Annotated in this window: 52 protein-coding genes (2 of these 52 only partly in view); 23 read left to right on the forward strand and 29 right to left on the reverse strand. The window is 63.8% G+C overall.

The window, feature by feature from the left end:
- The 6 genes from J5M58_RS01840 to exbB form a co-directional block, all read right to left on the reverse strand.
- Positions 1-11, reverse strand: partial view of an aminoacyl-tRNA deacylase and HDOD domain-containing protein gene (locus J5M58_RS01840; protein WP_112249428.1) — the 5' portion only. The gene continues 1,393 nt to the left of window position 1, outside the view; the window shows 11 of its 1,404 coding nt (coding positions 1-11); it begins with the start codon at positions 9-11; its stop codon lies off the left edge, out of view.
- Positions 12-89: 78 nt separating this feature from the next.
- On the reverse strand, positions 90-2,168 hold the full coding sequence (gene recG, locus J5M58_RS01845; RefSeq protein WP_112249427.1) for an ATP-dependent DNA helicase RecG: 2,079 nt from the start codon (positions 2,166-2,168) through the stop codon (positions 90-92).
- Between the two features lie 3 nt (positions 2,169-2,171).
- Positions 2,172-3,098 carry a hydrogen peroxide-inducible genes activator gene (locus J5M58_RS01850; protein WP_013974805.1) on the reverse strand — a complete coding sequence of 309 codons (927 nt, stop codon included), beginning with the start codon at positions 3,096-3,098 and terminating at the stop codon, positions 2,172-2,174.
- 94 nt (positions 3,099-3,192) lie between these two features.
- A complete protein-coding gene (locus J5M58_RS01855; protein WP_112249426.1) occupies positions 3,193-3,924 on the reverse strand; it encodes an energy transducer TonB in 732 nt (243 codons plus the stop codon).
- Complete coding sequence (gene exbD / locus J5M58_RS01860) at positions 3,921-4,349, reverse strand: TonB system transport protein ExbD (RefSeq protein WP_112249425.1); 429 nt, start codon at positions 4,347-4,349, stop codon at positions 3,921-3,923. The genes J5M58_RS01855 and exbD overlap by 4 nt, the downstream gene beginning before the upstream one ends.
- A 3-nt stretch (positions 4,350-4,352) precedes the next feature.
- Complete coding sequence (gene exbB, locus J5M58_RS01865; protein WP_207877005.1) at positions 4,353-5,327, reverse strand: tonB-system energizer ExbB; 975 nt, start codon at positions 5,325-5,327, stop codon at positions 4,353-4,355.
- 190 nt (positions 5,328-5,517) lie between these two features.
- Here exbB and J5M58_RS01870 point away from each other — a divergent pair, with 190 nt between their 5' ends.
- Positions 5,518-6,375 carry an SDR family oxidoreductase gene (locus tag J5M58_RS01870; protein ID WP_207877007.1) on the forward strand — a complete coding sequence of 286 codons (858 nt, stop codon included), beginning with the start codon at positions 5,518-5,520 and terminating at the stop codon, positions 6,373-6,375.
- A gap of 129 nt (positions 6,376-6,504) precedes the next feature.
- On the opposite strand, the gene J5M58_RS01875 is transcribed toward J5M58_RS01870, so the two are convergent.
- From J5M58_RS01875 to J5M58_RS01895, 5 genes are all read right to left on the reverse strand, one after another.
- Positions 6,505-7,236, reverse strand: a complete 732-nt coding sequence (locus J5M58_RS01875; RefSeq protein ID WP_207877009.1) for a hypothetical protein — start codon at positions 7,234-7,236, stop codon at positions 6,505-6,507.
- A gap of 58 nt (positions 7,237-7,294) precedes the next feature.
- Complete coding sequence (locus J5M58_RS01880; protein WP_085621514.1) at positions 7,295-7,675, reverse strand: RidA family protein; 381 nt, start codon at positions 7,673-7,675, stop codon at positions 7,295-7,297.
- A gap of 23 nt (positions 7,676-7,698) precedes the next feature.
- Positions 7,699-9,807: a bifunctional GTP diphosphokinase/guanosine-3',5'-bis pyrophosphate 3'-pyrophosphohydrolase gene (gene spoT, locus J5M58_RS01885; RefSeq protein WP_207877011.1), complete on the reverse strand. Its 2,109-nt coding sequence runs from the start codon at positions 9,805-9,807 to the stop codon at positions 7,699-7,701.
- Positions 9,808-9,866: 59 nt separating this feature from the next.
- The gene (gene rpoZ / locus J5M58_RS01890) at positions 9,867-10,130 is read right to left on the reverse strand and encodes a DNA-directed RNA polymerase subunit omega (RefSeq protein WP_003253383.1); all 264 of its coding nucleotides are present in this window, start codon (positions 10,128-10,130) and stop codon (positions 9,867-9,869) included.
- A 262-nt stretch (positions 10,131-10,392) separates the two neighbouring features.
- Entirely contained in the window at positions 10,393-11,265 is an 873-nt protein-coding gene (locus J5M58_RS01895; protein ID WP_013974798.1) for a LysR family transcriptional regulator, read from the reverse strand.
- A gap of 207 nt (positions 11,266-11,472) precedes the next feature.
- Here J5M58_RS01895 and J5M58_RS01900 point away from each other — a divergent pair, with 207 nt between their 5' ends.
- The 3 genes from J5M58_RS01900 to J5M58_RS01910 all read left to right on the forward strand — a co-directional run bounded on the left by J5M58_RS01900 (position 11,473) and on the right by J5M58_RS01910 (position 15,288).
- The gene (locus tag J5M58_RS01900) at positions 11,473-12,855 is read left to right on the forward strand and encodes a glutamine synthetase family protein (protein WP_015272334.1); all 1,383 of its coding nucleotides are present in this window, start codon (positions 11,473-11,475) and stop codon (positions 12,853-12,855) included.
- A 4-nt stretch (positions 12,856-12,859) separates the two neighbouring features.
- Complete coding sequence (locus J5M58_RS01905; protein ID WP_112249421.1) at positions 12,860-13,633, forward strand: gamma-glutamyl-gamma-aminobutyrate hydrolase family protein; 774 nt, start codon at positions 12,860-12,862, stop codon at positions 13,631-13,633.
- Between the two features lie 113 nt (positions 13,634-13,746).
- A complete protein-coding gene (locus J5M58_RS01910) occupies positions 13,747-15,288 on the forward strand; it encodes an APC family permease (RefSeq protein ID WP_112249420.1) in 1,542 nt (513 codons plus the stop codon).
- Between the two features lie 124 nt (positions 15,289-15,412).
- Here J5M58_RS01910 and gmk read toward each other — a convergent pair whose 3' ends face one another.
- The gene (gmk, locus tag J5M58_RS01915; RefSeq protein WP_112249419.1) at positions 15,413-16,033 is read right to left on the reverse strand and encodes a guanylate kinase; all 621 of its coding nucleotides are present in this window, start codon (positions 16,031-16,033) and stop codon (positions 15,413-15,415) included.
- Positions 16,034-16,046: 13 nt separating this feature from the next.
- Positions 16,047-16,910, reverse strand: a complete 864-nt coding sequence (locus J5M58_RS01920; protein ID WP_207877013.1) for a YicC/YloC family endoribonuclease — start codon at positions 16,908-16,910, stop codon at positions 16,047-16,049.
- A 228-nt stretch (positions 16,911-17,138) separates the two neighbouring features.
- Here J5M58_RS01920 and rph point away from each other — a divergent pair, with 228 nt between their 5' ends.
- Together rph and J5M58_RS01930 are read left to right on the forward strand one after the other, a co-directional pair.
- On the forward strand, positions 17,139-17,861 hold the full coding sequence (gene rph, locus J5M58_RS01925) for a ribonuclease PH (RefSeq protein WP_051096411.1): 723 nt from the start codon (positions 17,139-17,141) through the stop codon (positions 17,859-17,861).
- Between the two features lie 23 nt (positions 17,862-17,884).
- Positions 17,885-18,253 carry a DUF4870 domain-containing protein gene (locus tag J5M58_RS01930; RefSeq protein WP_112249417.1) on the forward strand — a complete coding sequence of 123 codons (369 nt, stop codon included), beginning with the start codon at positions 17,885-17,887 and terminating at the stop codon, positions 18,251-18,253.
- Between the two features lie 115 nt (positions 18,254-18,368).
- Here the strand turns inward: J5M58_RS01930 and J5M58_RS01935 are convergent, their stop codons facing one another.
- Entirely contained in the window at positions 18,369-19,148 is a 780-nt protein-coding gene (locus tag J5M58_RS01935; RefSeq protein ID WP_003253401.1) for an exodeoxyribonuclease III, read from the reverse strand.
- Positions 19,149-19,228: 80 nt separating this feature from the next.
- Between J5M58_RS01935 and pyrE the strand changes: the two genes are divergently transcribed.
- Complete coding sequence (pyrE, locus tag J5M58_RS01940) at positions 19,229-19,870, forward strand: orotate phosphoribosyltransferase (RefSeq protein WP_207877015.1); 642 nt, start codon at positions 19,229-19,231, stop codon at positions 19,868-19,870.
- Between the two features lie 161 nt (positions 19,871-20,031).
- Here the strand turns inward: pyrE and argB are convergent, their stop codons facing one another.
- The 4 genes from argB to coaBC all read right to left on the reverse strand — a co-directional run bounded on the left by argB (position 20,032) and on the right by coaBC (position 24,152).
- Entirely contained in the window at positions 20,032-20,937 is a 906-nt protein-coding gene (gene argB, locus J5M58_RS01945; RefSeq protein ID WP_085621522.1) for an acetylglutamate kinase, read from the reverse strand.
- Between the two features lie 30 nt (positions 20,938-20,967).
- Positions 20,968-22,368, reverse strand: a complete 1,401-nt coding sequence (locus J5M58_RS01950) for a phosphomannomutase/phosphoglucomutase (protein WP_207877017.1) — start codon at positions 22,366-22,368, stop codon at positions 20,968-20,970.
- Positions 22,369-22,479: 111 nt separating this feature from the next.
- A complete protein-coding gene (gene dut / locus J5M58_RS01955) occupies positions 22,480-22,935 on the reverse strand; it encodes a dUTP diphosphatase (RefSeq protein ID WP_133969737.1) in 456 nt (151 codons plus the stop codon).
- A 5-nt stretch (positions 22,936-22,940) separates the two neighbouring features.
- Entirely contained in the window at positions 22,941-24,152 is a 1,212-nt protein-coding gene (coaBC, locus tag J5M58_RS01960; protein WP_207877019.1) for a bifunctional phosphopantothenoylcysteine decarboxylase/phosphopantothenate--cysteine ligase CoaBC, read from the reverse strand.
- Positions 24,153-24,280: 128 nt separating this feature from the next.
- On the opposite strand from coaBC, the gene radC reads away from it, so the two are divergent.
- Complete coding sequence (gene radC, locus J5M58_RS01965; RefSeq protein WP_207877021.1) at positions 24,281-24,961, forward strand: DNA repair protein RadC; 681 nt, start codon at positions 24,281-24,283, stop codon at positions 24,959-24,961.
- A 132-nt stretch (positions 24,962-25,093) separates the two neighbouring features.
- Here radC and J5M58_RS01970 read toward each other — a convergent pair whose 3' ends face one another.
- Positions 25,094-26,701 carry an ABC transporter substrate-binding protein gene (locus J5M58_RS01970; protein WP_112249411.1) on the reverse strand — a complete coding sequence of 536 codons (1,608 nt, stop codon included), beginning with the start codon at positions 26,699-26,701 and terminating at the stop codon, positions 25,094-25,096.
- A gap of 361 nt (positions 26,702-27,062) precedes the next feature.
- Between J5M58_RS01970 and rpmB the strand changes: the two genes are divergently transcribed.
- Both rpmB and rpmG read left to right on the forward strand, forming a co-directional pair.
- On the forward strand, positions 27,063-27,299 hold the full coding sequence (rpmB, locus tag J5M58_RS01975; RefSeq protein WP_003253504.1) for a 50S ribosomal protein L28: 237 nt from the start codon (positions 27,063-27,065) through the stop codon (positions 27,297-27,299).
- Between the two features lie 11 nt (positions 27,300-27,310).
- The gene (rpmG, locus tag J5M58_RS01980) at positions 27,311-27,466 is read left to right on the forward strand and encodes a 50S ribosomal protein L33 (protein ID WP_003253507.1); all 156 of its coding nucleotides are present in this window, start codon (positions 27,311-27,313) and stop codon (positions 27,464-27,466) included.
- A gap of 169 nt (positions 27,467-27,635) precedes the next feature.
- On the opposite strand, the gene J5M58_RS01985 is transcribed toward rpmG, so the two are convergent.
- On the reverse strand, positions 27,636-27,995 hold the full coding sequence (locus tag J5M58_RS01985; protein ID WP_112249410.1) for a cupin domain-containing protein: 360 nt from the start codon (positions 27,993-27,995) through the stop codon (positions 27,636-27,638).
- A gap of 196 nt (positions 27,996-28,191) precedes the next feature.
- Here J5M58_RS01985 and J5M58_RS01990 point away from each other — a divergent pair, with 196 nt between their 5' ends.
- Both J5M58_RS01990 and J5M58_RS01995 read left to right on the forward strand, forming a co-directional pair.
- Positions 28,192-29,685, forward strand: coding sequence for an aldehyde dehydrogenase (locus J5M58_RS01990; RefSeq protein WP_112249409.1), 1,494 nt, complete (start codon positions 28,192-28,194; stop codon positions 29,683-29,685).
- Between the two features lie 141 nt (positions 29,686-29,826).
- The gene (locus J5M58_RS01995; RefSeq protein ID WP_112249408.1) at positions 29,827-30,966 is read left to right on the forward strand and encodes an MFS transporter; all 1,140 of its coding nucleotides are present in this window, start codon (positions 29,827-29,829) and stop codon (positions 30,964-30,966) included.
- Positions 30,967-30,985: 19 nt separating this feature from the next.
- On the opposite strand, the gene J5M58_RS02000 is transcribed toward J5M58_RS01995, so the two are convergent.
- Positions 30,986-32,539 carry a phospholipase D family protein gene (locus J5M58_RS02000; RefSeq protein ID WP_112249407.1) on the reverse strand — a complete coding sequence of 518 codons (1,554 nt, stop codon included), beginning with the start codon at positions 32,537-32,539 and terminating at the stop codon, positions 30,986-30,988.
- 60 nt (positions 32,540-32,599) lie between these two features.
- The gene (locus J5M58_RS02005) at positions 32,600-34,030 is read right to left on the reverse strand and encodes a PLP-dependent aminotransferase family protein (protein ID WP_181457286.1); all 1,431 of its coding nucleotides are present in this window, start codon (positions 34,028-34,030) and stop codon (positions 32,600-32,602) included.
- A 177-nt stretch (positions 34,031-34,207) separates the two neighbouring features.
- Here J5M58_RS02005 and J5M58_RS02010 point away from each other — a divergent pair, with 177 nt between their 5' ends.
- Positions 34,208-34,438, forward strand: coding sequence for a DUF1127 domain-containing protein (locus J5M58_RS02010; protein WP_112249405.1), 231 nt, complete (start codon positions 34,208-34,210; stop codon positions 34,436-34,438).
- Between the two features lie 154 nt (positions 34,439-34,592).
- On the opposite strand, the gene J5M58_RS02015 is transcribed toward J5M58_RS02010, so the two are convergent.
- Complete coding sequence (locus J5M58_RS02015) at positions 34,593-35,885, reverse strand: FAD-binding oxidoreductase (RefSeq protein WP_112249922.1); 1,293 nt, start codon at positions 35,883-35,885, stop codon at positions 34,593-34,595.
- A 211-nt stretch (positions 35,886-36,096) separates the two neighbouring features.
- Here J5M58_RS02015 and J5M58_RS02020 point away from each other — a divergent pair, with 211 nt between their 5' ends.
- Positions 36,097-36,450: a YkgJ family cysteine cluster protein gene (locus J5M58_RS02020; RefSeq protein ID WP_207877023.1), complete on the forward strand. Its 354-nt coding sequence runs from the start codon at positions 36,097-36,099 to the stop codon at positions 36,448-36,450.
- Between the two features lie 2 nt (positions 36,451-36,452).
- Here the strand turns inward: J5M58_RS02020 and dadR are convergent, their stop codons facing one another.
- A complete protein-coding gene (gene dadR / locus J5M58_RS02025) occupies positions 36,453-36,941 on the reverse strand; it encodes a transcriptional regulator DadR (protein ID WP_003258963.1) in 489 nt (162 codons plus the stop codon).
- Between the two features lie 156 nt (positions 36,942-37,097).
- On the opposite strand from dadR, the gene dadA reads away from it, so the two are divergent.
- The 5 genes from dadA (at position 37,098) to J5M58_RS02050 (ending at position 42,901) form a co-directional block, all read left to right on the forward strand.
- On the forward strand, positions 37,098-38,402 hold the full coding sequence (gene dadA, locus J5M58_RS02030) for a D-amino acid dehydrogenase (RefSeq protein ID WP_112249918.1): 1,305 nt from the start codon (positions 37,098-37,100) through the stop codon (positions 38,400-38,402).
- A 144-nt stretch (positions 38,403-38,546) separates the two neighbouring features.
- Positions 38,547-39,620: an alanine racemase gene (alr, locus tag J5M58_RS02035; RefSeq protein ID WP_207877024.1), complete on the forward strand. Its 1,074-nt coding sequence runs from the start codon at positions 38,547-38,549 to the stop codon at positions 39,618-39,620.
- A 109-nt stretch (positions 39,621-39,729) separates the two neighbouring features.
- Positions 39,730-40,278 carry a cupin domain-containing protein gene (locus J5M58_RS02040; RefSeq protein ID WP_013974777.1) on the forward strand — a complete coding sequence of 183 codons (549 nt, stop codon included), beginning with the start codon at positions 39,730-39,732 and terminating at the stop codon, positions 40,276-40,278.
- 154 nt (positions 40,279-40,432) lie between these two features.
- On the forward strand, positions 40,433-40,837 hold the full coding sequence (locus J5M58_RS02045) for a cytochrome c5 family protein (RefSeq protein WP_038408395.1): 405 nt from the start codon (positions 40,433-40,435) through the stop codon (positions 40,835-40,837).
- A 207-nt stretch (positions 40,838-41,044) separates the two neighbouring features.
- Positions 41,045-42,901, forward strand: coding sequence for an acetyl-CoA hydrolase/transferase family protein (locus J5M58_RS02050; RefSeq protein WP_207877026.1), 1,857 nt, complete (start codon positions 41,045-41,047; stop codon positions 42,899-42,901).
- 114 nt (positions 42,902-43,015) lie between these two features.
- Here J5M58_RS02050 and J5M58_RS02055 read toward each other — a convergent pair whose 3' ends face one another.
- Positions 43,016-43,588: a xanthine phosphoribosyltransferase gene (locus tag J5M58_RS02055; protein ID WP_009683322.1), complete on the reverse strand. Its 573-nt coding sequence runs from the start codon at positions 43,586-43,588 to the stop codon at positions 43,016-43,018.
- A gap of 65 nt (positions 43,589-43,653) precedes the next feature.
- The gene (gene rep, locus J5M58_RS02060; RefSeq protein WP_085621535.1) at positions 43,654-45,663 is read right to left on the reverse strand and encodes a DNA helicase Rep; all 2,010 of its coding nucleotides are present in this window, start codon (positions 45,661-45,663) and stop codon (positions 43,654-43,656) included.
- A 254-nt stretch (positions 45,664-45,917) separates the two neighbouring features.
- Between rep and J5M58_RS02065 the strand changes: the two genes are divergently transcribed.
- Positions 45,918-47,585, forward strand: coding sequence for a bifunctional diguanylate cyclase/phosphodiesterase (locus J5M58_RS02065; protein WP_207877028.1), 1,668 nt, complete (start codon positions 45,918-45,920; stop codon positions 47,583-47,585).
- 101 nt (positions 47,586-47,686) lie between these two features.
- On the opposite strand, the gene J5M58_RS02070 is transcribed toward J5M58_RS02065, so the two are convergent.
- Positions 47,687-49,075, reverse strand: coding sequence for a NorM family multidrug efflux MATE transporter (locus J5M58_RS02070; RefSeq protein ID WP_207877030.1), 1,389 nt, complete (start codon positions 49,073-49,075; stop codon positions 47,687-47,689).
- A 155-nt stretch (positions 49,076-49,230) separates the two neighbouring features.
- Here J5M58_RS02070 and J5M58_RS02075 point away from each other — a divergent pair, with 155 nt between their 5' ends.
- Complete coding sequence (locus tag J5M58_RS02075; RefSeq protein ID WP_112249912.1) at positions 49,231-50,157, forward strand: LysR substrate-binding domain-containing protein; 927 nt, start codon at positions 49,231-49,233, stop codon at positions 50,155-50,157.
- A 220-nt stretch (positions 50,158-50,377) separates the two neighbouring features.
- On the forward strand, positions 50,378-52,285 hold the full coding sequence (locus J5M58_RS02080; protein WP_112249910.1) for a methyl-accepting chemotaxis protein: 1,908 nt from the start codon (positions 50,378-50,380) through the stop codon (positions 52,283-52,285).
- A gap of 144 nt (positions 52,286-52,429) precedes the next feature.
- Here the strand turns inward: J5M58_RS02080 and J5M58_RS02085 are convergent, their stop codons facing one another.
- Positions 52,430-53,824, reverse strand: a complete 1,395-nt coding sequence (locus tag J5M58_RS02085; RefSeq protein WP_207877032.1) for a VOC family protein — start codon at positions 53,822-53,824, stop codon at positions 52,430-52,432.
- Between the two features lie 184 nt (positions 53,825-54,008).
- Entirely contained in the window at positions 54,009-54,899 is an 891-nt protein-coding gene (locus J5M58_RS02090; protein ID WP_112249906.1) for a LysR family transcriptional regulator, read from the reverse strand.
- A 136-nt stretch (positions 54,900-55,035) separates the two neighbouring features.
- Here J5M58_RS02090 and J5M58_RS02095 point away from each other — a divergent pair, with 136 nt between their 5' ends.
- On the forward strand, positions 55,036-56,084 hold the 5' portion of the coding sequence (locus J5M58_RS02095) for an aldehyde dehydrogenase family protein (RefSeq protein WP_112249904.1). Its footprint extends 442 nt past the window's final position; only the first 1,049 of its 1,491 coding nucleotides appear in the window; it begins with the start codon at positions 55,036-55,038; the stop codon falls past the right edge of the window.

A 56,084-nucleotide genomic window follows, 5' to 3' on the forward strand; every position in this document is an offset into this window, starting at 1 on the left:
ACTTCAGTCATGGTCCGTATCCACTGATTCTTTTAAACGCGAAGTATAACCAGCCTGGGGGCAAAACTGGATCCATTATGGGACCAGCGTCACACTTGGCCATATTGCTGGCCATGACGCAGCCAGCGGTCAAGCAGTGGGCTGACATGCTCCGGCCAGCGTGCGACCAGGGCCTGGGCGGCGTCGCGCACGGCCGGCAGCAGGTCGGCGTCGCGCATCAGGTCGGCGACCTTGAACTGCAACAGGCCGGTCTGGCGGGTGCCTAGCATCTCGCCCGGGCCACGCAGTTCCAGGTCTTTTTCGGCGATGATGAAGCCATCGTTGGTTTCCCGCATGATCCCTAGCCGCTCGCGGCCGATCTGCGACAGTGGCGGGTGGTACAGCAGCACACAATGGCTGACGGCGCTGCCCCGGCCAACCCGGCCACGCAGCTGGTGCAACTGGGCAAGGCCCAGGCGCTCGGGGTTCTCGATGATCATCAGGCTGGCGTTGGGCACGTCCACACCCACCTCGATGACCGTGGTGGCGACCAGCAACTGCAGGTTGCCCGCTTTGAATTCGGCCATGATCTCAGCCTTTTCCGCCGGTTTCATGCGCCCGTGGATCAGCCCCACCCGCAACTCGCCCAAGGCGCTGCCCAGCTCCTCGTAGGTGCTTTCGGCGGCCTGGCAGGTCAGCTCTTCGGATTCTTCGATCAGGGTGCACACCCAATAGGCCTGGCGCCCTTCGGCGCAGGCCGCGCGCACCCGCTCGACCACTTCGAAGCGGCGGCTGTCGGCCACCAGCACGGTGTTCACCGGTGTGCGCCCGGGCGGCAGCTCGTCGAGCACCGAGGTGTCCAGGTCGGCATAGGCGCTCATGGCCAGGGTTCGCGGAATTGGCGTGGCGGTCATGATCAGCTGGTGCGGGCACAATTCGCCGGCCACGCCCTTTTTGCGCAGGGCCAGGCGTTGCTGCACGCCAAAACGGTGCTGTTCATCGATGATCGCCAGGGCCAGATGCTTGAACTTCACTTCTTCCTGGAACAGCGCGTGGGTGCCGACCACCATTGGCGCACCGTTGGCGATCTGCTCCAGGGCGGCTGCCCGGGCCTTGCCCTTGAGCTTGCCGGCCAGCCAGGCCACTTCGATGCCCAGCGGTTCGAGCCAGCGCTTGAAGGTGATGTAGTGCTGTTCGGCGAGGATCTCGGTAGGTGCCATCAAGGCCACCTGGTAGCCGGCTTCCAGGGCCTGCAGCGCGGCCAGGGCGGCGACCACGGTCTTGCCGGCACCCACATCGCCTTGCACCAGGCGCATCATCGGCTCGTGCTGGCTGAGGTCGTAGGCAATTTCGTTGGCCACCCGCTGCTGCGCGCCGGTCGGTTGGAAGCCCAGGTTGGCCAGGTACTGCGCCTGCAGGCGCTGGGCCTTGGGCAGCACCGGCGCGCGCAGGCTGCGCAGGCTTTCGCGCAGGCGTTGCTGCGACAGCTGGTGGGTCAGCAGTTCTTCGAAGGCCAGGCGGTGCTGGGCCCAGTGCTGGCCTTCGGCAAGCTCGTCGAGGTCGGCGTCGGCCGGCGGGTTGTGCAGGTAGCGGATGGCATCGTCCAGCGGCGCCAGCTGGTAGTCCCGGGCCAGTTCGTCGGGCAGCCAGTCCGGCAGGCTGCGCGGGCCGAGCAGGCCCAGGCTCTGCTGGCACAGCAGGCGCAGGCGTTGCTGGGTGAGGCCTTCGGTGGACGGGTAGATCGGTGTCAGGGTCTGCTCGACCGGTGGCGGCGGTTCGTCGCCGTTCAGCGCGCGGTATTCCGGGTGGTAGATTTCCAGGCCCGAAGCGCCGGGGCGGGCCTCGCCGTAGCAGCGCAGGTGGGTGCCACGCTTGAGGCCTTCCTTCTGCGCGTTGCTGAAGTGGTAGAAGCGCAGGCTCAGTACACCGGTGCCGTCACCCAGGCGCACCACCAGGCTGCGGCGCTTGCCCATGGTCACGTCGGCGCCGCTGACCACCCCCTCGATCACCGCGTCCTGGCCAGGGCGCAGTTGGCCGATCGGCACCACGCGGGTGCGGTCCTGATAGCGCAGGGGCAGGTGGAACAGCACGTCCTGCAGGTTTTCCAGGCCGACCTTGGCGAGTTTCTCCGCCATGGCCTCGCCAACCCCCTTGAGTACCGTGACCGGGACCTTCGACAGCTCACTCATGACTCAGGCCGGTTGTTCCGCTGGGGCTTTGGCGACCGAGCACAGGCGGATCGAATCGGCGAGGATCTCGATGGCCTTCGGCCGCGGGAAGCTGGCGCGCCAAGCAATGGCCACGGTGCGGAATGGAGCCGGTGCAGTCAATGGGCGAACCTCGATGACGCCGGGGGCGTAATGGTGGCTGTGCACCGCCGACAGCGGCAGGATCGACACGCCAAGGCCCGAGGCGACCATGTGGCGGATGGTTTCCAGCGAGCTGGACTCCACCGTGGTGTGCTTGGATCCTTCACCGCCCTTGTTCAGCGTTGGGCAGGCTTCCAGTACCTGGTCGCGGAAGCAGTGGCCTTCACCGAGCAGCAACAGGCTCTTGTCGTTGAGCATGGCGGTGTCGATGGTCTTTTTCGCCGTCCACGGGTGGTCGGCCGGCATCAGGGCGCAGAACGGTTCATCGTACAGCGGCAGCGTCAGCACGTCGGCTTCGTTGAACGGCAGGGCGATGATCACCGCGTCCAGTTCGCCGTTGCGCAGTTTTTCGCGCAGTACGTGGGTGAAGTTCTCTTCGATGTACAGCGGCATCTGCGGCGCCACGCGGTGCAGTTGCGGGATCAGGTGCGGGAACAGGTACGGGCCGACGGTGTAGATGGCACCGACCTTGAGCGGGGCGGTGAGTTGATTCTTGCCGGCCTGGGCCAGCTCGCGAATGCCCTGGGCCTGCTCCAGTACCTTCTGTGCCTGGGCGACGATGCTTTCGCCGACCGGGGTCAGACGGACCGCGCTCTTGCTGCGCTCGAAGATCAACACGCCAAGCTCATCCTCGAGCTTCTTCACACCGACCGACAGGGTCGGCTGGCTCACGTGGCAGCGCTCGGCGGCATGGCCGAAGTGCTGTTCCTGGGCGAGTGTGACGATGTAGCGTAATTCTGTGAGGGTCATAACGTGCGTCCATGAAGTTGCGAGCCCAGCATAGCGGCTGCAATCGATAGACGCACGTTATCAGACTTGCCGATTTGTGACAGAAGCAAAAGTCTCAGCGGCGGTCCAGCGAGTAGACGAACGGTGCCACGACTTCGATCGTGCCATTGTTCAGCAACTCGGGTGGCGGCTTGGGTACCGTGCCGGCCCGACGGATCATTTCCAGGGTCGCCCGGTCCAGGGCGGCACTGCCCGAGCCACCGGCCATGGAGTACGACACCACCTTGCCTTCGGCGTCGACCACGAAGCGCAGGCGGTTGATGCCCTGCAGGCCGCGCCGACGCGCGTCTTCCGGGTAACGCTTGTACTTGGCCAGGTGACGCAGCAGGTCGCTCTGCCAGGTCGGCAGGGCGTTGCTGTTGGACGCAATGCTCGGCGCCGGTGCCGCGGACTTCTGCGGTGGCGTGTTGCTGGGCGGTGCGTCTACCGTTTGTTCGGTCGGCGGTGCTTCCTTCGGCGGCTCAGGCTTTTTCTCGGGCTTTGGCGGCTGCGGCTTGGCCTTCGGCTTGGGCGGCTTGGCAATGGCGATCTTGGGTTTGGGTGCCTCGGCCAGCTTCGGCAGCGGCGGTTCCTCGACCGGTGCCGGTGGCTGCGGCGCCGCTTTAGGGGGCGGTGGTGGCGCAGGCTCTGGCAACGGCGCCAGTTCGACCATCATGGCTGCCGGGGGCAGTTCGATGGCCTGGGGCACCGACCAGTTGAGCGTCAGCAGCACGGCGACCACGTGCACGCCCAGCACGATCGCCAGGCTGCCACCGTAGCGCGCCATGTTAGAGCGCGTTCTTGTCATTTCTTGGCTGCCGTCTCGAGACCTACAAGACCGACTTTGAGGTAGCCGGCCGCGCGCATGTTGTTCATCACGTCCATCAGGTCACCGTAATCCACGCCTTTGTCAGCCTGGAAGAAGATGGTGGTTTCCTTGTCGCCCTTGGTCTTGGCATCGAGCATCGGGCCAAGCTGGTCGGGGGCAGGGACCTGATCGTCACCGACGTACAACTTCTGGTCGGCCTTGACGCTTACGAACACCGGTTTCTCGGGCCTCGGTGCCGGCTTGGCGGTCGAGGCCGGCAGGTCGACCTTGATGTCGACTGTGGCCAAGGGGGCTGCGACCATGAAGATGATCAGCAGCACCAGCATTACGTCGATGAACGGCGTAACGTTGATTTCGTGGTTCTCGGCGAGGTCGTCGCCACCTTCGTTGAGATGCAGGCCCATGGCTTACCCCACTTTCACCATGTGCGGGGCAACGCGATCGCTGCCCTGGTGGTCCAGGTCACGGCTGACCAGCAGCAGCACCTGGGCGGAGGCGTCGGACACCTGGGCCTTGTAGCCGGCGATGGAGCGGGCGAAGACGTTGTAGATGACCACGGCCGGAATTGCTGCGACCAGGCCCAGGGCGGTGGCCAGCAGGGCTTCGGCGATACCCGGGGCAACCACGGCCAGGTTGGTGGTCTGGGTCTTGGCGATGCCGATGAAGCTGTTCATGATGCCCCATACGGTACCGAACAGGCCGACGAATGGCGCAGTAGAGCCGATGGTGGCGAGTACGCCAGTGCCGCTGCTCATGGTGCGGCCGCTGGCGTGTACCAGGCGCTCCAGGCGGAAGCTGACGCGCTCCTTGATGCCTTCTTTTTCGCGGGCGTTGGCCGACAGGCGCATCTCTTCGAGGGCATCGTGGACCAGGGTGTGGGCCAGAGTGCCTTCCTTGTTGGAAACCTCGCTGGCTTCCTTGAGGCTGGCGGACTTCTTCAGCAGGGCGATTTCACCACGCAGGCGACGCTTGGCGCCCATCAGCTCGAAGCCTTTGGCAATCCAGATGGTCCAGGTGATGATGGAGGCGATGGCCAGGCCGATCATTACCGCCTTCACCACCACGTCGGCGTTCTTGTACATGCCCCATGGGGACAGGTCGTGGGCCATGCCCAGCGAGGTGTCTTCAACCAGGGCTTCGACGCTCGGGTCTACCGCGACCGGGGCATCAGCCGGGGTGGCGGCAACTGCGCCGTCAGCCGGTGCTGCGACTGGAGCAGTTGCCGGAGCAGCTGGTGCAGTAGCGGCTGCAGGCGTGGCAGCATTGGCAGTTGGCTCATCGGCCATGGCCGCCGGGGCCAGCACCAGGCTGAGTGTCAGCGCGGCGATGGCGCGCCAGGCGCGCGACGGGGTTGGCGAAGCGGAAGGTTGAGTACGTGTCATGCTGGCCGGACCTGATGAAGAATAAAGTTAACGTTCTCCAAGGCCTCGAGGTAGGCCGAGAACAATTTGGCGGCCATTATTGCAAGTAATTCTTGTTAACAAAAGTAATCTTGTTGCTTTTTTCGCCTATGGTCTAGCCATCCATCGTGTAGCGTGGTCGGGCTGATCAATTGGTCTAGGGAGTTTAGAGATGTCAGGCCTTTCCGTGATGGTGGTGGGATGTGGTGATGTAGGCGGGCGCCTTGCCCGGCAGATGCTTGCGCGCGGTTGGCAGGTGAGCGGCCTGCGTCGGTCGGTCGGGCAGTTGCCGGCGGGGGTCGTGCCGGTGGCTGCGGACTTGTCCGAGCCATCGATTCCCGACGCCTGGCCGCAGCGCGCGCCGGACTACCTGGTGTATTGCGTGGCGGCCAGCCAGCACGACGAGGCGGGTTACCAGGCAGCCTATGTCGACGGTTTGCGCCATGTGCTGGCCTGGCTGACCGAGCGTGGCCAACGCCCACGGCGCCTGCTGTTCGTGTCCAGCAGCAGCGTGTATGCACAGAAGGACGGCGAGTGGATCGAAGAAGGCGCCGCCACCGAGCCTGAAGGTTATTCCGGGCGGTTGATGCTGGAGGCTGAACGGCTGGCACTGGCCAGCGGCATCCCGGCCAGCGTGGTGCGCCTGACCGGCATCTATGGCCCGGGCCGCGAGTGGCTGCTCAGCCAGGTGCGCCAAGGCTACCGCGTGGCCGAGGAGCCACCGCTGTATGGCAACCGCATCCATGCCGAGGATGCTGCCGGCCTGTTGGCGTTCCTGTTGCAGGCGGATGCCGACGGCAAGGTGCTGGACGATTGCTACATCGGCGTCGACGACGACCCGGCGCCGCTGGCCGATGTGGTGGCCTGGCTGCGGGCGTACATGGGGGTAACCGAATGGTCGGATGAGCAGCGCGTGCGGCGCACCGGCAGCAAGCGCTGCAGCAACGCCCGGGCGCGGGCGTTGGGCTGGGCGCCGGCGTATCCGAGCTACAAGGAAGGTTATGCGGCCATCCTGAAAGGCCTGTGCTGAGGCTACTGGCCTCTTCGCGGGTAAACCCGCTCCCACAGATATACCACTGGTTTCAAGCCTGGCGGTGTACCTGTGGGAGCGGGTTTACCCGCGAAGAGGCCGGTGTATTCGGCCGCGATCCAGCAAGTCTCAATCCAGCTCCAGCACCCACTGGCGCTTGCCGGCTGCCAGCACTGGCATTTCATCCGGCTGCGCCCGGTTCACTGCCTGGAAAATCTCCAGCTTGTCGCCATCGCGCTTGAGGATGAACGGCGCGCCACGCTGGTTGCGCTCCAGCCACAGGCTGTCGTTGCTGCCACCCATGGTCGCGCAATCACCCGCCAGGCACAGGGCGAAACGGTCTGGCCCCGGCAGGCCGGTGACGTTGCCGGTGTCGCCGAAGCGCACGCTGGCACCTTTGCCCTGGCCTTCGATGATCTTCCAGTTGCCGCCCAGATAGGCCTGGTACAGGGCTTTCTCGAAGCTGCTGCCCAGTGGCGCATTGGCCGCCGTCGGCGCTTTGGCGCGCACGAAGGTCTGCTTGCCGCCGTTTTGATCGACAGCCTGCAGTTCGTCGCCATCGAGCGACAGCTGTTCAGTCTGGCCGCCCTGGAAGCTGGCCTGCCATTGCTTGTCGGTGGCGCTCAGCTGGCCGTCGGCCGCTTCGAAGCCATTGCTGTAGCTGGCCTGTTGGCTGGCAACGTCGAGCTTCCACTCGAACACCGGCCCGTGCTCATTGAGCGCCTGGCGCAGGCTGCCGCCCTTGACGGCCGCATTGATGGCGTCCTGGTTGATCCAGGTGCCGTTGAAATCTTCGGGTTTGTGGCTGGCGCAGCCGCCCAGAAGCAGGGCTGCCAGCGCTAGGGGCAGTGCTTGACGCATGACGGGGTAACCTTGCAGAGAAGGGAAGGTGACGGGCAGGGCGCCCGTCACCGGGGCATCATTCGATGACCAGGATGGCGTCCATTTCGACCTGGGCGCCTTTCGGCAGCGCGGCAACACCGATGGCGGCGCGGGCCGGGTAAGGCTGCTCGAAGTAGCGGCCCATCACCTCGTTGACCTTGGCGAAGTGGCTCAGGTCGGTGAGGAAGATGTTCAGCTTGACGATGTCCTTGAACGAACCGCCAGCGGCTTCAGCCACGGCCTTGAGGTTCTCGAACACTTGTACGGTCTGGGCTTCGAAGCCATCGACCAGTTCCATGGTCTTCGGGTCCAGCGGGATCTGGCCCGACATGTATACGGTGTTGCCGGCCTTGATCGCCTGCGAGTAGGTGCCGATGGCGGCAGGGGCCTTGTCGCTGTTGATGACGGTCTTGCTCATGATGACTCCTTGCGGTTGGCGGACTACGTACGCATGCGGGTGATGCGGACCACACCGGTCAGGGTACGCAGCTTCTTGATCACACGCGCCAGGTGCACGCGGTCGTGCACGCTGACCACCAGTTGGACCACGCTGATACGGCCGTCGCGTTCGTCCATGCTGATTTTCTCGATGTTGCCGTCGGCAGCGTTGACACTGCTGGCCAGCAAGGCAATCAGGCCGCGCTGGTGCTCCAGTTCGACACGCAGCTCGACATTGAATTCACCGGTGATGTCCTTGGCCCAGGAGAGCTGTACGCACTTCTCGGGGTTGTGGCGGATTTCACTGATGTTGCGGCAGTTTTCCAGGTGCACGACCATGCCCTTGCCGGCTGACAGGTGGCCCACGATCGGGTCGCCCGGGATCGGCGTGCAGCACTTGGCGTAGCTCAGCACCAGGCCTTCGGTACCGCGGATCGCCAGCGGGCCTTCCGGTGCTGGCAACTGCTCGCCTTCGGCCGACAGCAGGCGGCGTGCGACCACGTAGGCCATGCGGTTGCCCAGGCCGATGTCTTCGAGCAGGTCTTCGATCAGTTCCAGGCGGTACTCGGCGAGAATCGCCTGGATACGTTCCTGGGGGATCATCTCCAGGCTGCTGTCGAAGCCGGTGAGCACCTTGTTCAGCAGGCGTTCGCCCAGGCTGATGGACTCGGAGCGACGCTGCTGCTTGAGCGCGTGGCGGATGTGCGTACGCGCCTTGCCGGTAACCACGAAGTTGAGCCAGGCCGGGTTCGGCCGTGCGCCCGGGGCGCTGACGATTTCCACCGTCGAGCCGCTTTGCAGCGGTTCGGACAGCGGCGCCAGGCGGCGGTTGATGCGGCAGGCGATGCAGCTGTTGCCGACGTCGGTGTGCACCGCATAGGCGAAGTCGACGGCCGTGGAGCCTTTGGGCAGCTCCATGATGCGGCCTTTTGGCGTGAACACGTAGACCTCGTCCGGGAACAGGTCGATCTTCACGCTCTCGATGAATTCCAGCGAGTTGCCGGCACGTTGCTGCAGCTCGAGGATGCCCTTGACCCATTGGCGGGCGCGGGCGTGGCTGCCCTTGGGCTGCTCGTCGTCGTTGGACTTGTACAGCCAGTGCGCGGCGATGCCGTTGTTGGCCATCTCCTCCATCTCGCAGGTGCGGATCTGGATTTCGATGGGCACGCCGTGCATGCCGAACAGCGTGGTGTGCAACGACTGGTAGCCGTTGGCCTTTGGGATCGCGATGTAATCCTTGAAACGACCGGGCAGCGGCTTGTACAGATTGTGCACCGCACCGAGTACGCGGTAGCAGGTGTCGACCTTGTCGACGACGATGCGGAAGGCGTACACGTCCATGATCTCGTTGAAGGCGCGGCGCTTGCCGCGCATCTTCTTGTAGATGCCATAGAGGTGTTTCTGCCGGCCGCTGACCTCGCCCTCGATGCCGTCGGCAGCCAGGCAGTTGGCCAGCGAATGCTCGATCTTGGCGACGATTTCCTTGCGGTTGCCGCGAGCGCTTTTCACCGCACGGTGAATCAGCGACGAACGCATCGGATGCATGGCCTTGAAGCCGAGGTCCTCGAACTCCACGCGCACGGTATGCATGCCCAGGCGATTGGCGATGGGGGCGTAGATCTCGAGGGTTTCCTTGGCGATGCGCCGGCGTTTTTCGCCGGACAGCACTTCCAGGGTGCGCATGTTGTGCAGGCGGTCAGCCAGCTTGACCAGGATCACGCGGATATCGCGGGCCATGGCCATGGCCATCTTCTGGAAGTTTTCGGCCTGCGCCTCGGCCTTGGTCTCGAAGTTCATCTGGGTCAGCTTGCTGACCCCGTCGACCAGTTCGGCCACGGTCTCGCCAAACTGCTGGCTGAGGGCTTCCTTGGCGATGCCGGTATCTTCGATCACATCGTGCAGCATGGCTGCCATCAGGCTCTGATGGTCCATGTGCATGTCGGCGAGGATGCTGGCCACGGCCAGCGGGTGGGTCACGTAGGGTTCGCCACTGCGGCGGCGCTGCCCATCGTGGGCCTGTTCGGCGTAGAAATAGGCGCGCCGGACCAGGTTGACCTGTTCGGGGCCAAGATAGGTCGACAGCCGTTCGGCCAAGGCTTCTATACCCGGCATGGGTTTACCTCCTGCCGAGGAAGGGGGCCTTGCGCCGTGCGACGTCGACCTGGCATCAATCAGACAGCCTCGTTGTTCTCGTCCTCGAACGCGGCGAACACCGGATCCTCGGTGACGATCTCTTCAGCGGCGATGAACTCGTTGGTGACGATGCCTTCGGCGATTTCACGCAGGGCAACAACGGTCGGCTTGTCGTTTTCCCACGCAACGCGTGGCTCTTTGCCGCCGGTCGCCAGCTGGCGAGCGCGCTTGGTCGAGAGCATGACCAGCTCAAAGCGGTTATCCACGTGTTCCAGGCAGTCTTCAACAGTTACGCGGGCCATGGTCTTCCTCAGTAGCAATTGCGGTGGGCGTGCAGCCCGATAATGGGCAGGCGGACTCGATAGTTTAAAAAATCACCAGCCAATAGGGAAGCGCTGTTTTGTCGGGTGGTTACCTTCAAGCCCTGTGTTGCCTTCTTCGCGGCTGAAGCCGCTCCCACAGGGACCGCATTGTCCTCAGGTCCATCACCGCACCCTGTGGGAGCGGCTTCAGCCGCGAAAGGGCCGCAACAGACACTCTCGATACATGAGCCTGACGATACCCTCAGAGCATCGCGTCACGCAACCGCGGGGTCAGCTCCTCGAACAGGGTCTGCACCGAGCGCAACGCCCGGCAGTCCGGCCGGGTCAGCAGCCACAGCTGGGTGTCGCAACCCGGCAGCGGCCCGCTCAGCGCATCCACCCCGGGCAGCGCGTGCACCATGTAGTCCGGCAACGCTGCCACGCCGAGCCCGGCCGTGACCAGCTGGGCGATGGTCGACATGCCGCTGCACTGGTAGCGCGGGCTCAACCCCGGGTGCTGCTGGTTGCGCCAGACCACCGTGGGGTGGTCCTGCATCGAGTCGTCGGGGGCGATCCACGGCACGCTGGCAGGTGACTCTGCCAGGCGTTCGCGCCATTGCGGCTGGCCGCAGACTACGTAGGAGGTGGACCCCAGGTTGCGGCCCACCAGGTGCTCTGGTGGCGTGTTGGTCAGGCGCAGGGCAATGTCGGCATCGCGCCGGCTGAGATTGGCGAAGGTATTGGAAGTGCCCATCTCCAGCGACAAGGCCGGGTAGTTGGGCATGAACTCGGCCAGAGCCGGCAGCAGCAAGCTATGCATCACCGCCTCGGTACAGGTCAGCCGCACGGTGCCGCTGACCACCTGCTCGCCACTGGTCATGGCGATGCGCGCTGCCTCCAGCGCCTGCTCGGCGCGCTCGGCCTGTTCAGCCAAGGCCTGGGCGGTATCAGTCGGCAGGTAGCCCTTGCGGCTCTTGACGAACAAGGCGGTGCCCAGCGCCGACTCCAGTCGGCGGATCGAGCGGAAGACCGTCGACACGTCGACCTTGAGCAGCTCGGCGGCCTTGGCCAGCGAGCGGCCACGTTCCAGGGCCAGGACCAGTGAGAGGTCGGCATGGGTAATCTGATATTGCATTGGTGCACGCTCTGCTTGCCGAATTGCCAATGTCTGTTGCGTTTTGGCCATTTTATAGTGGAACGGCCCCCGGGAATCAATGCGCCCGGTCGGGTAACCAATCCCCGCGATGGGAAAGTGAAAAGAACAACAGCTGCAACCATCGTCGCCCGTGAGGCGCCAGCCGTATCCCCCACATCGCCGCAGCAAATCAAAGGATGTACAGCCATGACGTCGGTAACCCCGTGCGCCAGTTCTTCCAGCGAGATGAATGACTTCCTCCAGGCCCATCCGGACACGCAGTACGTCGACCTGCTGATCTCCGACATGAACGGCGTGGTACGTGGCAAGCGCATCGAGCGGGCCAGCCTGCACAAGGTGTACGAGAAGGGCATCAACCTGCCGGCATCGCTGTTCGCCCTGGACATCAACGGGTCCACCGTCGAGAGCACCGGCCTTGGCCTGGACATCGGCGATGCCGACCGCATCTGCTTCCCGATCCCCGGCACGCTGTCGGACGAGCCGTGGCAGAAGCGCCCCACCGCCCAGCTGCTGATGACCATGCACGAGCTGGATGGCCAGCCGTTCTTCGCCGACCCGCGCGAAGTGCTGCGCCAGGTGGTGAGCAAGTTCGATGACCTGGGCCTGGATATCTGCGCCGCGTTCGAGCTGGAGTTCTACCTGATCGACCAGGACAACCTCAACGGGCGCCCGCAGCCGCCGCGCTCGCCGATTTCCGGCAAGCGCCCGCAGTCGACCCAGGTGTACCTGATCGACGACCTCGACGAGTATGCCGACTGCCTGCAGGACATGCTCGAAGCGGCAAAGGAGCAGGGCCTGCCCGCCGATGCCATCGTAAAGGAAAGCGCCCCGGCACAGTTCGAGGTCAACCTGCACCATGTGGCCGACCCGCTGAAGGCCTGTGACTATGCGATCCTGCTCAAGCGCCTGATCAAGAACGTTGCCTACGACCATGAAATGGACACCACCTTCATGGCCAAGCCCTACCCGGGCCAGGCAGGCAACGGCCTGCACGTGCACATTTCGTTGCTGGACAAGAAAACTGGCAAGAACATCTTCGCCAGCGACGACCCGCTGCAAAGCGACGCGTTGCGCCACGCCATCGGTGGCGTGCTGGAGACCATGCCCGCGTCGATGGCCTTCCTCTGCCCGAATATCAACTCCTATCGCCGCTTCGGCGCGCAGTTCTACGTGCCCAATGCGCCAAGCTGGGGCCTGGACAACCGCACCGTGGCCGTGCGCGTGCCCACCGACAGCAGCGACAACGTGCGCCTCGAGCACCGCGTGGCCGGCGCCGACGCCAACCCCTACCTGATGCTCGCGGCGATCCTCGCCGGTGTTCACCATGGCCTGACCAATCAGGTCGAGCCGCAGGCACCGATCGAAGGCAACTCCTACGAACAACTGGAGCAGAGCCTGCCGAACAACCTGCGCGATGCCCTGCGCGCGCTGGACGACAGCGAAGTCCTCAACCAATACATCAGCCCGGACTACATCGATATCTTCGTGGCCTGCAAGGAAAGCGAACTGGCCGAGTTCGAAGTATCGATTTCCGACCTCGAGTACAACTGGTACCTGCACACGGTGTAAGCCCATGAGCGCAAATGCGGTCCCCTTGATCGGTGTCAGCGCCTGCCGCCAGCAGGTGGGGAAGAACTCGTCGCATACGGTAGGCGACAAGTATGTCGAGGCGGCCGGCTTTGCCGGCTTGCCATTGATCTTGCCGGCCCGCGACGGGGGCAGCGACACGCAGGCGCTGCTGGCTCGTCTGCACGGCATTGTTTTTACCGGCTCACCTTCAAATATCGAACCGCATCATTACAATGGCGCCCCCAGCGCGGCGGGTACCCGGCACGATCTGGCACGCGATCGCCTGACCCTGCCGCTGTTGCAGGCGGCCATTGCCGCTGGTGTGCCGGTGTTCTGTATTTGCCGTGGCTACCAGGAATTGAATGTGGCGCTGGGCGGCAGCCTGCACCAGCGTGTGCAGGAACTGCCCGGCTACCTTGACCACCGTGAACCTGAGGACGCACCCCTGGAGGTGCAATACGGCGCTCGTCACCTTGTCGGCATCGAGCCTGGCGGGTTGTTCGAGCGCCTGGGCCTGGCTGCGCAGTTCGAGGTCAACTCGCTGCACAGCCAGGGCATCGACCGCCTGGCCCCGGGCCTGCGCGTCGAGGCACGGGCCCCGGATGGCCTGATCGAAGCGGTGTCCATGCCTGCGGCGCCGGGCTTTGTGCTTGGCGTGCAGTGGCACCCGGAGTGGCGATTTACCGAGAACCCGGTCTCGCGGCGCCTGTTCCAGGCGTTTCGCGAGGCCTGCATTGCTTACGCTACACGGGAGGGCGCACGGCAGGAGGCATTCTGACGTCACCCGAAGGTCTCGGATGACTTGTTCCCGGCAACAAGCTTTCAATGAGTGAAAGCGGGCCTTGTGCGCAAGGCCTGTGAAAACAATTCCAAAATTTACGGCAAATACTCATGAGCAATTACACAGAAGCCGGCCGCCCACCCGATGTGGCGGCCGACGCGGGCAACACCCAGCGCAGCAAGGGCCTGGCCACGGGCCGGCTGGGCTTGCTGGCCAGCGTGGTGCTGGGCATTTCCACCATCGCCCCGGTCTACACCCTGACCGGCGCCCTTGGCCCGACCGTGCGCGAAGTGGGCGCACACCTGCCAGCGGTGTTCATCGTCGGCTTCCTGCCGATGCTGCTGGTGGCCCTGGGCTACCGCGAACTGAATTCGGCGGAGCCGGACAGCGGCACTTCGTTTACCTGGTCGGCGCGTGCCTTCGGCCCGATGATCGGCTGGATCGGCGGCTGGGGCCTGGTGGTCGCCACCACCATCGTGTTGTCGAACCTGGCCGGGGTGGCGGTCGATTTCTTCTACCTGTTCCTTGGCCAGATCACCGGCAAGCATGAGCTGGCGGCATTGGCCGACAACCTGCTCATCAACATAACCACCTGTTGCGTGTTCATCGCCCTGGCGGTGTGGATCTGCTGTCGCGGCATGACCACCACCATGACCGTGCAATACGGCCTGGTGGCCCTGCAGTTGCTGGTGCTGATCGGATTTGCCTTTGCCGCTTTCGGCGAAACCACGGCGCCGCCACCGCTGGAATTCGATTTCGCCTGGTTCAACCCGTTCGGCGTCGAATCGTTCTCGGCCTTTGCCGCCGGGCTGTCGCTGTCGATCTTCATCTTCTGGGGCTGGGATGTATGCCTGACCGTCAGCGAGGAATCGGTCGGCAGCGACGAGGTGCCGGGCAAGGCGGCTACCTGGACCGTGCTGCTGATCCTCGGCCTGTACCTGTTCACCGCGATTGCCACCCTGCAGTTTGCCGGTATCAGTGAACAGGGCCTGGGCCTGAACAATCCACGCATCCAGGAAAACGTCTTTGCTCACCTGGCCGGCCCGGTCATGGGGCCGCTGGCGATTCTGATGTCCATCGCCGTGCTGGCCAGCACCGCGGCGTCGCTGCAGTCGACCTTCGTGTCGCCTGCGCGCACCCTGTTGGCCATGGGTTACTACGGTGCGGTGCCGCAGAAGTTCGCCAGTGTCTGCCCACGTTCGCAGACCCCGCGTTACGCCACCATCTGCGCTGGTGTGGCTGCGGGCCTGTTCTACGTGACCATGCGCACCCTGAGCGAGAACGTGTTGGCGGATACCATCACTGCACTGGGCATGATGATCTGCTTCTACTATTCGCTGACGGCCTTCGCCTGTGTCTGGTACTTCCGCCACAGCCTGTTCGACAGCCTGCGCCACTTCCTGATGCGCGGCCTGTGCCCGCTGGTGGGTGGGGTGATCCTGTCGGTGATCTTCTTGCGTACCGCCATCGACAGCGCCTCGCCGGACTTCGGCAGCGGCTCGCATGTGGGCGGGCTGGGGCTGGTGTTCGTGATCGCCGCGATCATCTCGGTGCTGGGCATCGTGCTGATGATGCTGTCGCGCCTGCGCGCGCCGGCATACTTCCTGGGGGCTACCCTGCGTCAGCAGGCTACCTTGCCTTTGCAGGAATAAAGCTGGGGGCGCTTTGCGCCCCATTCGCAGCACAAGGCTGCTCCTGCAATGGCGCGATGTACGCTGTCGATGTAGGAGCAGCCTTGTGCTGCGAATGGGCTGCAAAGCAGCCCCGTTCGCTCTTTCAGGAAAGTAGTTCTTTCAGCAGCCCGCTGTTGCGTTGTTGCTGCTTCTTCAGCCGCAGGCGATTGGAGCGGAACACCGCTTTCAAATCCTCCAGCGCCACGTCGAAATCATCGTTGATGATCACGTAGTCGTACTCGTCGTAGTGCACCATCTCGCTGACCGCTTCCTGCATGCGCCCGGCAATGATTTCTTCGCTATCCTGCCCGCGGCCATCCAGGCGCTCGCGCAGGGCCTGCTGGCTTGGCGGCAGGATGAACACCGACAAGGCCTCGGGCATCAGCTTGCGTACCTGCTGGGCGCCTTGCCAGTCGATCTCCAGGATCAGGTCATTGCCCTGGTCGAGCACCTCTTGCAGCGCGCTGCGCGAAGTCCCGTAGAAATTGCCGAACACTTCGGCGTGTTCCAGGAAGTCACCCTTGGCGATCAGCCCCTTGAAGTCGTCATGGCTGACGAAGTGGTAGTTCACGCCGTGCTCTTCGCCTGGGCGCATGGCGCGGGTAGTGTGCGAGACCGAGACGCTTACGCGCTTGTCGGCCTTGATCAGGGCGGTGACCAGGCTGGTCTTGCCGGCGCCCGAAGGGGCCGAAACGATGTAGAGGGTGCCGCTGCTGTGGTTCATGGTCGGGGTGGCCTTACTCGATGTTCTGTACTTGTTCACGCATCTGTTCGATCAATACCTTCAGGTTGACCGCCGCTTGCGTGCTGCGTGGGTCGAAGGCCTTGGAGCCTAGGGTATTGGCCTCGCGGTTGAGTTCCTGCATCAGGAAGTCCAGGCGTCGGCCGGCGGCACCGCCACCCTTGAGCACCCGGCGTACTTCGGTGACGTGAGTGCTGAGGCGGTCGAGTTCCTCGGCCACGTCGCTCTTCTGCGCCAGCAGCACCATCTCCTGCTCCAGGCGCTGCTGGTCGAGTTCGGCCTGCATGTCGCCGAAGCGGTCGAGGATCTTCTGCCGTTGTGCTGCCAGCATCTGCGGCACCAGGGCACGCAGGGTGGTGACTTCGCTGGCCATGTTGTCCAGACGTTCGTTGATCAGCCGGGCCAGTTCCTGGCCTTCACGCTGGCGCCCGGCCTTGAGCTCGGCCAGAGCCTCATCGAACAACGCCATGGCTTCTGTATTCAGTGCCTGTGGATCGCTGGCGTCGGCTACCAGCACGCCTGGCCAAGACAGCACCTCCAGCGGGTTCAGTGGTGCCGGCTGTTTGATCAGCCCGGCCACTTCCTCGGCGGCGGCAACCAGCTGCGCGGCGCGCTCGCGGTCCACCTTCAGCGGTTTGCCGTTGCTGTCTTCGTTGAGCCGCAAGGTGCATTCCACCTTGCCCCGTGACAGGCCCTGGCGCAGGCCTTCACGCACGGCGCCTTCGAGGTCGCGCAGGGCCTCGGGCAGGCGCAGGTGCGGCTCCAGGTAACGGTGGTTGACCGAACGCAGCTCCCAGACCAGGGTGCCTTGGCTGCCGGCGCGCTCGACTCGAGCAAAAGCGGTCATGCTGTGCACCATGGGGAGTACCTCGCGTATATGAATGAACGGTGGGAGCCTCTCGGCTGCAAGGCGCAGGATTGTAGCGCAGTGGGGCCTTGGCGCCCAATCCACCCATGTTACCGACGGGTGGCCTGGCCGGTAGGAAAAGGCGACGGGCTGTGCCGGGCGCGACAATAGGCATGTCTTCCCCGGGCCGTGGGCTCTATAATGCTCGGCAGATTCAAAGTCCCAGTACAGGTATCCCAGATGAAACGTCCAAGTGGTCGCGCCGCCGATCAGCTCCGCTCGATCCGCATCACCCGCAACTACACCAAGCACGCCGAAGGGTCGGTACTGGTCGAGTTCGGTGACACAAAGGTCATCTGCACGGTCAGCGTGGAAAACGGTGTGCCGCGCTTCCTCAAAGGCCAGGGCCAAGGCTGGCTGACCGCCGAATACGGCATGCTGCCGCGCTCCACCGGCGAGCGTAACCAGCGCGAAGCCAGCCGTGGCAAACAGGGTGGCCGCACCCTGGAAATCCAGCGTCTCATCGGTCGTTCGCTGCGCGCCGCGCTGGACATGAGCAAACTCGGTGACATTACCCTGTACGTCGACTGCGACGTGATCCAGGCCGATGGCGGTACCCGTACCGCGTCCATCACCGGTGCCATGGTCGCCCTGTGCGACGCCTTGGCGGTGATCAAGAAGCGCGGTGGCCTGAAGGCCGGCAACCCGCTCAAGCACATGATCGCCGCAGTGTCGGTGGGCATGTACCAGGGCGAAGCGGTGCTTGACTTGGACTACCTGGAAGACTCCGCTGCCGAAACCGACCTGAACGTGGTCATGACCAGCGCCGGTGGTTTCATCGAAGTGCAGGGTACTGCCGAAGGCGCGCCGTTCCAGCCTGAAGACTTCAACGCGATGCTCGCCCTGGCACAGAAGGGCATGACCGAGATCTTCGAACTGCAGCAGGCGGCGCTGGCCGACTGAACCCAGCCAGGGAGGTGCGGGGCATGAGCGAATCCAACCTGTCGATCACCCCGCCCAATGCCGAAATCCGGCAGTGGGCGATGTTCTGCCACCTCTCCGCGCTGCTGGGCCTGGTGGTGCCGCTCGGGCACTTGCTGGGCCCGCTGGTGCTGTGGCACCTCAAGCGCGAGCAAGACCCTTTCATCGACGCCCAGGGCAAAGAGGCGCTGAACTTTCAGATCAGCGTGACCATTGCCGGGTTCATCTGCTTCCTGCTGATGTTCGTGTTCATCGGACTGATGCTGTTCGCCATGCTGATGGTCGCGGTGATGATCCTGATCATCATCGCGGCTGTGCGGGCGAATGAGGGCAAGCCGTATCGCTACCCGATGATCTGGCGGCCGATCAAATAATGCTGGGGCTGCTTTGCAGCCCTATCGCGACACAAGGCCGCTCCTGCAAGGGATATGCATTCCCCTGTAGGAGCGGCCTTGTGTCGCGATAGGGCCGCAAAGCGGCCCCATGCCTTCAGATGGTCAACGTCCAGTCATAGTCGACGATCAGCGGCGCATGCTGGGAGAAGCGCGGCTGACGCGGCAGGCGGGCGTTGCGCACGAAGCGGCGCAGGCCCGGAGTGAGGATCTGGTAGTCGAACCGATAGCCCAGGTTGAGCATCTCGGCCTGCTCGTTGTCCGGCCACCAGCTGTACTGGTCGCCTTCACGGCTGACTTCGCGCAGGGCATCGACGTAACCCATCTCGCCGGTGATCGCATCCATCCAGGCGCGCTCCGGCGCCAGGAAGCCCGGCGACTGCTGGCTGTCACGCCAGTTCTTGATGTCGAGCTTCTGCTGCGCCACGTAGAACGAGCCGCAGTAGATGTATTCGCGACGCTTGCGACGCTGTTTGTCCAGGTACTTGGCGAAGTCGTCCATCAACTTGAACTTCTGGTTCAAGTCTTCGTCGCCGTTCATGCCCGAAGGCAGCAGCAGGCTGGCAATACTGACTTTGTCGAAATCTGCTTGCAGATAACGCCCGTAGCGGTCGGCTGTCTCGAAGCCCAGGCCGGTGATGACTGCCTTGGGCTGCATGCGCGAATACAGGGCCACACCACCTTGGGCAGGCACCTCCGCGTCGCAGGCATAAAGGAAATAGCCATCGAGCTGGAAAGCTGGGTCATCGAGTTCAAAGGCCGAGGCGCGGGTATCCTGAAGGCAGATGACGTCGGCATTCTGGGCTTGCAGCCAGCTGAGCAAACCACGCTCGGCCGCAGCCTGAATGCCATTTACGTTCACACTGATGATCCGCATAAATGGCCCCAAAAATCTCGTGCGTGTATGATACCCGAGCTCAACCCATTTAGCTAAATCCGTGGTGTCCGGGACTATCCATGCAGCCGTATCAGCGCGACTTCATCCGTTTTGCCATCGATCGCGGGGTACTGCGTTTCGGTGAATTCACCCTGAAATCGGGGCGAACCAGCCCATATTTCTTCAATGCCGGCCTGTTCAACACCGGTTCCGCCCTGGCCGAACTGGGCCGTTGCTATGCCGCAGCCATCGTCGACAGCAAGATCCCGTTCGATGTGCTTTTCGGCCCGGCCTACAAGGGTATCCCGCTGGCAGCGACTACTGCCGTGGCCCTTGCCGATCAGCATCAGCTCGACGTGCCATGGTGCTTCAACCGCAAAGAAGCCAAGGACCACGGTGAAGGTGGCAGCCTGGTCGGTGCACCACTGGCTGGTGATGTGCTGATCATCGACGATGTGATCACTGCCGGTACCGCCATTCGTGAGGTCATGCAGATCATCAAAGCCCAGCAGGCCAAGGCCGCAGGCGTGCTGATCGCGCTGAACCGCGAAGAGCGTGGCAATGGCGAGCTGTCGGCGATTCAGGAAGTGGAGCGCGACTTCGGTATTCCGGTGGTCAGCATCGTTTCGCTGACGCAGGTGCTGGAGTTCCTGGCCGATGACCCGCAGCTGAAGCAGCATCTGCCGGCTGTGGAAGCTTACCGGGCGCAATACGGGATCTGATCCGGGTCTGGAAATGAAAAAGGCGACCTTCTTGTGAAGGTCGCCTTTTTTGTGTCGCCTGTTCTGGCCTCTTCGCGGGTAAACCCGCTCCCACAGGGTTGGCGCTATCCCTGTGGGAGCGGGCGTGCCCGCGAAGAGGCCTGTGCAGGTTAACCAACCAATCAGCGCGGCTTGCGGTTGGTAATCAGGGTACCCACGCCGCTGTCGGTGAAAATCTCCAGCAGCACCGCATTCGGCACGCGGCCGTCGATGATGTGCGAGCTGTTCACGCCGCCCTGCACCGCATCCAGCGCGCACTTGATCTTCGGCAGCATGCCGCCGTAGATGGTGCCGTCGGCGATCAGTTCGTTGACCTGCTCGGTGGTCAGGCCGGTCAGTACTTCGCCCTGCTTGTCCATCAGGCCGGCGATGTTGGTCAGCAGCATCAGCTTCTCGGCCTTCAGCGCCTCGGCTACCTTGCCTGCCACCAGGTCGGCGTTGATGTTGTACGACTCACCGTTGGCACCCACGCCGATCGGCGCGATCACCGGGATGAAGTCACCCTTCACCAGCATGTTCAGCAGGTCGGTGTTCACGCTTACCACTTCGCCCACGTGGCCGATGTCGATGATTTCCGGGGTGGTCATCTCGGGCGTCTGGCGGCTGACGGTCAGCTTGCGGGCGCGGATCAGCTCCGCGTCCTTGCCAGTCAGGCCGATGGCGCTGCCGCCGTGGCGGTTGATCAGGTTGACGATGTCCTTGTTGACCTGGCCACCCAGCACCATCTCCACCACATCCATGGTCGCCGAGTCGGTGACGCGCATGCCGTCGATGAAGTGGCTTTCGATCGACAGGCGCTTGAGCAGGTCGCCGATCTGTGGGCCACCACCGTGGACCACTACCGGGTTGATGCCCACAGCCTTCATCAGCACGATGTCACGGGCGAAGCCGGTCTTGAGCTCCTCGCTCTCCATCGCGTTGCCGCCGTACTTGATCACCAGGGTCTTGCCGACAAAGCGGCGAATGTAAGGCAGTGCTTCGGACAAAACCTCGGCTACATGGGAAGCGGCATCGCGATCGAGGGTCATGCAGGGCTCCTGTAAGGAACAGATAGTCGGTCAGAACGGCAGTTGCAGCTCAGGCTCAACCCGCAGCAACTGGGTACGGAAAACATCCTTGATACGTTGCAATTCGGCGTCGCTGTCGGCCTCGAAACGCAGCACCAGCACCGGGGTGGTGTTGGAGGCGCGAACCAGGCCCCAGCCGTGGGCGTAATCCACCCGCACACCGTCGATGGTGGTCAGGTTGGCTTCGCCCCAGTCGGCGTCGCGTTGCAGTGCATCAATGATGCTGAATTTACCCTCGTCGGTCACATCAATATTGATTTCCGGCGTGGAAATATCGTTCGGGAAGGCGGCAAACAGGTTTTCGGCGCTCTGATCGGCCTTGCTGAGGATCTCCAGCAGGCGCGCGGCGCTGTAGATGCCGTCGTCGAAACCGTACCAGCGTTCCTTGATGAAGATGTGACCGCTCATCTCGCCGGCCAGCAGCGAGCCGGTCTGCTTCATCTTCTTCTTGATCAGCGAGTGACCAGTCTTCCACATCAGTGCGCGGCCGCCGTGCTGCTTGATCAGCGGGGTCAGGCGACGGGTGCATTTGACGTCGAAGATGATCTCGGCGCCCGGGTTGCGCGACAGTACGTCCTGGGCAAACAGCATCAGCAGGCGGTCGGGGTAGACGATGCTGCCGGTGTTGGTCACCACGCCGACGCGGTCGCCGTCACCGTCGAAAGCCAGGCCGATATCGGCGCTGGTTTCCTTGACCTTGGCGATCAGGTCTTCGAGGTTTTCCGGCTTGCCCGGATCCGGGTGGTGGTTGGGGAAGTTGCCGTCCACCTCGCAGAACAGCGGGATGACCTCGCAGCCCAGGGCTTCGATCAGCTGTGGGGCCACCACACCGGCAGCGCCGTTGCCGCAATCGACCACGACCTTGAGCTTCTTGGCCAGCTTCACGTCGCCGACGATCTGCTGGAAGTAGCGATCGAGGATCTCGACCTTCTGCACGTTGCCTTCGCCGCGCGGTACGTCGTTGGTTTTCAGGCGGGTCAGCAGTGCCTGGATCTGTTCGTTGGCCAAGGTATCGCCGGCGATGACGATCTTGAAGCCGTTGTAGTCCGACGGGTTGTGGCTGCCGGTCAGCATCACACCGGACTTGCCGGCCAGCACGTTGGCTGCGTAGTACAGCGCCGGGGTGGGCACCAGGCCGACGTCGCTGACCTGGCAGCCGGCATCGACCAGGCCCTTGATCAGCTGTTCGACCAGCATCGGGCCGGACAGGCGGCCATCGCGGCCGACCGAAACCTGCGGTTCGCCCTGGGCCAGGCTCTGCGCGCCGATGGCGCGGCCGATCCAGTAGGCGGTTTCGGCGTGAAGGGTCTTGCCGACCACGCCGCGAATGTCATAAGCGCGGAAAATGCTGTCTGGCAGTGCGGCGGGTACCAGGTGGGCCATGTCGTTCATCTCTGGAAGCTCCATTAGTCAAAGGCTTTCTGGGCAGGCGCAAACTGAACGCTTGGACGGTGGTTTCGCCAGAGAGTTCGCCATCCTTGGCCTGAACGGTCATTTCTCGGCTCAGTGGCTGCCGGAATGGCCGAAGCCGCCAGCGCCGCGCTGGCTTTCATCGAACGCTTCGACGATGTCGAAATGGGCTTGTACCACGGGTACCAGCACCAGCTGGGCAATGCGCTCGCCAACGGCGATGGTGAACGGCGTGTTGCCACGGTTCCAGCACGACACCATCAGCTCGCCCTGGTAGTCCGAGTCGATCAGCCCGACCAGGTTGCCCAGCACGATGCCGTGCTTATGGCCCAGGCCCGAGCGCGGCAGAATCACCGCCGCCAGGCTCGGGTCGCCGATGTAGATCGACAGGCCGGTGGGGATCAGCAGGGTCTGGCCTGGCTCGAGGACGGTGTCTTCCTTGAGCAGGGCGCGCAGGTCGAGGCCGGCGGAACCGGGGGTGGCGTAGGTCGGCAGCGGGAATTCGCTACCCAGGCGTGGGTCGAGGATCTTGGCTTGAAGAGCGTGCATGTAACTTATTGAACCTGATTGAGCCGTTCGGCGATGAAGGCGACCAGTTGCCGGGCAATCTTGCCTTTGCTGGTCTGCGCGAAGAGGGTCTGGTGCTGCTGGCGGTCGATCACGGTCAAGGCGTTTTCCTCGCTGTTGAAGCCGATGCTGGGGTTGGCCACATCATTGGCGACGATCAGGTCGAGGTTCTTGTCCTTGAGCTTGCGCGTGGCGTAATCGAGCAAGTGTTCGGTCTCGGCGGCGAAACCGACGCTGAACGGGCGGTCGGCGCGGCCAGCGATGGTGGCAAGGATATCGGGATTGCGCACCATCTGCAGCAGCATGCCGTCGCCGGTCGTAGGATCTTTCTTCAGTTTTTGCGTGGCAACGACTTCCGGGCGGTAGTCCGCAACCGCCGCAGAGGCGATGAACAGGTCGCACGGCATGGCCGCTTCACAGGCCGCGAGCATGTCCCGCGCGCTGACCACGTCGATTCGGCTGACCCGGTCGGGGGTCGGCAGGTGTACCGGGCCGGTGACGAGGGTGACCCGAGCCCCGGCTTCGGCGGCCGCTTCGGCCAGGGCGAAGCCCATCTTGCCGGAGCTATGATTGGTGATGTAGCGCACCGGGTCGATGTTTTCCTGGGTCGGGCCGGCGGTGATCAATACGTGCTTGCCGGTCAGGGCCTGGCGCTTGAAGCTTTCCGCGGCGCACCAGGCCAGGTCGGTGGCTTCAAGCATGCGGCCAAGGCCCACATCGCCACAGGCCTGGCTGCCGGACGCCGGGCCGAACACCTGGATGCCACGGCTCTTGAGCAGGTCGAGGTTGGCCTGGGTCGCCGGGTCGCGCCACATGGCCTGGTTCATGGCCGGGGCCACGGCGACGGTGGCATCGGTAGCCAGCACCAGGGTGGTCAGCAGGTCGTCGGCCATGCCCTGGGCCATGCGCGCCATGAGGTCGGCGGTGGCCGGGGCGATCAGCACCAGGTCGGCCCACTTGGCCAGTTCGATGTGGCCCATGGCCGCTTCGGCGGCAGGGTCGAGCAGGTCCATGTGCACCGGGTGGCCCGACAGCGCCTGCAGGGTCAGCGGGGTGATGAACTCTGCACCACCACGGGTCATGACGACGCGCACCTGCGCGCCGTGCTCCAGGAGTCGGCGAATCAGTTCGGCGCTTTTGTAGGCGGCAATGCCGCCACCCACGCCGAGAACGATGCGCTTGCGATACAGCCGCTGCATAGGCTTGCCTTTTTCCAGTGAGAGCGGGCGTCGACGTTTGAAAATGCCTGCGGCAGAACGTCGCATGTACGAGGCGAAATAGATTAACACAGGGCCGAAATGGGCCGCAGCAAGGGCAGAGGGACGGGATGAATATCAGGGAATGGCCGGCTGAAGAGCGGCCGAGGGAGAAGTTGCTGCAGCGTGGGGCCGGAAGCCTGACGGACGCGGAATTGCTGGCTGTATTTCTCGGCTCAGGTGTGCGTGGGCGCAATGTCGTGGAGCTGGCGCGAGGTCTGCTCGTGAAGTTCGGGGGGTTGCGCCAGTTGCTGGAGGCAGACCGTGAGGCCTTCGTCGGCGAGCTTGGGTTGGGCCCGGTGAGGTACAGCCAGCTGCAGGCGCTGCTAGAGATCGGGCGCAGGCACCTTGCAACTTCGATTGAGCGTGAATCCGCGATGGACAGCCCGGCAACGGTGAGGCGCTATTTGAAAGCGATGCTGCGACATGAAGTCAGCGAGGTGTTCGGATGCCTCTTTCTCGATACCAAGCACAGGCCGTTGGCGTTTGAGATCCTCTTCCGAGGCACGATAGATCGGGCCAATGTCTACCCGCGCGAAGTGGTACGACGGGCGTTGCTGCATAACGCGGCGGCCTTGATCCTGTGCCACAACCACCCCTCGGGCAACAGTGAACCCAGCCAGGACGATGTGCATCTGACCCTGTCGTTGAAGCGGGGGCTGGCGTTGATCGATGTGCGGGTGCTGGATCACATCATCATCGGTGACGGCGAGCCGCTGTCGATGGTCGAGCATGGGTGGATTGTGGCCTGAGGAAAAACTGGAGTTTTGTGCTGCAGTACCGGCCCTTTCGCGGGTAACCCGCTCCCACAGGTACTGCACCCATCTTGAATGTGGTGCAGCACCTGTGGGAGCGGGTTCACCCGCGAAAGGGCCGGCACAGGTTTACTTGGTTACGGAAACCTTGCTGAAGTCCAACCGCCCGAACGGGCTCACCTGATACCCCTCAACCCCCTGACGCAACAGTGTCGCCGCCGTAGGGTGCGCCAGTGGCACCCATAGCGCCTGCTGCTGTATCAGCGTCTGCGCCTGCTGGTAAAGCCGGCTGCGCACGCTCTGGTCGTTGGTGGTGCGCCCGGCGCTGATCAACTGGTCCAGGCGGCTGTCGCAGAAGCGTGCGAAGTTGGTCCCAGACTGCACCGCCGCGCAGGAAAACTGCGGGCTGAGGAAGTTGTCCGGGTCGCCGTTGTCACCCGCCCAGCCCATGAACAGCAGGTCATGCTCGCCCGCCTTGGCGCGGCGGATCAGCTCGCCCCACTCGATAACGCGGATTTCCGCTTTCACGCCAATCTTCGCCAGGTCAGCCTGCAGCATCTGCGCGCCAAGGCTGGGGTTGGGGTTGAGCAGGCTACCTGAAGGACGGGTCCAGATCGTGGTGCTGAAACCTTCGGCCAGGCCGGCCTTGGTCAGCAGGGCCTTGGCTTTCTTCAGGTCCAGCGGGTAGCCGGGCAAGTCCTTGGCGTAGCTCCAGGTGTTGGGCGGGTAGGGGCCGTTGGCAGCCACCGCGGAATCTTCGAACACGGCCTTGAGGTAGGCCTGCTTGTCGAAGGCCAGGTTGATGGCCTGGCGCACCTCCGGCTTGTCCAGCGGCGGGTGCTGGCTGTTGATGGCGACAAAGGCAGTCATGAACGCCGGGGTGCTGGCCACCTTGAGGTTGCCGTCCTTTCCAGCTTCGGCAATGTCCAGCGGTTTGGGCGACAACGCGACCTGGCACTCGCCGCGCTTGAGCTTCTGCAGGCGTACGTTGGCATCGGTGGTGATGGCGAAGATCAGCGGGTCGACCGCCGGCTTCCCGGCGAAGTAGTCGGGGTTGGCGCGGTAGCGCACCACGGCGTCCTTCTGGAAACGCTGGAAGACGAATGGCCCGGTGCCGACCGGCTGGCTGTTGAGCTTCTCCGGCGTGCCGGCCTTGAGCAGTTTGTCTGCGTACTCGGCGGAGTAGATCGAGGCGAAGCCCATGCTCAAGGTAGCCAGGAACGTGGCATCCGGGTGGTTGAGGGTGAAGCGCACGGTGTTCGGTGCCGGCGCCTCGATCGCCTTGATCAGGCCGCCCAGTTGCAGCGACTGGGCATGCGGGTAGCCACCCGGCGCAGTCTTGTGCCAGGCGTGGGCGGGGTAGAGCATGCGCTGGAAGCTGAACAGCACATCGTCGGCGTTCAGGACGCGGCTTGGCTTGAAGTAGGCGGTGCTGTGGAATTTCACATCATCGCGCAGGGTGAAGTCGTAGATCAGGCCGTCGGCCGAAACAGTCCAGCTGGCCGCCAGGCTCGGCACCACCTTGCCTTGCGCCGCGTCGAACTCCACCAGGCGGTTCATCAGCACATCGGCCGTGGCGTTGGTAGTGGTCAGCGAGTTGTACTGCACCACATCGAAGCCTTCGGGGCTGGCCTCGCTGCAGACGCTCAGCGGGGCTGCCTGGGCAACGCCGGCAGCGAACAGGGCGCCTGCGGCGAACAAGGAGTTGAACAATAAGGAAAGGGCGGCGGCACGCATGGTGGCTCCTTGGCTGTCAGTGGCCCATCTGCCAGTGCAGTCTGGAAAAGGCCTACCCTAGTGTGCCCGTCGGGAAATGACCACACCCTTTTTTACAAAACTGTCGACGAGCGGTCGACGGCTGGCGGCGCCTGCCGCTATGCTGGCCCGGCGCGCTTGGTCGGTGCCGGAAACGTATCTTCTGTTGTTGTGGCCGAGTCTTTCTGGTATAAAGCAGCGCTCTTTTCTAGGGGCTCGGCCTGTCGCGTCAGCGTATCCGGTCGGTAAGACCTCCAGAATCACGGCGCCCAGGCGCCAAAGACTGAGAGATTAAGCGGCCAACCCATGCCGGGTTGGGCATGTGGTTTTAGAGGGCTGAGTCATGTCGAGAGTCTGTCAAGTTACTGGTAAGGGTCCAGTAACCGGGAACAACATTTCCCACGCAAACAACAAAACCCGTCGTCGTTTCCTGCCGAACCTGCAGCACCACCGTTTCTGGGTTGAATCCGAGAAGCGTTTCGTGCGTCTGCGCGTTTCCGCCAAAGGCATGCGTATCATCGACAAGCGCGGCATCGACGCCGTTCTGGTTGACATCCGTAAAGCTGGCGCCAAGGTTTAAGGGAGAACATCATGCGTGAATTGATCCGTCTGGTTTCGAGTGCCGGTACCGGCCACTTCTACACCACCGACAAGAACAAGCGCACCACTCCGGACAAAATCGAGATCAAGAAATATGATCCGGTTGTTCGCAAGCACGTGGTGTACAAGGAAGCCAAGATCAAGTAATTGATCGGCGACCTGAAAAAAACCCGCATCCGAAAGGACGCGGGTTTTTTTATGCCTGTCAGGGCCTCTTCGCGGGTGAACCCGCTCCCACAGGTAGAGCGCCATCCTCAACGATTGCGAGGCCCTGTGGGAGCGGGTTTACCCGCGAAGAGGCCGGCACAGCCTCAAATCATTTCTGCTCGAACATCACATAGATCTTGCGGCAAGGCTCCAGCACCTCCCAGGTGCCCTTGAAGCCGGCCGGGATGACAAACCGATCACCGGCACGCAGGGTCTTGGCTCCGCCATCCTGGTCCCGCAGCACCGAAACGCCCTGGACGATCTCGCAGTATTCATGCTCGGTGTAGTTCACCGTCCACTGCCCCACCTCGCCTTCCCACACGCCTGCGGCAAACTGCCCGCACGGGCTGGAATAATGGTTGTAGACCGCCTGGTCTGGCTCGCCCTTGAGGATTTTTTCCGCCGCCGGGCGGTAGCGTTCGGCCTCGGTGATGACCTGCGCGAAGTCGATGATGCTGGCGATACTCATGGTTCGGCTCCTGTTTTTGTTTAATAAAATGCACATCAGTAGGCTTTTGAGCCTTCTGTGTCAAATATATTGATAGTTTACCCGGGCTGGTTTAGGGTATCGCTTGCCAGTGTGCGCTCGTCGCCCGGCCAGAATTCTGACAACGCCTGTGAGTCCTCAGTGCGGCGTTGCACCTAAACAAGAGGAGGAGTTTCGTATGACCACCCTGACTCGTGCGGACTGGGAACAACGTGCCCAGCAACTGAAGATCGAAGGCCGTGCCTTCATCAACGGCGAATACACCGATGCCGCATCCGGTGAAACCTTCGAGTGCCTGAGCCCGGTCGACGGACGCTTCCTGGCCAAGGTTGCCAGCTGCGACCTGGCCGATGCCAACCGCGCTGTGGAAAACGCCCGTGCCACCTTCAACTCCGGCGTTTGGTCGCAGCTGGCCCCGGCCAAGCGCAAAGCCAAGCTGATCCGCTTCGCCGACCTGCTGCGCAAGAACGTCGAAGAGCTGGCGCTGCTAGAAACCCTGGACATGGGCAAGCCGATCGGCGACTCCTCCAGCATCGACATCCCGGGTGCGGCGCAAGCCATTCACTGGACTGCCGAAGCCATCGACAAGGTCTATGACGAAGTCGCTCCGACCCCGCACGACCAGCTTGGCCTGGTTACCCGCGAACCAGTGGGTGTGGTAGGTGCCATCGTACCGTGGAACTTCCCGCTGCTGATGGCCTGCTGGAAGCTCGGCCCAGCCTTGGCCACCGGTAACTCGGTAGTGCTCAAACCGTCCGAAAAATCGCCGCTGACTGCCATTCGCATCGCCCAGCTGGCTATCGAAGCCGGTATCCCGGCTGGCGTGCTGAACGTGCTGCCAGGCTACGGCCACACCGTGGGCAAGGCCCTGGCGCTGCACATGGACGTCGACACCCTGGTATTCACCGGTTCGACCAAGATCGCCAAGCAGCTGATGGTTTACGCGGGCGAATCGAACATGAAGCGCATCTGGCTGGAAGCCGGTGGCAAGAGCCCGAACATCGTCTTCGCCGACGCTCCGGACCTGCAAGCCGCCGCCGAAGCTGCCGCCAGCGCCATCGCCTTCAACCAGGGTGAAGTGTGCACTGCCGGATCGCGCCTGCTGGTGGAGCGTTCGATCAAGGACAAGTTCCTGCCGATGGTGGTCGAGGCCCTGAAAGGTTGGAAGCCAGGCAACCCGCTGGACCCACAGACCACTGTCGGTGCGCTGGTGGACACTCAGCAGATGAACACCGTGTTGTCGTACATCGAGGCTGGCCACAAGGACGGCGCCAAGCTGCTGGCCGGCGGCAAGCGCACCCTGGAAGAAACCGGTGGCACCTATGTCGAGCCGACCATCTTCGACGGCGTGACCAACGCCATGCGCATTGCCCAGGAAGAAATCTTTGGCCCGGTGTTGTCGGTGATCGCCTTCGATACCGCCGAAGAAGCCATCGCCATTGCCAACGACACGCCGTATGGCCTGGCCGCTGGCATCTGGACCTCGGACATCTCCAAGGCCCACAAGACCGCCCGTGCCGTGCGCGCTGGCAGCGTCTGGGTCAACCAGTACGACGGCGGCGACATGACCGCGCCGTTCGGTGGTTTCAAACAGTCGGGCAACGGCCGTGACAAGTCGCTGCATGCGCTGGAGAAGTACACCGAGCTGAAGGCGACCTGGATCAAGTTGTAATCCCGGGGGGCCGCTTTGCGGCCAATTCGCGGGTGAACCCGCTCCCACAGGTACTGCACCGCTCTCAAGGGCGGTGGTGTACCTGTGGGAGCGGGTTTACCCGCGAATGGCCATGGAAAATTCTTGGCCTGGGAGGCTGCAATGCGTTGGGGTACCTACTTCGCCGTACTGGCATCGGTGCTAAGCGTCGGGCTGGCACTCGGCGTGAGCATGCCGCTGGTATCCCTGCGCCTGGAGGCCTGGGGCTACGGCAGCTTCGCCATCGGCGTGATGGCCGCGATGCCGGCGCTGGGCGTGCTGGTAGGTGCCAGCCTGGCCAGCCGCCTGGCCGGCTGGGTTGGCGTGCCCTCAGCCATGCGCCTGTGCCTGTGGGGCGGGGCGCTGTCGATCGGCCTGGTCGCACTGCTGCCCAGCTACCCATTGTGGTTGCTGCTACGGTTGCTGATCGGCATGTCGCTGACCGTGGTTTTCATACTCGGCGAAAGCTGGATCAACCAGCTGGTGGTCGAGCAATGGCGTGGTCGCCTGGTGGCGCTGTACGGCAGCAGCTATGCCCTCAGCCAGCTGGCCGGGCCGCTGGTGCTGGGCTTTCTCGGTTCGGATGATGACTTCGGCTTCTGGGCCGCTACCGGCTTGTTGCTGGTGGCACCGCTGATTCTCCTCGGCCGTGGCGGGGCACCCAGCACGGAGGCCTGCAGCGTCACCTTCGGCGACCTGTTCTCCTTCTGCCGGCGCTTGCCCGTAATCGCCTGGGCCATTGCCCTGTTCGCCTCGTTCGAGGCGATGATCCTGACCTTGTTGCCGGTGTATTGCCTGCAGCAGGGCTTCAGCACCGAAGTCGCCCTGTTCATGGTCAGTACCGTGGTGGTAGGCGATGCGGTGCTGCAGCTGCCCATCGGGGCGCTGGCCGACCACATGTCGCGACGTTCTCTGTTCACCGGCTGCGCGGTAACGCTGCTGGTGTCCAGCCTGGCGATTCCACTGCTGCTGCATACACCAGCGATCTGGCCGCTATGGGTGCTGTTCGGGGCCAGTGCGGGGGGCTTGTTCACCTTGTCGCTGGTGCTGATTGGCGAACGCTACCGGGATGATGCGCTGGTGCGGGCCAACGCTCATGTGGCGCAGCTGTGGGGTATTGGCTGCTTGCTCGGGCCATTGCTGGCGGGGGCAGGCAGCCAATGGATCAGCGGGCATGCGTTGCCGTTGCTGATGGCGGTGGGCGCGGCGGGGTTGGTGGTGTTGACCCGTCGGCGTGGGGCCTTCGAGCCGGTGTCTGCCTGATGGATTGTGAGGCCTGTAGCTACAACATCTTTTCCAAGCCGACCGCCTTGCTGATCCAGGCATTGAACCGTCGCCATATCCCACCAGGCTCGGCGGTCAGCATGTGCTGGTGGCCATTGTCCTCGGTCGCCCACACCATCTGGTCACCCACCAGCTTCACCTGATAGCTCAATGCAGGCGCCATACCCTGCTGGGCCAGCTCGCGGGTGTATTCAGCCAGCTCCGGGCTATCCACCAGTACGCCTACCTCGGTATTCCACAGCACCGAACGCGGATCGAAGTTGAATGAGCCGATGAATGTCTTGCGCCGGTCGAACACGATCGCCTTGGTATGCAGGCTCGAATCCGAGCTGCCGTGATAACTCAAGCGCCCGGCGCTGGGGTCGCCTGGCTGGCGGCGAAGCTCGTACAGCTGCACGCCGTGCTCGAGCAAGGCCCGGCGATATGGCGCATAGCCGCCATGCACGGCCGGCACGTCGGTGGCCTCGAGCGAGTTGGTCAGCAGCTTCACCGAAGTGCCGGCATCGGCGCGGCCGGTCAGGTACAGCAAGCCCGGCTCGCGCGGCACGAAGTAGGCCGACATCAGGATCAGCTCGCGCTGCACGCTGGCCAGGTCCGGCGCCAGTTGCTGGCTCAGCAGCAATTGCGGGTCCGGTTCGTCATTGGCCAGTACTTTGCTCGGCGCATCCCACAGCGCCTGGGCATGGGCCCAGATCAGCTCGTTGCGCCACACATCCAGGCGCGGCTGCGACTGGTAGGCCATCAGGCGATCATACAGGGCTTTGCGCTGGGTCCTGGCTTCGGCCAGCGACACTTCCAGGCGGTGGCGGCTGGCGCGCAGGTCGCTGGCATCCGGGTCGTGCCAGAGGAAGTCGGTGATCGGTCGGCTGAGGGCGCTATTCCAGTACTGGTCGAAGCTGTGCCCCAACTGTTCGGCTATCGGGCCTACTCCTAGCAGGTCGATGTCGGTGAAGTTCAGGTTGGGTTCGGCATCGAAATACTCGTCGCCCAGGTTGCGCCCGCCGACGATGGCCATGCTGTTGTCCACCAGGAACAGCTTGTTGTGCATGCGCCGATGCTGGCGCGACAGGTTGAACAGGCGGCCCACGGCGCGTGTCACGCCGGTGCTGCGGCCCAGGTGCAGCGGGTTGAACACGCGGATGTGGATGTTCGGGTGGGCATCGAGGGTGCCCATGATGACGTCCAGGCCGTCGCTGGTAGTGTCGTCGAGCAGGATGCGCACGCGCACGCCGCGGTCGGCGGCGCGCAGCAGCTCATGCACCAGGGCACGGGTGCTGAGGCCATCGTGGACGATGTAGTACTGCAGGTCGATGCTCGCCTGGGCGTTGCGGATCAGTTCGGCGCGGGCGCGGAACGCCTCGTTGCTGTTGGGCAACAGGCGAAAGCCCGAGCGGCCGTCGTAGGGCGCGGCCTGGCGCAGCACCGAGCGGCCGAAGGCCGAGTCGTTGGCGGGTAGCGCCTGGCTGGTCTCGCGGGGCGTGCCGACGCTGGCACAGCCGGCAAGGCCAAGCAGCAGCACCAGCAGCAGAGGCAGGGCTCGCTGGAGTCTCAAGGGTAGATCGTCCTGTGCAACGAAGGCTTGAAGGATTGGACCGTGATGGGCGGCGCAAAGTTACGCGCCGGCGTTTTCTTCATCCAGTAGACGAAGGGCGGTTTCACCCACCTTGCGCACGGCAGCTTCGATCTGCGGCGTTGGCCGCGCGGCGAAGTTCATGCGCAGGCAGTGGCGGAATTTGCCCGAGGCCGAAAAGATGCTGCCCACGGCAACCTGCACGCCCTCTTCCAGTAAAGCGCGGTTCAGCCGCAGCGTATCGAAATGTTCAGGCAACTCCACCCACAGCATGAAGCCGCCCTGGGGCCGGCTGACCCGGGTGCCCGCCGGGAAGTAGCGGGTCACCCAGGCGCTCATCAGGTCGCGACCACGCTGGTACTGGCTGCGCATGCGCCGTACGTGGGGCTGGTAGTGCCCGCCAGCGATGAAGTCGGCGATGGCCAGCTGGGGCTGGCTGGCCGTGCTGCCGGTACTGATGTATTTCATGTGCAGCACCCGCTCCAGGTAGCGCCCGGGCGCTACCCAGCCTATCCGCAGGCCGGGGGCGAGGGTCTTGGAGAACGAGCTGCAAAGCAGCACACGACCATCGTCGTCGAACGACTTGAGTGTGCGCGGGCGCGGGTAGGTATAGGCAAGGTCGCCATAAACATCGTCTTCCAGGATGGCCACGTCGTAGCGTTGAGCCAGGCCCAGCAGCGCCTTCTTGCGGGCCTCGGGCATGATGTAGCCGAGCGGGTTGTTGCAGCTGGGGGTGATCTGGATGAGCTTGATCGGCCACTGTTCCAGGGCCAGCTCAAGCGCTTCCAGGCTGATGCCGGTGACCGGGTCGGTGGGGATTTCCAAGGCTTTCATGCCCAGGCCCTTCAGGGTCTGCATGGCGCCGTGGAAGCTTGGGGAATCGACCGCGACGATATCGCCCGGCTCGCACACGGCGCGGATGCTGCATGACAGTGCCTCATGGCAGCCGGTGGTAATTACCAGGTCGGCCGGGCTCAGGCGGCAGCCGGAGTCAAGCATCAGCCGGGCCACCTGTTCGCGCAGGGCCAGGTTGCCGTGGATGTTGTCGTAGTACAGGCCAGGCATGTCTTGCCGCCGGCTCAGCTGGGCGAGGCTGCGCAGCAGTGGCTTGAGGGTGGGGCTGTCAATGTCGGGCATGCCACGGCCGAGCTGCACCACATTCTGGCGCGGGGTGCTGCGTATCAGTTCCAGCACCTGTTCCCACTGCGAGATGTCCACCGGGCGTTGGGCCGGGCGGCTGACAGCGGGCAGTGCCGGCAGCTGGCGGTGGTCGCTGACGAAGTAACCGGACTTGGGTCGGGGCGAGACCATGCCGCTGTCTTCCAGCATGCGGTAGGCCTGTTGCACGGTGCTCAGACTGACCCCGTGCTCCACACTCAGCGCGCGCACTGACGGCAGGCGCTGGCCGGGGCGGTAGAGCCCCTGCTCGATGCGGGCACCGAGCAACTCGGCGAGGTTCAGGTAAAGGGTCACGGCATACTCCTGCCCTGCAATAGGGTAGCGACCGGTACAGTTGCTATGAAAATACAGCATTCAGTCTGTCTGCGGCCAATTCTGTATGGGAATAATAAGGCTGTATTGGATCTGTATTGTCGGTGCTGTCGACGCGCATGCTTTCTCCACGGTATCAATCGAATGGAGAACGCAGCGATGGGTGGCATGAGCGATGTGCGCTTGCAACTGTTGGCCAGGGAACTGGAAGCCGGGCAGCAGGCCAAGGTGTTCAACGCGCCGGAAGGGTTGGGGCGTTGGGGGCTGATGCTGCATCGCTGGTACACCCGCAGGGCGCTGTTGCAGCTGACTGATGATGAGTTGCGCGATGTCGGGCTGAGCTGGGAGCAGGCCCGGACCGAGGGGCGTAAGCCCTTCTGGAAGGACTGACCATACAAATGTTGCGCGGTCGATGTAGGAGCGGCCTTGTGTCGCGATAGGGCCGCAGAGCGGCCCCAGCGATATTTGCGGCAAAGCTGAAACCTGGGGGCGCTACGCACCCCTTTCGCGACACAAGGCCGCTCCTACAGGGACCGCGCAGCTTTCAGATCAGCTCTTTCAGGCGATGCCACAGCATCCCCAACGCCAGCAGCGGTGAGCGCAGGTGCTTGCCCCCGGGGAAAGTGATGTGCGGCACTTTGGCAAACAGGTCGAACCGCCCGCTTTCCTGGCCGCTGATAGCCTCGCCCAGCAAGCGTGCGGCCAGGTGGGTGGCGTTGAGCCCATGGCCAGAGTAGGCCTGGGCGTAATACACGTTCGGCTGGCTGGCCAGGCGGCCGACCTGCGGCAGGCGGTTGGCGCCGATGCCGATCATGCCGCCCCACTGGTAGTCGATGCGTACGTCGGCCAGCTGCGGGAACACCTTGAGCATCTTCGGCCGCATGTAGGCGGCAATGTCCTTCGGATCGCGGCCCGAGTAATGGCAGGCACCGCCGAACAGCAGGCGGTTGTCGGCAGAGAGGCGGTAGTAATCCAGCGCGACACGCTGGTCACACACTGCCATGTTCTGCGGTAGCAGCGCGCGGGCGCGTTCCTCGCCCAGCGGCTCGGTGGCGATGATGTAGCTGCCGGCTGGCAGCACCTTGCCGCCCAGCTCGCGGTTGAGGTCGTTGTGGTAGGCGTTGCAGCACAGCACCAGAGTCTTGGCGCGTACCCGGCCCTGGGCGGTGTGTACCTGTACTTCCGGGCCGTAGTCGATGCGTGTGACCTCGGACTGCTCGAACAGCTTCACGCCCAGGCGGCTGGCCACGGCAGCCTCGCCCAGGGCCAGGTTGAGCGGGTGCAGGTGCCCGGAGCCCATGTCGACCAGCCCGCCGACATAGCAGTCGGCACCGACCACGCTGTGGATATCGTCCTTGCCGACCAGGTGCAGTTCATGTGCGTAGCCGAGGCCGCGCAGTTCTTCGGCATCCTCCGCAAAGCCCAGCAGTTCGGCGGGTTTGTTGGCCAGGTCGCAGTAACCCCAGGTCAGGTCGCAGGCGATGGCATGCCTTTCGACCCGCTCGCGGACAATCTGCACGGCTTCCAGGCCCATCAGCTTCATGCTGCGCACGCCGTCCTCACCGATGACCGGCAGGAACTGCTCCAGGCCATGGCCAACGCCGCGGATCAGCTGGCCGCCATTGCGCCCGCTGGCGCCCCAACCGAGCTTGCGCGCTTCCAGCAGGATGACCGAGAAGCCGCGTTCGGCCAGTTCGATGGCGGTGTTCAGGCCCGAGTAGCCGCCGCCGACGATACACACGTCGGCGCTGTGCTCGCCTTGCAGGAAGGAGTGGTCGGGGTGTGGCGCGCTGCTGGCGGCGTAATAGGAGGCGGCGTGCTGCGCGCTGTGGATCATTGGGCAGGTCCTGAGGCTGGTGGGCTGAGAGGGAGGAGGATAAGCCGGGGTAGGGTGGTGGGCAACAAGGCGAGGGCTGCGCCCTCGTTCGCGGGTAAACCCGCTCCCACAGGGACAGCGCAATGCCTGATGCATCCACAATCCTGTGGGAGCGGGTTTACCCGCGAATGGGCCTATAATCGAACTTATCTATTTAGCTTTGTACCCAGCCATGTCCTGCAACCGCCACAAGATCCACTTCCTGCGCGAACTCATCCCTTCCTTCGAGTGCGAACCCGGCTGCCACGACTGCTGCGGCCCGGTCACCACTTCGGCGGAAGAAATGGCCCGCCTGCCGCGCAAGTCCCAGGCCGAGCAGGATGCCGCGCTGGAGCGCCTGGACTGCGTGCACCTGGGCCCCAACGGCTGCACGGTGTATGAGGAGCGCCCGATGATCTGCCGCCTGTTCGGCACCACGCCGCGCCTGGCCTGCCCGCGTGATCGTGGCCCTCAACAGATGATCGAGCCTGCTGCCGAGCAGCTGGTCCACCAGTTCATTGCCACCACCCGCCAGGTGCTGGTCTGACTTCAGTCCGGGATCGGCAGGCAAAGGCTTTCCTTCACCTCTTCCATCACGATGTAGCTCTTCGATTCGCGCACGTGCGGCAGCTTCAGCAGGATGTCGCCGAGCAGCTTGCGGTACGAGGCCATCTCGGAAATGCGCGCCTTCACCAGGTAGTCGAAGTCGCCTGAAACCAGGTGGCATTCCAGCACGTGAGGCAGTTTCAGCACCGCGCGGCGGAACTCCTCGAAGGTGTCGCCCGATTTGTAGTCCAGGCTGATTTCCACGAACACCAGCAGGCTGCCCTTGAGGTGCTGCGGGTTCAGGCGGGCGTTGTAGCCCATGATGATGCCCTCGCGCTCCAGGCGGCGGACCCGCTCGGTGCAAGGGGTGGTGGAAAGCCCGACTTTCTCGCCCAGTTCGGTGAAGGAAATACGCCCGTCGTTCTGCAGGATACGCAGGATGTTACGGTCGATCTTGTCCAGTTCACGCTTGCTCTGGTGCTGGGTTCTCATAGGGGATGCCCCTCCGTGAAAGGCGATTTTGCCGAGAATTCTCGCCAATAATAGGCTTTTATATAGTGAATTGCACTGCCTTCAAATTCCTATACTGCGCGCATTCATGCCATTTCAATAAAAGTCTGCGGCGCGCCGCGTGCGAGGGATAAAACGATGCGAGTTCTGGTACTTGGTAGCGGTGTGATCGGAACCGCCAGTGCCTACTATCTGGCCCGGCAAGGTTTCGAAGTAACGGTGGTCGATCGCCAGCCGGCGGTGGCCATGGAAACCAGCTTTGCCAACGCCGGCCAGATCTCGCCCGGCTATGCCTCGCCCTGGGCCGCCCCAGGCGTGCCACTGAAGGCCATCAAATGGCTGCTGGAGCGTCACGCGCCCCTGGCCATCAAGCTCACCGGCGACGTCGACCAGTACCTGTGGATGGCACAGATGCTGCGCAACTGCACCGCCAGCCGTTACGCGGTGAACAAGGAACGCATGGTGCGCCTGTCCGAGTACAGCCGTGACTGCCTCGACGAATTGCGCGCCGAAACCGGTCTCGCCTACGAAAACCGCAGCCTGGGCACCACCCAGCTGTTCCGTACCCAGGCCCAGGTGGATGCCGCGGCGAAGGACATTGCCGTGCTGGAACAGTCCGGCGTGCCTTACGAGCTGCTCGACCGCGATGGCATTGCCCGCGTCGAACCGGCCCTGGCTGGCGTGAAGGACATCCTGGCCGGCGCCCTGCGCCTGCCCAACGACCAGACCGGCGATTGCCAGCTGTTCACTACCAAGCTTGCCGAAATGGCCGTGAAGCTGGGCGTGGAGTTCCGCTTCGGCCAGGACATCCAGCGCCTGGACTTCGCGGGTGACCGCATCAATGGCGTATGGATCGACGGCAAGCTGGAAACCGCCGACCGTTACGTGCTGGCGCTGGGCAGCTATTCGCCGCAGATGCTCAAGCCGCTGGGCATCAAGGCCCCGGTGTACCCGCTGAAGGGCTACTCGCTGACCGTGCCGATCACCAACGCCGACATGGCCCCGACCTCGACCATTCTCGACGAGACCTACAAGGTTGCCATCACCCGTTTCGACAACCGTATCCGTGTCGGCGGCATGGCTGAAATCGCCGGTTTTGACTTGTCGCTGAACCCGCGTCGGCGCGAAACGCTGGAGATGATCGTCAACGACCTTTATCCTCGCGGCGGTGATCTGAGCCAGGCCAGCTTCTGGACCGGCTTGCGCCCGGCGACCCCGGATGGCACGCCGATCGTCGGTGCCACGGCGTTCCGCAACCTGTTCCTGAACACCGGCCACGGTACCTTGGGCTGGACCATGGCGTGCGGCTCCGGGCGCCTGCTGGCCGACCTGATTGCGCGCAAGAAACCGCAGATCAGTGCCGAAGGCCTGGACATTTCCCGTTATGGCAATAGCCCGGAAGTGGCCAAGCACGGGCAGACTGCGCCGGCTCACCAGCAGTAATAGCCTGTACCGGCCTATTCGCGGCTAAAGCCGCTCCCACAGGGATCGTATGTTCCCGGACATTTTGTGGTCCCCTGTGGGAGCGGCTTCAGCCGCGAAGAACCCAACACCGATTTCAACCCGAACCACCATAAGGCAGCCGCCATGCGTCCCGCCCGCGCCCTGATCGACCTCCAGGCCCTGCGCCACAACTACCGTCTGGCCCGTGAACTGACCGGTGCCAAAGCCCTGGCCGTGATCAAGGCCGACGCCTACGGCCACGGCGCCGTGCGCTGTGCCCTGGCCCTGGAAGCCGAAGCCGACGGCTTTGCCGTGGCCTGCATCGAAGAAGCGCTGGAGCTGCGCGCTGCCGGTATCAAGGCCCCGGTGCTGCTGCTGGAGGGCTTCTTCGAAGCCAGCGAACTGGCCCTGATCGCCGAGCACGGCCTGTGGTGCGTGGTTCACTCGCTGTGGCAGTTGGAAGCGATCGAAAAGACCCAGCTGCACAAGCCGCTCACCGTCTGGCTCAAGCTCGACAGCGGCATGCACCGCGTCGGCCTGCACCCCAAGGACTACCACGAGGCCTACCAGCGCCTGCTGGCCAGCGGCAGGGTTGCGCGCATCGTGCTGATGAGCCACTTCGCTCGCGCCGACGAACTGGATGCCGACGCCACCGCCCAGCAGATCGCCGTGTTCGAGGCTGCCCGCCAGGGCCTGGCCGCCGAATGCAGCCTGCGCAACTCCCCCGGTGTGCTGGGCTGGCCGCAGGCCCCCAGCGACTGGGTGCGCCCGGGCCTGATGCTGTACGGTGCCACGCCGTTCGAGGTGGCCCAGGCCGAGGCCGGGCGCCTGCAGCCGGTGATGACCCTGCAATCGCGGGTGATCAGCGTGCGCGAGCTGCCTGCCGGCGAGCCGGTGGGCTATGGCGCCAAGTTCGTCAGCCCACGGCCAACCCGTGTAGGCATCGTTGCCATGGGCTACGCCGATGGCTACCCGCGCCAGGCGCCCAACGGTACCCCGGTGCTGGTCGCTGGCAAGCGCACCCAACTGATTGGCCGGGTATCGATGGACATGCTCAGCATCGACCTGACCGATGTGCCGGAAGCCACCGTCGGCAGCCCGGTCGAATTGTGGGGCAAGCATGTTCTTGCCAGTGAAGTGGCCGCACACGCGGGTACCATTCCGTACCAGATTTTCTGCAACCTGAAGCGGGTACCGCGGGACTACATCGGCGAATGACACGCTGAAGCGGACAGGTTGAGGGGCGGTGTGTTGTAAATACTGAACGGCATTGCCATGATATCGTTCACATCCACCCCCCTTTCCACCGTTTCAGGAGGCTCCAGCTTTGGACGTCGGCGAACGACTGCAAGCCATCCGCAAGCTCAAGGGCCTGTCCCAGCGCGAACTCGCCAAGCGTGCCGGCGTGACCAACAGCACCATCTCGATGATCGAGAAGAACAGCGTGAGCCCGTCGATCAGCTCGCTGCGCAAGGTACTGAGCGGCATTCCCATGTCCATGGTCGAGTTCTTCTCGGTCGAACTGGAACCTGAAAGCCCCACGCAGATCGTCTACAAGGCCCATGAGCTGATCGATATCTCCGACGGTGCCGTGACCATGAAGCTGGTCGGCAAGTCGCACCCCAACCGTGCTATCGCCTTCCTCACCGAGGTATATCCACCGGGTGCCGACACGGGGGCCGAAATGCTTACCCATGACGGCGAAGAAACCGGCATCCTGCTCGAAGGCCGCCTGGAGCTGGTGGTCGGCAACGAGATATTCATCCTTGAAGAGGGTGACAGTTACTACTTCGAAAGCACCCGCCCGCACCGTTTTCGTAACCCGTTCGACCGGCCGGCGCGCTTGATCAGTGCGGCGACACCTTCAAACTTTTGATCCAGCGCAGTGCATTGATTCGGCAATACCCCTTTCCTGTGTGGGGTCGTTTCACGGCCTCTGGGTTCCCGCTATACTTTTCAACGCTCGCCGATCCGTGGCCGCGAGCGTGATTAGCCACCATGAGGGTGTTCGCGTGAACCAAATCAAGAAGATGCTGGCCGTACCAGCAGCCGTATTCGCCCTCTGGGCAATGAGCGCAACCGCTGCGACCAATGATGACATCGCCAAGCGCCTGGAGCCGGTTGGCCAGGTGTGTGTCCAGGGCCAGGAGTGCAAGGGCATGGAAGTGGCCGCCGCCGCAGGTGGCGGTGGTGCCAAGACGCCGGACGAGATCATCGCCAAGCACTGCAATGCCTGCCATGGCTCCGGCCTGCTCGGCGCGCCGAAGATTGGCGATACTGCGGCGTGGAAGGAACGCGCCGACCACCAGGGCGGCCTGGATGGCATCCTGGCCAAGGCCATTACCGGCATCAACGCCATGCCACCCAAAGGCACCTGCGCGGACTGCTCGGATGACGACCTGAAAGGGGCAATCAAGAAGATGTCCGGGCTGTGAGAAACAGCTGAATTGCATGAGGCCCGCCATTGATGGCGGGCTTTGTTTTTGTGGTGCCTGTACCGGCCCTTTCGCGGCTGAAGCCGCTCCCACAGGAATCTCGCAGTTCTTGAATCTTGTGCTGTAACTGAAAGGGCCGGTACAGGCAACCAACCCACCAAAGCCCATGTCCAACCCCTGAACCCATGGATGTCTCAGGAGGCCCCGATGCACCTCTGCTCCATCGACCAGGCTGTCGAGCAAGTCCTGTCGCGCCTGCCAGCCCATATCCACATGGGCCTGCCGCTGGGCCTGGGCAAGCCCAACGCCTTCGTCAACGCGCTCTATGCCCGCGTCCGCGAGCTACCGGAGCGGCAGCTGACCATCTACACGGCCTTGTCCCTTGGCCGCCCGCCACTGGGCGATGGCCTGCAACGGCGCTTTCTCGAACCCTTCGTCGAGCGCGTCTTCGCCGACTACGAAGAACTCGCCTACCTTGCTGATCTGCGCAACGACACGTTGCCTCGCAACATCCGCGTCGAGCAGTTCTTCATGCAGCCAGGCAGCTTGCTGCACAGCGCGCCGGCGCAGCAGGACTACATCAGCAGCAACTACAGCCATGCCGCGCGCGACATCAACGCCAAGGGCCTGAACCTGATCGCCCAGCTGGTGGCTGCTACCCCAGAACGGCCTGTCCATCTGAGCCTCGCCTGCAACCCGGATATCACCCTCGACCTGCTGCCGATGATCGCCAAGCGCCGCGCCGCTGGCGAAACGATCCTCATGCTCGGCCAGGTGCATGCCGAGCTGCCTTACATGCCGGGCGACGCCGAGCTGCCCATCGATTCCTTCGACCTGCTGCTCGACGAAGCTGAGCAGCGCCGCCTGTTCTCCACGCCAAACATGCCGGTCAACACCCAGGACCACTGTATCGGCCTGCACGCCAGCAGCCTGGTGCGTGACGGCGGTACGCTGCAGATCGGTATTGGTGCCATGGGCGATGCGGTCGCCGCGGCATTGCTGGCGCGCCAGGGCGACAACGCGGGCTACCGTGCGGTGCTCAATGCGCTGGATGTCGGCTCCTGGCGGGCGCTGATCGAGCGGGAAGGGGGCCTGGATACCTTCGCTCAAGGCCTGTATGGCTGCAGCGAGATGTTCGTCAACGGCCTGCTGGTGCTGGCCGAGGCAGGCCTGTTGCGACGCACGGCGGATAAGGAGGGCGCGTTGTTGCATGGCGGCTTCTTCCTCGGCCCGCAGGCGTTCTACCAGCGCCTGCGCGACATGCCGCTGGAACAGCGCGCAAGGTTTGCCATGACGCGTATCAGCTTCATCAACGAGCTATATGGGCAGGAAGAACTCAAACGCCGCCAGCGCCGCGATGCGCGCTTCATCAACACCGTGTTCGGCATGACCCTGCTCGGCGCCGGGGTGGCCGACCAGCTGGAGGATGGCCGGGTACTCAGTGGCGTGGGCGGGCAGTACAACTTCGTCGCACAGGGCCATGCGCTGGAGGGCGGACGCTCGATCCTGCTGCTGCGCAGCTGGCGTGAGGCGGGCGGGGAGGTGACCTCGAACCTGTTCTGGAACTATGGCCATTGCACCATCCCCCGGCACCTGCGCGATATCGTGGTGACCGAGTACGGCATTGCTGATTTGCGTGGGCAGACCGACAGCGAGGTGATTGCGCGGTTGCTGGCGGTGTGCGATTCGCGGTTCCAGCAGGGGCTGATCGAGCAGGCGAAAGATGCCGGCAAACTGGCCAGGGATTTTCAACTGGAGGCGCGCTTTACCGACAACACACCGCAGCGCCTGGAAGCGATCAGGGCGCGTCACTCGCAGTTGTTCCCGGAGTATCCGCTGGGCACGGACTTTACGGCCGAAGAGCGGGATTTGCTGCGGGCGCTGAACTGGTTGAAGGGCAAGTTCAAGCTGAGCGAGGTGCTGGCGCTGGGCAAGGCAGCGCTGGATGCGCCGGGGCCGGAGGGGTATGAGCGGCATCTGGCGCGGATGGGGCTGGATCAGCCGCAGGGGCTGAAGGAAGAGCTGTACCAGCGTTTGTTGCTGGCGGGGTTGGCGGCAACCTAATAGATCCCTGGGTGCATCGGTCCCCTGTGGGAGCGGGTTTACCCGCGAATGCGGTAGGGAATGTGCCATCGCATTCGCGGGTAAACCCGCTCCCACAGAGATCGCGTAGCGGCCTTACTCGATGAAGGTCACCACACCACCTTCCAGCGACTTCACCCGGGCCAGCGATTCAACGCGGTAGCCCTGGCTGTCCAGCTCGGCACGGCCGCCCTGGAACGACTTTTCGATCACGATACCCAGGCCGGCGACGGTGGCGCCGGCCTGCTTGATGATCGAGATCAGTGCCTGCGACGCCTTGCCGTTGGCCAGGAAGTCATCGATCACCAGCACGCGGTCGCTGCTGTTGAGGTGGCGCGGCGAGATGGCAACGGTGTTCTCGGTCTGCTTGGTGAAGGAGTACACCGAGGCGGTCAGCAGGTTCTCGGTCAGGGTCAGCGACTGGTGCTTGCGCGCGAAGATCACCGGCACACCCAGCTTCAAGCCGGTCATCACCGCCGGGGCAATGCCCGAGGCTTCGATGGTGACGATCTTGGTCACGCCCGCGTCGGCGAACAGGCGGGCGAACTCGTCACCGATCAGCTGCATCAGTGCAGGGTCGATCTGGTGGTTGAGAAACGCATCGACTTTGAGAACCTGATCGGAAAGCACGATGCCTTCTTCGCGAATCTTCTGATGCAGTGCTTCCACTGTGGTATTCCTCGATGTAACAAAGGTGGCCGCAAATAGCGGCAAAGTTAAAGAGTAATGGTTGATCAGCGTTTGAGCATTGCCCGGATATCGGCCAGGGCGTTGTTGCCCCGTGCGGCCTTCACCTCGACCGGCGCATCGTCCAGGCCTTCCCAGGCCAGGTCGTCCGGTGGCAGTTCGTCGAGGAACCGGCTGGGCGTGCAGTCGATGATTTCACCGTACTGCTTGCGCTTGGCGGCGAAGGTGAAGGCCAGGGTCTGGCGCGCGCGGGTGATGCCCACGTAGGCCAGGCGGCGTTCTTCTTCGATGGTGTCGGCCTCGATGCTGGAGCGGTGCGGGAGGATTTCCTCTTCCATGCCCATGATGAACACGTAGGGGAACTCCAGGCCCTTGGAGGCATGCAGGGTCATCATCTGCACACCTTCGGCGTTCTCTTCCTCTTCCTGCTGGCGCTCGAGCATGTCGCGCAGCACCAGCTTGCCGATGGCATCCTCGATGGTCATGTCACCCTCTTCGTCCTTCTCGAGGGTGTTCTTCAGCGCTTCGACCAGGAACCAGACGTTGCTGATGCGGAACTCGGCCGCCTTGTCGCTGGCGGTCTGCTGGCGGATCCAGTTCTCGTAGTCGATATCGCGGATCATCTCGTGCAGCGCGGCAATCGGGTCTTCCAGGGCGACCTTGTGGCGCACCCCGTCCAGCCAATGCTTGAAGCGCTGCAAACGCTCGGTGTAGCGGGCGTCCAGATGCTCGCCCAGGCCCAGCTCCTCGCTGGCGGCGTACATCGAAATACCGCGCTCGGTGGCGTAGTTGCCGAGTTTTTCCAGCGTGGTGGAGCCGATTTCGCGGCGCGGTACGTTGATCACCCGCAGGTAGGCGTTGTCATCGTCCGGGTTCACCAGCAGGCGCAGGTAGGCCATCAGGTCCTTGACCTCCTGGCGGCCGAAGAAGCTGTTGCCGCCCGACAGGCGATACGGCACCTGGTGGTGCTGCAGCTTCAGTTCGATCAGCTTGGCCTGGTAGTTGCCGCGGTAGAGGATGGCGAAGTCGCTGTACGGGCGGTTGGTACGCAGGTGCAGGGTGAGGATTTCCATGGCCACGCGTTCGGCCTCGGCTTCCTCGTTCTTGCAGCGGATGACGCGAATCTCGTCGCCCACGCCCATCTCGCTCCACAGTTGCTTCTCGAACGCGTGCGGGTTGTTGGCGATCAGCACGTTGGCGCAGCGCAGGATGCGGCTGGTTGAGCGGTAGTTCTGTTCCAGCATCACCACTTTCAGGGAGGGGTAGTCCTCCTTGAGCAGCATGAGGTTTTCTGGCCGGGCGCCACGCCAGGCATAGATCGACTGGTCGTCGTCGCCTACCACGGTGAACTGGTTGCGCATGCCGATCAGCATCTTCACCAGCAGGTACTGGCTGGCGTTGGTGTCCTGGTATTCGTCCACCAGCAGGTAGCGCACGCGGTTCTGCCAGCGCTCCAGCACATCGGGGTGCTCCTGGAACAGCTTGACCGGCAGCAGGATCAGGTCGTCGAAATCTACCGCGTTGAACGCCTTGAGCGTGCGCTGGTAGTGGGTGTAGACGATGGCGGCGGTCTGCTCGCGCGGGTTGCGCGCTTTCTCCAGGGCCTCGGCGGGCAGGATCAGGTCGTTCTTCCAGGCACCGATCATGTTCTTGATCTCGTCGATGCCGTCGTCGCCAGAGTATTCCTTCTGCATGATGTCCGACAGCAATGCCTTGATGTCGGACTCGTCGAAGATCGAGAACCCCGGCTTGTAGCCCAGGCGCTCGTGCTCCTTGCGGATGATGTTCAGGCCCAGGTTGTGGAAGGTGCACACTGTCAGGCCACGGCCTTCCCCCGGACGCAGCAGGGTGGCGACCCGCTCCTTCATCTCGCGCGCTGCCTTGTTGGTGAAGGTCATCGCCACGATGTACTGGGCACGAATGCCGCAGTTCTGGATGAGGTGGGCAATCTTGCGCGTGATCACGCTGGTCTTGCCCGAGCCTGCACCGGCGAGCACCAAAAGAGGGCCGCCGACATAGTCACGGGCTTCCTGCTGCCGGGGATTGAGTCGGGACATGCTAGAAACCGGGGGTCGCCAGAAAATAGCCGCGCATTCTAACAGGCATGGGGCGTTTGTGGCGCGACCGTCTGACGTCTGAGTCAAATATGTAAACGGGATTTGCCGGCTGGCGCAGTTTCGCGCAGGATGCACGACAAAATACGTCGGGATGCTACAGCGGTAAAAACATGCATTAAAGTGAAAATCATTTTCATTAATGCAGTAGCATACCTGGCAGTTTCCGTTGCACCGTGAAACCCTAAGGAGCCCGCTTGTCCACGCCTGTCGAACCATTGCGTTTGCTGCTGTTGGCCGATGAGCCGGAATGGGGCGCGCTGCTACGCGCGTGCATGCCTGCCCTGGGTGGCAGCGCTGTGCTGCTGACAGCGCCGAACTGGGAGTCGGTCGACAGCCTGTTCAACCAGGACCGCCAGGCCGTTGTGCTGGCAACCCCGGCCCTGCAGCCCGCGCCCGGGCGCTGCGAGCTGCCGAGCATCCTGCTGCTCGACCACGAGCCCCAGATAGCGCCCAGTGCTGTCAGCGACTGGCTGGTGCGTGACCAGCTCAATGCCGACACCTTGCGCCGCTCGCTGCGCCATGTGCGCGAGCGCGGTGTGCTGGTGGCCACCTTGCAGCGCCTGGCCGAGCAGGACCCGTTGACCGGCATCGCCAACCGCCAGGGCTTCCAGGCCTTGCTGACCGCGCGCCTGGCCGAGAACGACGGCGGTGGCCTTGCCCTTGGCCACCTGGACCTGGACAACTTCCGCCACGTCAACGACGCCCTCGGCCACCAGAGTGGCGACCGCCTGATCCTGCTGGTGGTGGCGCGCCTCAAACAGCAACTGGAGGCGGGCGACCAGCTGGCGCGCCTGGGCAGCGACGAGTTCGCCCTGCTGATCGATACCCGACGCGATCCCAACCGTGCCGAATGGATTGCCGAGCGGATTGTCGAGGCGTTGGCCGAACCCTACTGGGTCGACGGCGAAAGCCTGTTGCTGGGCTGCAGCCTGGGCCTGGCCCATGCCCGTGCCCAAGGTGGTGCCGACCCGTTGATGTGGCACGCGCACATCGCCATGCGCCAGGCCAAGGGCAGCCAGGGTTGCACTTTCCATGTGTTCAACGAGCGCATCAACCGCAATGCCCGCAGCCTTGCCGACCTGGAAAGCGAACTGCGCCGCGCCTTGCGCCGGGACGAGCTGGAGCTGCATTACCAGCCGCGGCTGAACCTGGCCGACGGGCGCATCGTCGGCCTCGAGGCGCTGGTGCGCTGGCGGCATGCCGAGCGCGGCCTGTTGCCGCCCAGCGAGTTCGTGCCGCTGGCCGAGCAGAGTGGCCTGATCGTGCCGCTGGGGTACTGGGTGATATCCCGTGCCCTTCGCGACATGCAGGCGCTGTGCGAGCGCGGCCTGGAACCGCTGCACATGGCGGTCAACCTGAGCTTCCGCCAGTTCCAGGACAGCCAGCTGCTGGCGACCTTGAGCCGCCTGATCCTCGAGCATGGCGTGGATGCCCGCTGGCTGGAATTCGAGCTGACCGAAACGGCGGTCATGCGCCGTAACGAGCTGGTGCGCCAGACCATGGACGCCCTGGGGCGTCTGGGCGTGCGCTTTTCGCTCGATGATTTCGGTACCGGGTTCTCTTCGTTCGTGCACCTCAACAGCTTGCCGATCACCTTGCTGAAGGTGGACCGCAGCTTTGTCGCGGAAATGGAAATGCGCGAGGAGAACCGCAAGCTCGTGCACGCCATGATCAACCTGGCGCACAACCTCAACCTCGAAGTGGTGGCCGAGGGGGTGGAGAGTGAGGAGCAGATGGCGTTGTTGCGCGGGTTTGGTTGTGACCAGGTGCAGGGGTTCCTGGTCAGCAAGCCGCTGCCGGTGGGGGAGCTGATGGAGTTTTTGCTGCAGGCGACCGGCTGCCAGTTGGGCGCAGTCCTTTAGGGCCCTTTCGCGGGTGAACCCGCTCCCACAGGCTTTTGCACAGGATTCTGACTTTGCGCATTCCCTGTGGGAGCGGGTTTACCCGCGAAGAGGCCCGCAAGTCAGGCCGAAGTCGTCGCCGCGCCACCAAACCCGGCTTTGCCCAAAAGCCGCTTCATCCGCCACTCAAAGCCAAAGGTAAGTGCCACCGCCGCACAAGCCAGCCCCAACGCCAGCCCCCACCACACGCCAACCGCGCCACCGCCCAGGGTAAAGGTGAACAGCCAGGCGCTCGGTGCCCCCACCAGCCAGTAACACACCAGGCCGATCAGGAAGGTGGTCTTGGCATCTTTCAGCCCACGGATCGAGCCCATCGCGATCGTCTGCATGCCATCGAACAGCTCGAACCACGCCGCCACCATCAGCAACTGCACCGCCAGCTGGAAGATCGCCGCAAATGCCGGGTCGTCACGGTCGATGAACAACCCCACCAGTGCATCGGGCAGCAGCCAGAACAGCGCGGCGAAGGCAAACATGATCATTGCCCCGAAGCCGATGCCCACTCGCCCGGCGCTGCGCGCCGCCAGCAGGTTGCCGGCGCCGTAGTACAGCCCCACGCGCATGGTCACCGCATACGACAACCCGGTAGGCACCATGAATGCCGTGGAGACGATCTGCAGGGCGATCTGGTGCGCCGCCAGCTCGGTGCTGCCCAGTACGCCCATGCACAGCGCGGCGAAGGCGAACAGGCCGACTTCCACCATGTAGGTGCCGCCAATCGGCAGGCCCAGCCGCCACAGCTCGCGCAGGGCCGGCAGCGACGGGCGTGACAGGCCCTTGCGCAGCGGGTAGGCGGCATACGCCGTGTGCCAGCGGATATACAGCGCCAAGGCAATGGCCATGCCCATCGACACCACCGCAGTGACCAGGCCGATGCCCATCAGGCCCAGCTTGGGCAGGCCGAACATGCCTTCGATCAGCGCCACGTTGAACAGGTAGTTGAGCACCGTGCCTACCAGGCTGATGACCATCACCGGGGTAGACCGGCCCAGCGCGCTGGTGAAGCCGCGCAAGGCCATGAAGGTCAGGTAGCCGGGCAGGGCCAGTGGCAGCAGGGTGAGGAATTCGGCGGCCGAGGCAACGTTCTCGGGCTTTTGCCCGAACAGCAGCAGTACCGGCTCAAGGTTCCACAGCACCAGCGCAGCGAACAGCGCCAGGCCCCAGGCCAGCCACAGGCCACCCTGCGCCAGGCGGGTGACGCCCTCGATGTCGTTGGCGCCCTTGCGAATCGCCACCAGGGTACCGACCGCAGCGATCACGCCCAGGCAGAAGATCGACACGAACGAGTAGCTTGCCGCGCCCAGACCGCCGCCAGCCAAGGCTTGCGGGCTGATGCGGGCCATCATCAGGGTATCGGTCAGCACCATCAGCATGTGCGCCAACTGCGAGGCGATCAGCGGCCCGGCCAGGCGCAGCAAAGCCTTGAGTTCAGTGGTGGGCGCGACATGCATGGGGCAGTCCTTTTCCTGGGGTGATCAACGAAGGGCGATTCTGAGGCTTTGGTCAACTTTGCACAAAAGGATAAAAGCGATCATTGGCATGAGTATGACTCATGCATATATGCTCCCCGGTGATTCACCCCACAACCCCATATGGCAGGTGCCTCATGTCCCGTCAGCTCCCCCCGCTGTATGCCCTGCGCGCATTCGAAGCCGCTGCGCGGCTAAGCTCCTTCACCCGCGCCGGCGAAGAGCTGTCGATTACCCAGAGCGCGGTCAGCCGGCATATCCGCACACTGGAGGAGCACTTTGCCTGCCGCCTGTTCGTGCGCAGCGGCCGCAGCCTGCAACTGACCGAAGCGGCGCGGGTGCTGCTGCCCGGCGTGCGCGAAGGCTTTGCCGCGCTGGAACGGGCTTGCGATACCTTGCGCGGTGAGGATGACATCTTGCGCATGAAGGCCCCCTCGACCCTGACCATGCGCTGGTTGCTGGCGCGCCTTAGCCGCTTTCGCCACTTGCAGCCTGGCAACGAAGTGCAGCTGACCAGCGCCTGGATGGATGTCGACCACGTGGACTTCAACCAGGAACCTTTCGATTGCGCAGTGTTGCTCAGCGACGGGGTGTTCCCGCCAGAATGGGAAGTGCGCAAGTTGTTCCCGGAGTTGTTGATCCCCGTGGGTGCGCCAGACTTGCTCGACGAGGAACCCTGGGACGAGCGTCGGCTGGCCTGCATCGAGCTGCTGCACCCCACGGTGGACAAGCGCGACTGGCGGGAATGGTTGGAGCGTATGGGGTTGAGTGACAAGGTTTCGCTCAGGGGCGGGCAGGTCTTCGACACGCTGGAGCTGGGCATGATTGCTGCGGCGCGTGGCTACGGCATTTCCATGGGCGATTTGCTGATGGTGGCCGAGGATGTGGCGCAGGGGCGGTTGAGCCTGCCTTGGCCGACGGCCGTGCCCAGCGGCATGGATTACTACCTGGTGTGGCCACGCACCCGGCGCGGCGGCGAGCGCCTGCGGCGGCTGAGCGCATTTCTCGAGCAAGAGGTGGCGGCTATGGATTTACCCGCTGTAGAAGTCCTGCCACGTCTCTGACTTCTGCGACGCGGCCCCTGTGGGAGCGGGCAAGCCCGCGAAAAGGGCATCACAGGAAAGCGCAAAGGTTTGCGAATATCCTTGCCCGACACTCAAGTATTCGCCGGCGACGCCGATTCACTGGCACCAGCGTCCCGGAAGAGGGCGCGCTTCCCGTCGATAACAAGCGGGTGGTCAGCGTGATCAGGATGATCCCGGCCTCTTGCCAGGAGCTTGCCCCATGTCTCAACCGCGTGCCCGTATTGCCTCACAGCTCGGTGTCGCCCTTGCCATCGTGCTGGCGCTGGTGATTTCCGGCAGTACCCTGTTTGCCCTGCGTTCGCTGGACGACGCCAACCTCGCCACACGCCAGGCCCACCTGGCCAGCGAAGCGCGCCTGCTGGCCGACCAGCTCGACAGCTTCCACGGTTCGCTCAAGGACAACACCCAGCGCTTGAGCGGCCTGTTCGAGCGGCGCTTCGCCTCGGGCCTGGCGCTGCATGCGGGCGAGACCGTGCAGGTCGCCGGCCAGACAACGCCTGCCCTGTACCAGGGCGACCACCTGCTGAACAACGATTTCCAGCAAGTGGACGAATTCCAGCAGATGACGGCCGGCATCGCCACGCTGTTCGTGCGCAGCGGCGACGACTTCGTGCGCATCAGCACCAACCTGAAGAAGCAGGACGGCAGCCGCGCCATCGGTACCCAGCTCGATCGCCAGCATCCGGCCTACCTGAAACTGCTGGCCGGGCAGATGTACATCGGCCGTGCCGTGCTGTTCGAGCGCAACTACATGACCCGTTATGTGCCGGTGAGCGACAGCGCAGGGCGGGTGATCGCCGTGTTGTTCGTCGGCTTTGACTACACCGAGGCGCAGAACGCCCAGTTCGCCAACCTCAAGCGCTTTCGCATCGGCCAGACCGGTTCGCTGGCGCTGCAGGACGAGAAGGGTCAGTGGCTGGTGCCGCCGGCCAATGCCGAGCAGCAGCTGTACAGTGCCACCGCGCCGTTTGCCGAGGGCCCGTGGACAGTGGTCGCGAGCATGCCGATGGCAGAAATCCGCGAGGTGACCTGGAGCGTCGGCCTGCGCCTGGCGATCGGCAGCCTGCTGGCGATGCTGCTGGCGGTGGCCGCCACGTTGTGGCTGCTGCGCCGCAAGCTGCGCCCGCTGGATGACCTGGTGCGCCAGGCCGAAGCGCTGGGGGCGGGCGACTTGAGCGCCCGGCTGGCGGTGACCAGCCATGATGAAATCGGGCAGCTGGCGCGCAGCTTCAACAAGATGGGCGAGGCGCTGTCGACCATGGTCGAACACATCCGCAGCGCCTCCGAGCAGGTCAGTAACCGTGCCCGCTCGCTGTCCGGGCTATCGGCCGGCGCCTGCGAAGGCATGGACCAGCAATCCGGCGAAATCACCAGCATGGCCGGCGCAGTCGAGGAATTCAGCGCCACCTCGATGAACATCGCCGACAACATGTCCGGTACCGAACGCATGGCCCGCGACAACGCCCAGCAGACGCGCATCGGCCGCAGCGCCATGGACGAGGCTTCGCGCTCGCTGAAACAAATTGCCGAGGCCCTCGGCGGCACGGCCACGGTGATGGATAGCCTGGGCGCACGTTCGCAGGAAATCGGCGGCATCATCAGCGTGATTACCGCGATTGCCGAACAGACCAACCTGCTGGCATTGAACGCCGCCATCGAAGCGGCCCGTGCCGGTGAGCAGGGCCGTGGCTTTGCCGTGGTGGCGGATGAAGTGCGTGGCCTGGCAGCGCGGACGCGCCAGGCCACGGATGAAATCTCCGGCATGATCACCAGCATCCAGCAGCAGACCGGGCATGCCATCTCGACCCTTGAGCAGGGCAACCAACTGATGCAGGAAGGCCTGGAGCGCAACGACAAGGTGGCGCAGGCGCTGGCGCGTATCGACGAGCAGAGCCGCGCCGCCGGCGAACAGTTTGCCGTGATCAGTACCGCGACCCAGGAGCAGAGTAGCACCGCGACGGTACTCAGCCGCAATCTGCAGAGCATCGCCCAGGCCAACGGCGAACAACGCGAGGTGGCCAACGAACTGGCGTTTACCGCGCGGGAGCTGGAAGGGTTGGCGGCGCAGTTGCGCCAGGAAGTGGACCGTTTTCGGGGTGGCCGCTAAGCGCTGACATTGTCGTGCCGGTCAGGGCCTTTTCGCGGGCTTGCCCGCTCCCACAGGATTACACCCAGCCGGAAGGCAGCGGTAGACCTGTGGGAGCGGGCGAGCCCGCGAACAGACCACGAAAGACCAAGTACCGTCCGAGCCTTACAGCGAGCCCAGGTTCAACGCCTGCGCACACGCTTGCAGCGAGCGCTGTTCGCTCTGCGCATACAGCGCCAGTTCGTCTTGCACCTTGAGCCCCAGCGCCGCTTCGAACGCGTCGCGGTTGGCGTTGCTGCCATACTCGGCCTGCGCATCGTCACCCAGGTTGGACTGGAAGATCCCCGCCGCACTGACCGGCAGGAAGTCCTCGTACACCAACGCCTCGAAGTGCACATGACCAGCCTCGATCAACCCTTCCAGTGTGGTCGGGCGGTCGTCCTGGTCGCGCGCGGCCAGGCCTTTTTCGGTGGCGAAGTAGCGGAAGTAGGCCAGCCCCTGTTCACGCATCTGCGCCAGGTCATCCGGGAATTCGGCAAAGGTGTCCTTCAGCAACGCCATGTAGCGTTCGGCATTGGCCTCGGCCGGGGCGCCACCCAGGGCGGCGCGGGTGGCGTCGAGCAGCTTGTCGTACAGCTGGCGGCCTTTCGGCGTCAGCGCCGCGCCGCGTTGCTCGATTTCACCAAACCGCGCGGTATGGCTGCCTTCGCTGCCCTGCTGGTCGCTGAAGGCGACCTTTTCCTGCAGGGCCTTGAAGCTGGTCTGGCGCAGCAGGATCGGGTGGCGGCGGGTGGGCGGGCCTTCGACCACGGCCTTCGGCGGGATGCCCTTGGCCGGCATGCCGAGCTGGATCGCATCGATGTCCAGGGTGCGCGGGGTCAGGTGGTTGATGTGCGGGCCCTTGAAGGCCACCACATCGGCGATCAGGCGGTGCTGGTCGTGCAACTGCTGGTACTGCTCGGCAGTGACGGTGGCGTCATGGTGCCAGCGGAAGGTGTGCAGCGCTTCCTGCACGAACGCCTCGGCATCGGCGGCGTTCAGGCCACCATCGCGCTCGCATTGGTCGATCAGTTCAAGGGCGCGGGCGGTAAAGATCTGGCGCTTGGCCAGGATGCTATCTGCCAGCTCGCGCAGCTTCGGGTTGTCGATCAGTTCCAGGCGCAGCAGCGAGGTGAACACGCGGAACGGGCTGACGTGCAGCGACTGCTCGTGCACCGCGCGGAAGGCGGTGGAATGCACCGGCACGCCGGCGGAACTGAGGTCGTAGTAGCCGACTGGCTGCATGCCCATGACCGCGAACAGCCGGGCGATGGTAGCCAGCTCTGCGGCGGTGCCGACACGGATGGCACCATGGCGCTCCTGGTCCAGGCGCTCGATTTCGCCGGTCCAGCGCAGGGCCTCGGCAACCTCGGGTTGCTGGGCCATGACCTGCTGGTTGATTTCGCTCACCAGCTCCAGCAGCGTGCCGTACAGGGGCACTTCCTGTTTGTACATGAGCGACATGGCGGCAGAGAACTGCGCGCGGATGCTGTCGGGGCTGACGAAATCGTGGGCGGGCATCGCTAGCTTCCTGGTTGGGTTCGGACGCTTACATGAAAGCTGGGAATGCACTTGGCTCACAAGCGAAAAAAAGTGAGAGTGTCATTCCTTTTTTGATCGACCTTCAGGGCCCTTTCGCGGGTACCTCACAGGGTTCAGGCCTTGTGTGATACCTGTGGGAGCGGGTTTACCCGCGAAGAGGCCCTCAGGTCGATAGCTGCTCGCGAATCCATTCCACCAATGCCCTTACCTTGGGCACCTCCGCTGCATGCTCGGCATACGCCAGGTAATGCGCCCCGGCGCTGCGCATCGCATGGTTCCACGGCACCACCAAACTCCCCTCGGCCAACTCCTTCGCCGCCAGGTAGCGCGGCACCAACGCCACCCCGCACCCGGCCTGCGCCGCACTTAGGGCCATGTAGAAGGTATCGAAGCGCGGCCCATGGTAGGCACTGACGCTCTGCAAGCCCAACTCCAGGAACCACTCGTGCCAGGCCTCTGGCCGCGAGGTGCTCTGCAATAGCACCAGATCGGCCAGCTCTGCGGCATTGCTCAGCTCACGGCCAGCCAGCAGCTCCGGCGCGCAAACCGGCACCACCTCCTCACCGAACAGCTCCACGCAGGTGGCCCCCGGCCAAGTGCCCTGGCCATAGAAGAACACCACGTCCGCCGAGCCCTGCAGCAGGGCGAACGGCTCCATCTCGTTGCGGATATCCAGGTGGATGTTGTTGTGGCGCTTGCCAAAGCCCTTCAGGTGCGGGATCAACCAGCGCACGCCAAAACTCGGTTGAGTGGCTACCTTCAATATCTCGGTCTGCTCGCCGTAGGTGAGCACGTAGCGGCTGGACATATCCACCTGGGTGAGGATCTTGTTGACCTCGGCCAGGTACAGGCTGCCCGCCGGTGTCAGCTGCAGGCGGCGGCGGATACGCAGGAACAGGTGATGGCGCAGCATGTCTTCAAGCTGCGCCACCTGCTTGCTGACCGCGCTCTGGGTCAGGTGCAGCTCTTCGGCGGCACGGGTAAAGCTCAAATGGCGGGCTGCAGCTTCGAAGCACTGCAGGGCGGTCATGGAGGGCACCAGGCGTTTGGACATAGCGGTCTCTGCGGCTCAAATCATTACCTGACGGAATGATATGCGGAATAAAGGTCGTTTGTTGCACTGGTGTGATCGGATTAATACTGATCCACATCATTTTTCCACCCCATCACCCGATGTAGGAGATGCACAAATGGTTGCTGGACTGCTCGAGCGCCTTGGCGTTGCTGCCGAGGCTTACACCCAGGGCGACTACCCTGTTCACACGCCGATCGACGGCAGCCAGATCGCCTCGGTGAAACTGCTCGGCAAGGCCGAGACCATCGCCCGCATCGATCAGGCCCAGAGCGCCTTCGAAGCCTGGCGCAGCGTACCGGCCCCGCGCCGTGGCGAGCTGGTGCGCCTGTTCGGCGAAGTGCTGCGTGAGCACAAGGGCGACCTTGGCGAACTGGTTTCGATCGAAGCCGGCAAGATCACCCAGGAAGGCCTGGGCGAAGTGCAGGAAATGATCGACATCTGCGACTTCGCCGTTGGCCTGTCGCGCCAGCTGTACGGCCTGACCATCGCTTCCGAGCGCCCTGGCCACCACATGCGTGAAACCTGGCACCCGCTGGGCGTGGTCGGCGTGATCAGCGCCTTCAACTTCCCGGTCGCAGTCTGGGCCTGGAACACCGCCCTGGCCCTGGTCGCCGGTAACTCGGTGGTATGGAAACCGTCCGAGAAGACCCCGTTGACCGCGCTGGCCTGCCAGGCGCTGTTCGACAAAGCCCTGAAAGCCTTCGGTGATGCCCCGGCTGGCTTGGCACAACTGGTGATCGGCGGCCGTGAAGCCGGCGAAGCCATGGTCGACGACCCGCGCGTACCGCTGGTCAGCGCCACCGGCAGCACCCGCATGGGGCGCGAAGTGGGCCCACGTGTGGCTGCCCGCTTCGGCCGCAGCATCCTCGAACTGGGTGGCAACAACGCCATGATCCTGGCCCCCAGCGCCGACCTCGACCTGGCCGTGCGTGGCATCCTGTTCTCCGCAGTCGGCACCGCCGGCCAGCGTTGCACCACCCTGCGCCGCCTGATCGTGCACCGTTCGATCAAGGACGAAGTGGTGGCCCGCGTCAAAGCCGCCTACGGCAAGGTGCGTATCGGTGACCCACGCAAGGACAACCTGGTGGGCCCGCTGATCGACAAGCAGTCGTTCGACGCCATGCAGGGCGCGCTGGCCAAGGCCCGTGACGAAGGTGGCCAGGT

Origin of the sequence: Pseudomonas sp. 32_A, assembly GCF_017490905.1 — a bacterium.
Classification (GTDB): Bacteria; Pseudomonadota; Gammaproteobacteria; order Pseudomonadales; family Pseudomonadaceae; genus Aquipseudomonas; species Aquipseudomonas inefficax.

Excerpts from the sequence above, each read along its gene's own strand:
- J5M58_RS01880 (WP_085621514.1), bottom strand. The coding sequence starts at position 7,675 with ATGAGCAAGACCGTCATCAACAGCGACAAGGCCCCTGCCGCCATCGGC.
- dut (WP_133969737.1), bottom strand. The coding sequence starts at position 22,935 with ATGCACGCTCTTCAAGCCAAGATCCTCGACCCACGCCTGGGTAGCGAA.
- J5M58_RS02085 (WP_207877032.1), bottom strand. The coding sequence starts at position 53,824 with ATGCCCGCCCACGATTTCGTCAGCCCCGACAGCATCCGCGCGCAGTTC.
- gmk (WP_112249419.1), bottom strand. The coding sequence starts at position 16,033 with ATGAACCACAGCAGCGGCACCCTCTACATCGTTTCGGCCCCTTCGGGC.
- J5M58_RS01900 (WP_015272334.1), top strand. The coding sequence starts at position 11,473 with ATGACGTCGGTAACCCCGTGCGCCAGTTCTTCCAGCGAGATGAATGAC.
- J5M58_RS01970 (WP_112249411.1), bottom strand. The coding sequence starts at position 26,701 with ATGCGTGCCGCCGCCCTTTCCTTATTGTTCAACTCCTTGTTCGCCGCA.
- J5M58_RS01950 (WP_207877017.1), bottom strand. The coding sequence starts at position 22,368 with ATGAACGACATGGCCCACCTGGTACCCGCCGCACTGCCAGACAGCATT.
- J5M58_RS02020 (WP_207877023.1), top strand. The coding sequence starts at position 36,097 with ATGTCCTGCAACCGCCACAAGATCCACTTCCTGCGCGAACTCATCCCT.
- J5M58_RS01935 (WP_003253401.1), bottom strand. The coding sequence starts at position 19,148 with ATGCGGATCATCAGTGTGAACGTAAATGGCATTCAGGCTGCGGCCGAG.
- exbD (WP_112249425.1), bottom strand. The coding sequence starts at position 4,349 with ATGGGCCTGCATCTCAACGAAGGTGGCGACGACCTCGCCGAGAACCAC.
- J5M58_RS01985 (WP_112249410.1), bottom strand. The coding sequence starts at position 27,995 with ATGAGTATCGCCAGCATCATCGACTTCGCGCAGGTCATCACCGAGGCC.
- J5M58_RS02075 (WP_112249912.1), top strand. The coding sequence starts at position 49,231 with ATGTCCCGTCAGCTCCCCCCGCTGTATGCCCTGCGCGCATTCGAAGCC.
- J5M58_RS01920 (WP_207877013.1), bottom strand. The coding sequence starts at position 16,910 with ATGGTGCACAGCATGACCGCTTTTGCTCGAGTCGAGCGCGCCGGCAGC.
- argB (WP_085621522.1), bottom strand. The coding sequence starts at position 20,937 with ATGACCCTCGATCGCGATGCCGCTTCCCATGTAGCCGAGGTTTTGTCC.
- dadR (WP_003258963.1), bottom strand. The coding sequence starts at position 36,941 with ATGAGAACCCAGCACCAGAGCAAGCGTGAACTGGACAAGATCGACCGT.
- J5M58_RS01910 (WP_112249420.1), top strand. The coding sequence starts at position 13,747 with ATGAGCAATTACACAGAAGCCGGCCGCCCACCCGATGTGGCGGCCGAC.
- J5M58_RS01995 (WP_112249408.1), top strand. The coding sequence starts at position 29,827 with ATGCGTTGGGGTACCTACTTCGCCGTACTGGCATCGGTGCTAAGCGTC.
- rep (WP_085621535.1), bottom strand. The coding sequence starts at position 45,663 with ATGTCCCGACTCAATCCCCGGCAGCAGGAAGCCCGTGACTATGTCGGC.
- rpmB (WP_003253504.1), top strand. The coding sequence starts at position 27,063 with ATGTCGAGAGTCTGTCAAGTTACTGGTAAGGGTCCAGTAACCGGGAAC.
- dadA (WP_112249918.1), top strand. The coding sequence starts at position 37,098 with ATGCGAGTTCTGGTACTTGGTAGCGGTGTGATCGGAACCGCCAGTGCC.
- recG (WP_112249427.1), bottom strand. The coding sequence starts at position 2,168 with ATGAGTGAGCTGTCGAAGGTCCCGGTCACGGTACTCAAGGGGGTTGGC.
- J5M58_RS02070 (WP_207877030.1), bottom strand. The coding sequence starts at position 49,075 with ATGCATGTCGCGCCCACCACTGAACTCAAGGCTTTGCTGCGCCTGGCC.
- rpmG (WP_003253507.1), top strand. The coding sequence starts at position 27,311 with ATGCGTGAATTGATCCGTCTGGTTTCGAGTGCCGGTACCGGCCACTTC.
- J5M58_RS01875 (WP_207877009.1), bottom strand. The coding sequence starts at position 7,236 with ATGCGTCAAGCACTGCCCCTAGCGCTGGCAGCCCTGCTTCTGGGCGGC.
- J5M58_RS02010 (WP_112249405.1), top strand. The coding sequence starts at position 34,208 with ATGGGTGGCATGAGCGATGTGCGCTTGCAACTGTTGGCCAGGGAACTG.
- exbB (WP_207877005.1), bottom strand. The coding sequence starts at position 5,327 with ATGACACGTACTCAACCTTCCGCTTCGCCAACCCCGTCGCGCGCCTGG.
- J5M58_RS02045 (WP_038408395.1), top strand. The coding sequence starts at position 40,433 with ATGCTGGCCGTACCAGCAGCCGTATTCGCCCTCTGGGCAATGAGCGCA.
- rpoZ (WP_003253383.1), bottom strand. The coding sequence starts at position 10,130 with ATGGCCCGCGTAACTGTTGAAGACTGCCTGGAACACGTGGATAACCGC.
- J5M58_RS02080 (WP_112249910.1), top strand. The coding sequence starts at position 50,378 with ATGTCTCAACCGCGTGCCCGTATTGCCTCACAGCTCGGTGTCGCCCTT.
- J5M58_RS02015 (WP_112249922.1), bottom strand. The coding sequence starts at position 35,885 with ATGATCCACAGCGCGCAGCACGCCGCCTCCTATTACGCCGCCAGCAGC.
- J5M58_RS01990 (WP_112249409.1), top strand. The coding sequence starts at position 28,192 with ATGACCACCCTGACTCGTGCGGACTGGGAACAACGTGCCCAGCAACTG.
- alr (WP_207877024.1), top strand. The coding sequence starts at position 38,547 with ATGCGTCCCGCCCGCGCCCTGATCGACCTCCAGGCCCTGCGCCACAAC.
- coaBC (WP_207877019.1), bottom strand. The coding sequence starts at position 24,152 with ATGCAGCGGCTGTATCGCAAGCGCATCGTTCTCGGCGTGGGTGGCGGC.
- J5M58_RS02090 (WP_112249906.1), bottom strand. The coding sequence starts at position 54,899 with ATGTCCAAACGCCTGGTGCCCTCCATGACCGCCCTGCAGTGCTTCGAA.
- J5M58_RS01905 (WP_112249421.1), top strand. The coding sequence starts at position 12,860 with ATGAGCGCAAATGCGGTCCCCTTGATCGGTGTCAGCGCCTGCCGCCAG.
- J5M58_RS01870 (WP_207877007.1), top strand. The coding sequence starts at position 5,518 with ATGTCAGGCCTTTCCGTGATGGTGGTGGGATGTGGTGATGTAGGCGGG.
- J5M58_RS01895 (WP_013974798.1), bottom strand. The coding sequence starts at position 11,265 with ATGCAATATCAGATTACCCATGCCGACCTCTCACTGGTCCTGGCCCTG.
- rph (WP_051096411.1), top strand. The coding sequence starts at position 17,139 with ATGAAACGTCCAAGTGGTCGCGCCGCCGATCAGCTCCGCTCGATCCGC.
- spoT (WP_207877011.1), bottom strand. The coding sequence starts at position 9,807 with ATGCCGGGTATAGAAGCCTTGGCCGAACGGCTGTCGACCTATCTTGGC.
- J5M58_RS01930 (WP_112249417.1), top strand. The coding sequence starts at position 17,885 with ATGAGCGAATCCAACCTGTCGATCACCCCGCCCAATGCCGAAATCCGG.
- pyrE (WP_207877015.1), top strand. The coding sequence starts at position 19,229 with ATGCAGCCGTATCAGCGCGACTTCATCCGTTTTGCCATCGATCGCGGG.
- radC (WP_207877021.1), top strand. The coding sequence starts at position 24,281 with ATGAATATCAGGGAATGGCCGGCTGAAGAGCGGCCGAGGGAGAAGTTG.
- J5M58_RS01855 (WP_112249426.1), bottom strand. The coding sequence starts at position 3,924 with ATGACAAGAACGCGCTCTAACATGGCGCGCTACGGTGGCAGCCTGGCG.
- J5M58_RS02050 (WP_207877026.1), top strand. The coding sequence starts at position 41,045 with ATGCACCTCTGCTCCATCGACCAGGCTGTCGAGCAAGTCCTGTCGCGC.
- J5M58_RS01850 (WP_013974805.1), bottom strand. The coding sequence starts at position 3,098 with ATGACCCTCACAGAATTACGCTACATCGTCACACTCGCCCAGGAACAG.